At 61.2% G+C, this 57281-nt stretch carries 51 protein-coding genes and 1 other RNA gene (2 of these 52 only partly in view); 41 read left to right on the forward strand and 11 right to left on the reverse strand.

The genetic code is table 11. From position 1 onward, the window contains the following. Both J3Q04_RS04790 and J3Q04_RS04795 read left to right on the forward strand, forming a co-directional pair. Positions 1 to 975, forward strand: partial view of an NAD-dependent succinate-semialdehyde dehydrogenase gene (locus tag J3Q04_RS04790; protein WP_434607663.1) — the 3' portion only. Its footprint begins 513 nt before the window's first position; only the last 975 of its 1488 coding nucleotides appear in the window; its start codon lies beyond the left edge, outside the window; its stop codon occupies positions 973 to 975. Next, positions 972 to 2357, forward strand: a complete 1386-nt coding sequence (locus tag J3Q04_RS04795; RefSeq protein WP_434607661.1) for an aspartate aminotransferase family protein — start codon at positions 972 to 974, stop codon at positions 2355 to 2357. Before J3Q04_RS04790 ends, J3Q04_RS04795 begins: the two co-directional genes overlap by 4 nt. A gap of 244 nt (positions 2358 to 2601) precedes the next feature. Here the strand turns inward: J3Q04_RS04795 and J3Q04_RS04800 are convergent, their stop codons facing one another. Next, the gene (locus tag J3Q04_RS04800; protein ID WP_420765439.1) at positions 2602 to 3039 is read right to left on the reverse strand and encodes a YhcB family protein; all 438 of its coding nucleotides are present in this window, start codon (positions 3037 to 3039) and stop codon (positions 2602 to 2604) included. 147 nt (positions 3040 to 3186) lie between these two features. Between J3Q04_RS04800 and J3Q04_RS04805 the strand changes: the two genes are divergently transcribed. The 3 genes from J3Q04_RS04805 to zapE all read left to right on the forward strand — a co-directional run bounded on the left by J3Q04_RS04805 (position 3187) and on the right by zapE (position 6392). Beyond that, positions 3187 to 3816: an alpha/beta hydrolase gene (locus J3Q04_RS04805; RefSeq protein ID WP_434564148.1), complete on the forward strand. Its 630-nt coding sequence runs from the start codon at positions 3187 to 3189 to the stop codon at positions 3814 to 3816. Between the two features lie 24 nt (positions 3817 to 3840). Beyond that, positions 3841 to 5196 (forward strand): tryptophan--tRNA ligase, encoded by a 1356-nt coding sequence (locus tag J3Q04_RS04810; RefSeq protein WP_434607659.1) that lies wholly within the window; start codon positions 3841 to 3843, stop codon positions 5194 to 5196. Positions 5197 to 5297: 101 nt separating this feature from the next. Further along, the gene (gene zapE, locus J3Q04_RS04815; protein ID WP_420765436.1) at positions 5298 to 6392 is read left to right on the forward strand and encodes a cell division protein ZapE; all 1095 of its coding nucleotides are present in this window, start codon (positions 5298 to 5300) and stop codon (positions 6390 to 6392) included. 181 nt (positions 6393 to 6573) lie between these two features. Here zapE and J3Q04_RS04820 read toward each other — a convergent pair whose 3' ends face one another. Continuing rightward, positions 6574 to 7470 carry a GlxA family transcriptional regulator gene (locus J3Q04_RS04820; protein WP_420765651.1) on the reverse strand — a complete coding sequence of 299 codons (897 nt, stop codon included), beginning with the start codon at positions 7468 to 7470 and terminating at the stop codon, positions 6574 to 6576. 243 nt (positions 7471 to 7713) lie between these two features. Between J3Q04_RS04820 and J3Q04_RS04825 the strand changes: the two genes are divergently transcribed. Then, complete coding sequence (locus J3Q04_RS04825) at positions 7714 to 8850, forward strand: acyl-CoA dehydrogenase family protein (RefSeq protein WP_434560533.1); 1137 nt, start codon at positions 7714 to 7716, stop codon at positions 8848 to 8850. A 132-nt stretch (positions 8851 to 8982) separates the two neighbouring features. Here the strand turns inward: J3Q04_RS04825 and J3Q04_RS04830 are convergent, their stop codons facing one another. Next, positions 8983 to 10023, reverse strand: a complete 1041-nt coding sequence (locus J3Q04_RS04830; protein ID WP_434607656.1) for an NADP(H)-dependent aldo-keto reductase — start codon at positions 10021 to 10023, stop codon at positions 8983 to 8985. Positions 10024 to 10268: 245 nt separating this feature from the next. Here J3Q04_RS04830 and rplM point away from each other — a divergent pair, with 245 nt between their 5' ends. The 8 genes from rplM (at position 10269) to J3Q04_RS04870 (ending at position 15562) form a co-directional block, all read left to right on the forward strand. Beyond that, on the forward strand, positions 10269 to 10697 hold the full coding sequence (rplM, locus tag J3Q04_RS04835; RefSeq protein ID WP_003205365.1) for a 50S ribosomal protein L13: 429 nt from the start codon (positions 10269 to 10271) through the stop codon (positions 10695 to 10697). A gap of 14 nt (positions 10698 to 10711) precedes the next feature. After that, positions 10712 to 11104: a 30S ribosomal protein S9 gene (rpsI, locus tag J3Q04_RS04840; RefSeq protein ID WP_003228056.1), complete on the forward strand. Its 393-nt coding sequence runs from the start codon at positions 10712 to 10714 to the stop codon at positions 11102 to 11104. Between the two features lie 256 nt (positions 11105 to 11360). Beyond that, complete coding sequence (gene petA, locus J3Q04_RS04845; protein ID WP_305496657.1) at positions 11361 to 11954, forward strand: ubiquinol-cytochrome c reductase iron-sulfur subunit; 594 nt, start codon at positions 11361 to 11363, stop codon at positions 11952 to 11954. Continuing rightward, the gene (locus tag J3Q04_RS04850) at positions 11954 to 13165 is read left to right on the forward strand and encodes a cytochrome b (RefSeq protein WP_305496655.1); all 1212 of its coding nucleotides are present in this window, start codon (positions 11954 to 11956) and stop codon (positions 13163 to 13165) included. Before petA ends, J3Q04_RS04850 begins: the two co-directional genes overlap by 1 nt. Next, positions 13165 to 13947, forward strand: a complete 783-nt coding sequence (locus J3Q04_RS04855; protein ID WP_420765433.1) for a cytochrome c1 — start codon at positions 13165 to 13167, stop codon at positions 13945 to 13947. The genes J3Q04_RS04850 and J3Q04_RS04855 overlap by 1 nt, the downstream gene beginning before the upstream one ends. A gap of 152 nt (positions 13948 to 14099) precedes the next feature. After that, entirely contained in the window at positions 14100 to 14717 is a 618-nt protein-coding gene (locus tag J3Q04_RS04860; RefSeq protein WP_420765432.1) for a glutathione S-transferase N-terminal domain-containing protein, read from the forward strand. A gap of 16 nt (positions 14718 to 14733) precedes the next feature. After that, positions 14734 to 15147 (forward strand): ClpXP protease specificity-enhancing factor, encoded by a 414-nt coding sequence (locus J3Q04_RS04865; protein ID WP_039591562.1) that lies wholly within the window; start codon positions 14734 to 14736, stop codon positions 15145 to 15147. A 208-nt stretch (positions 15148 to 15355) separates the two neighbouring features. Then, positions 15356 to 15562 (forward strand): nucleoid-structuring protein H-NS, encoded by a 207-nt coding sequence (locus tag J3Q04_RS04870; RefSeq protein WP_434611702.1) that lies wholly within the window; start codon positions 15356 to 15358, stop codon positions 15560 to 15562. A gap of 79 nt (positions 15563 to 15641) precedes the next feature. Here J3Q04_RS04870 and J3Q04_RS04875 read toward each other — a convergent pair whose 3' ends face one another. From J3Q04_RS04875 to J3Q04_RS04890, 4 genes are all read right to left on the reverse strand, one after another. Further along, a complete protein-coding gene (locus J3Q04_RS04875) occupies positions 15642 to 16220 on the reverse strand; it encodes a BON domain-containing protein (protein WP_030139689.1) in 579 nt (192 codons plus the stop codon). Continuing rightward, a complete protein-coding gene (locus J3Q04_RS04880) occupies positions 16217 to 16810 on the reverse strand; it encodes a phosphoheptose isomerase (protein WP_007928463.1) in 594 nt (197 codons plus the stop codon). Before J3Q04_RS04880 ends, J3Q04_RS04875 begins: the two co-directional genes overlap by 4 nt. A gap of 101 nt (positions 16811 to 16911) precedes the next feature. After that, positions 16912 to 17274 carry a YraN family protein gene (locus tag J3Q04_RS04885; RefSeq protein ID WP_420765431.1) on the reverse strand — a complete coding sequence of 121 codons (363 nt, stop codon included), beginning with the start codon at positions 17272 to 17274 and terminating at the stop codon, positions 16912 to 16914. Continuing rightward, entirely contained in the window at positions 17274 to 19085 is a 1812-nt protein-coding gene (locus tag J3Q04_RS04890; RefSeq protein WP_434560529.1) for a penicillin-binding protein activator, read from the reverse strand. The genes J3Q04_RS04885 and J3Q04_RS04890 overlap by 1 nt, the downstream gene beginning before the upstream one ends. 345 nt (positions 19086 to 19430) lie before the next feature. Here J3Q04_RS04890 and rsmI point away from each other — a divergent pair, with 345 nt between their 5' ends. The 27 genes from rsmI (at position 19431) to J3Q04_RS05025 (ending at position 51221) form a co-directional block, all read left to right on the forward strand. Next, positions 19431 to 20303 (forward strand): 16S rRNA (cytidine(1402)-2'-O)-methyltransferase, encoded by an 873-nt coding sequence (rsmI, locus tag J3Q04_RS04895; RefSeq protein ID WP_420765429.1) that lies wholly within the window; start codon positions 19431 to 19433, stop codon positions 20301 to 20303. A 74-nt stretch (positions 20304 to 20377) separates the two neighbouring features. Next, positions 20378 to 20731: RNase P RNA component class A (gene rnpB, locus J3Q04_RS04900), an RNA gene on the forward strand. Positions 20732 to 21040: 309 nt separating this feature from the next. After that, complete coding sequence (mraZ, locus tag J3Q04_RS04905; RefSeq protein ID WP_003205355.1) at positions 21041 to 21496, forward strand: division/cell wall cluster transcriptional repressor MraZ; 456 nt, start codon at positions 21041 to 21043, stop codon at positions 21494 to 21496. Continuing rightward, positions 21493 to 22440: a 16S rRNA (cytosine(1402)-N(4))-methyltransferase RsmH gene (gene rsmH / locus J3Q04_RS04910; protein ID WP_420765428.1), complete on the forward strand. Its 948-nt coding sequence runs from the start codon at positions 21493 to 21495 to the stop codon at positions 22438 to 22440. The genes mraZ and rsmH overlap by 4 nt, the downstream gene beginning before the upstream one ends. Further along, entirely contained in the window at positions 22437 to 22730 is a 294-nt protein-coding gene (gene ftsL, locus J3Q04_RS04915; RefSeq protein WP_003178214.1) for a cell division protein FtsL, read from the forward strand. The genes rsmH and ftsL overlap by 4 nt, the downstream gene beginning before the upstream one ends. Then, on the forward strand, positions 22730 to 24469 hold the full coding sequence (locus J3Q04_RS04920) for a peptidoglycan D,D-transpeptidase FtsI family protein (protein WP_420765650.1): 1740 nt from the start codon (positions 22730 to 22732) through the stop codon (positions 24467 to 24469). Before ftsL ends, J3Q04_RS04920 begins: the two co-directional genes overlap by 1 nt. Beyond that, the gene (locus tag J3Q04_RS04925) at positions 24469 to 25932 is read left to right on the forward strand and encodes a UDP-N-acetylmuramoyl-L-alanyl-D-glutamate--2,6-diaminopimelate ligase (RefSeq protein ID WP_434607651.1); all 1464 of its coding nucleotides are present in this window, start codon (positions 24469 to 24471) and stop codon (positions 25930 to 25932) included. Before J3Q04_RS04920 ends, J3Q04_RS04925 begins: the two co-directional genes overlap by 1 nt. Next, positions 25925 to 27292 carry a UDP-N-acetylmuramoyl-tripeptide--D-alanyl-D-alanine ligase gene (locus tag J3Q04_RS04930; protein ID WP_434607649.1) on the forward strand — a complete coding sequence of 456 codons (1368 nt, stop codon included), beginning with the start codon at positions 25925 to 25927 and terminating at the stop codon, positions 27290 to 27292. The genes J3Q04_RS04925 and J3Q04_RS04930 overlap by 8 nt, the downstream gene beginning before the upstream one ends. Beyond that, positions 27292 to 28374 (forward strand): phospho-N-acetylmuramoyl-pentapeptide-transferase, encoded by a 1083-nt coding sequence (gene mraY, locus J3Q04_RS04935; RefSeq protein WP_053124966.1) that lies wholly within the window; start codon positions 27292 to 27294, stop codon positions 28372 to 28374. The genes J3Q04_RS04930 and mraY overlap by 1 nt, the downstream gene beginning before the upstream one ends. A 5-nt stretch (positions 28375 to 28379) precedes the next feature. Further along, complete coding sequence (gene murD / locus J3Q04_RS04940; RefSeq protein ID WP_434607647.1) at positions 28380 to 29726, forward strand: UDP-N-acetylmuramoyl-L-alanine--D-glutamate ligase; 1347 nt, start codon at positions 28380 to 28382, stop codon at positions 29724 to 29726. Next, positions 29723 to 30940 carry a putative lipid II flippase FtsW gene (gene ftsW, locus J3Q04_RS04945; protein WP_420765424.1) on the forward strand — a complete coding sequence of 406 codons (1218 nt, stop codon included), beginning with the start codon at positions 29723 to 29725 and terminating at the stop codon, positions 30938 to 30940. Before murD ends, ftsW begins: the two co-directional genes overlap by 4 nt. Next, positions 30930 to 32000 carry an undecaprenyldiphospho-muramoylpentapeptide beta-N-acetylglucosaminyltransferase gene (gene murG, locus J3Q04_RS04950; RefSeq protein ID WP_420765423.1) on the forward strand — a complete coding sequence of 357 codons (1071 nt, stop codon included), beginning with the start codon at positions 30930 to 30932 and terminating at the stop codon, positions 31998 to 32000. The genes ftsW and murG overlap by 11 nt, the downstream gene beginning before the upstream one ends. Continuing rightward, positions 31993 to 33453 carry a UDP-N-acetylmuramate--L-alanine ligase gene (murC, locus tag J3Q04_RS04955; protein WP_420765422.1) on the forward strand — a complete coding sequence of 487 codons (1461 nt, stop codon included), beginning with the start codon at positions 31993 to 31995 and terminating at the stop codon, positions 33451 to 33453. Before murG ends, murC begins: the two co-directional genes overlap by 8 nt. Beyond that, complete coding sequence (locus J3Q04_RS04960; RefSeq protein ID WP_420765421.1) at positions 33450 to 34415, forward strand: D-alanine--D-alanine ligase; 966 nt, start codon at positions 33450 to 33452, stop codon at positions 34413 to 34415. The genes murC and J3Q04_RS04960 overlap by 4 nt, the downstream gene beginning before the upstream one ends. 3 nt (positions 34416 to 34418) lie before the next feature. Then, the gene (locus J3Q04_RS04965; protein WP_042729561.1) at positions 34419 to 35285 is read left to right on the forward strand and encodes a cell division protein FtsQ/DivIB; all 867 of its coding nucleotides are present in this window, start codon (positions 34419 to 34421) and stop codon (positions 35283 to 35285) included. 15 nt (positions 35286 to 35300) lie between these two features. Beyond that, positions 35301 to 36560, forward strand: a complete 1260-nt coding sequence (ftsA, locus tag J3Q04_RS04970; RefSeq protein WP_003205342.1) for a cell division protein FtsA — start codon at positions 35301 to 35303, stop codon at positions 36558 to 36560. A gap of 97 nt (positions 36561 to 36657) precedes the next feature. Continuing rightward, positions 36658 to 37851 (forward strand): cell division protein FtsZ, encoded by a 1194-nt coding sequence (gene ftsZ, locus J3Q04_RS04975; protein ID WP_420765420.1) that lies wholly within the window; start codon positions 36658 to 36660, stop codon positions 37849 to 37851. A 112-nt stretch (positions 37852 to 37963) separates the two neighbouring features. After that, a complete protein-coding gene (lpxC, locus tag J3Q04_RS04980; RefSeq protein WP_095106092.1) occupies positions 37964 to 38875 on the forward strand; it encodes a UDP-3-O-acyl-N-acetylglucosamine deacetylase in 912 nt (303 codons plus the stop codon). A gap of 352 nt (positions 38876 to 39227) precedes the next feature. After that, positions 39228 to 41618: a type VI secretion system Vgr family protein gene (locus tag J3Q04_RS04985; RefSeq protein ID WP_434607643.1), complete on the forward strand. Its 2391-nt coding sequence runs from the start codon at positions 39228 to 39230 to the stop codon at positions 41616 to 41618. A gap of 16 nt (positions 41619 to 41634) precedes the next feature. Beyond that, entirely contained in the window at positions 41635 to 42384 is a 750-nt protein-coding gene (locus J3Q04_RS04990; protein ID WP_434611659.1) for a DUF4123 domain-containing protein, read from the forward strand. Between the two features lie 135 nt (positions 42385 to 42519). Further along, the gene (locus J3Q04_RS04995) at positions 42520 to 43026 is read left to right on the forward strand and encodes a DUF3304 domain-containing protein (RefSeq protein ID WP_434611657.1); all 507 of its coding nucleotides are present in this window, start codon (positions 42520 to 42522) and stop codon (positions 43024 to 43026) included. Positions 43027 to 43112: 86 nt separating this feature from the next. After that, the gene (locus J3Q04_RS05000; RefSeq protein ID WP_434611655.1) at positions 43113 to 43571 is read left to right on the forward strand and encodes a DUF3304 domain-containing protein; all 459 of its coding nucleotides are present in this window, start codon (positions 43113 to 43115) and stop codon (positions 43569 to 43571) included. A 38-nt stretch (positions 43572 to 43609) separates the two neighbouring features. Next, the gene (locus J3Q04_RS05005) at positions 43610 to 44113 is read left to right on the forward strand and encodes a DUF3304 domain-containing protein (RefSeq protein WP_434611654.1); all 504 of its coding nucleotides are present in this window, start codon (positions 43610 to 43612) and stop codon (positions 44111 to 44113) included. Continuing rightward, positions 44104 to 46485: a T6SS phospholipase effector Tle1-like catalytic domain-containing protein gene (locus J3Q04_RS05010; protein ID WP_434607641.1), complete on the forward strand. Its 2382-nt coding sequence runs from the start codon at positions 44104 to 44106 to the stop codon at positions 46483 to 46485. The genes J3Q04_RS05005 and J3Q04_RS05010 overlap by 10 nt, the downstream gene beginning before the upstream one ends. Next, complete coding sequence (locus J3Q04_RS05015) at positions 46482 to 46745, forward strand: PAAR domain-containing protein (RefSeq protein ID WP_420767936.1); 264 nt, start codon at positions 46482 to 46484, stop codon at positions 46743 to 46745. The genes J3Q04_RS05010 and J3Q04_RS05015 overlap by 4 nt, the downstream gene beginning before the upstream one ends. A gap of 140 nt (positions 46746 to 46885) precedes the next feature. Next, positions 46886 to 47872: a hypothetical protein gene (locus J3Q04_RS05020; protein ID WP_434611653.1), complete on the forward strand. Its 987-nt coding sequence runs from the start codon at positions 46886 to 46888 to the stop codon at positions 47870 to 47872. Continuing rightward, complete coding sequence (locus tag J3Q04_RS05025) at positions 47859 to 51221, forward strand: ImcF-related family protein (RefSeq protein WP_434607638.1); 3363 nt, start codon at positions 47859 to 47861, stop codon at positions 51219 to 51221. Before J3Q04_RS05020 ends, J3Q04_RS05025 begins: the two co-directional genes overlap by 14 nt. 2 nt (positions 51222 to 51223) lie before the next feature. On the opposite strand, the gene J3Q04_RS05030 is transcribed toward J3Q04_RS05025, so the two are convergent. From J3Q04_RS05030 to J3Q04_RS05045, 4 genes are all read right to left on the reverse strand, one after another. Next, positions 51224 to 52708, reverse strand: coding sequence for a GGDEF domain-containing protein (locus J3Q04_RS05030; protein ID WP_434611652.1), 1485 nt, complete (start codon positions 52706 to 52708; stop codon positions 51224 to 51226). Between the two features lie 146 nt (positions 52709 to 52854). Then, on the reverse strand, positions 52855 to 54234 hold the full coding sequence (locus J3Q04_RS05035) for a heavy metal sensor histidine kinase (protein ID WP_420765411.1): 1380 nt from the start codon (positions 54232 to 54234) through the stop codon (positions 52855 to 52857). Beyond that, a complete protein-coding gene (locus J3Q04_RS05040) occupies positions 54209 to 54883 on the reverse strand; it encodes a heavy metal response regulator transcription factor (protein ID WP_420765410.1) in 675 nt (224 codons plus the stop codon). The genes J3Q04_RS05035 and J3Q04_RS05040 overlap by 26 nt, the downstream gene beginning before the upstream one ends. A 9-nt stretch (positions 54884 to 54892) precedes the next feature. Next, a protein-coding gene (locus J3Q04_RS05045) for a multidrug efflux RND transporter permease subunit (protein ID WP_434607635.1) crosses the window boundary here: on the reverse strand, positions 54893 to 57281 show its 3' portion. Its footprint extends 725 nt past the window's final position; only the last 2389 of its 3114 coding nucleotides appear in the window; its start codon lies off the right edge, out of view — the gene reads right to left on this strand; its stop codon occupies positions 54893 to 54895.

Genomic DNA, 57281 nt, shown 5'->3' on the forward strand with positions numbered 1-57281 from the left:
GCTGCCGGTTGCACCGTGGTGATCAAACCGGCCCACGAAACCCCGTATTCAGCCCTGGCCCTGGCCCAACTGGCCGAAGAGGCCGGCTTTCCCGCCGGAGTTTTCAACGTGGTGTTGGGCGAGCCGCAAATGGTCATGGAGACCTTGGTCAAGGACCGCCGCGTACGCTCGGTGAGTTTTACCGGCTCGACCCGGGTCGGCAAACTGGTGCTGCAAGCGGCGGCCCATGATGTGAAGAAAGTCGCGTTGGAGCTGGGCGGCAACGCGCCGTTCATTGTCTGCGCCGATGTCGACCTGACGCTGGCGGTGAAAGTTGCCGTCGAGGCGAAATTCCAGACGTCGGGCCAGGATTGTTGCGCGGCCAACCGGATCATGGTGCAGCGCCCGGTCTACCAGGCATTTCTCACTCGCTTCGCCGCAGCGGTGCGCGCCTTGCGGGTCGGGCCGGCCATGGTCGATCAGCAGGAACAGGAGGTGGACGTCGGTCCGCTGATGCATCAGGCCGCGTTCGATGCGACCTCCGATCGTGTGGCCGACGCCCTGGCGTTGGGCGCTCAACGCCTGGTGGGTGGCGAGGCCCATGCCTTGGGCGGGTTGTTCTACCAACCCACCGTGCTGGCCGATGTCACGCCGCAGATGCGCATCTACCGTGAAGAAAACTTCGCGCCGATCGCCGGGGTGCTGCCGTTCGACACCTTGGACGAAGCCATCGAAATGGCCAACGACACCGAGTACGGACTGGCCGCCTATATTTGCTCCAACCGCCTGGATGTCATTTACCCACTGATCCGCCGTCTCGACCACGCCATGGTTGCGGTCAACGGCGTCAAGTTCACCGGCCACCCGATCCCCTTCGGTGGCATGAAAGCCTCGGGCCTCGGTCGCGAGGGTGGCAGCGAGGGCTTCGAGCCCTTTGTCGAAATCAAATACTTTTGCCTGCACCATCAAGGCCAGTTCCCAGGAGAGTCCGCATGAGCCAAGAACTCAACACGCTGTTCGAACAAGACCGTGCGCATTTCATGCACCCGTCAACCCACGCCCATGACCATGCCAGCGGCGCGCTCAAGGGGCGGATCATCAAGAGCGCGTCGGGCATCCGCATTCGCGATCATGAAGGCCGCGAGTTCATCGATGCCTTTGCCGGCCTCTACTGCGTGAATATCGGCTACGGGCGTACCGAAGTGGCCGATGCCATCTACAAGCAGGCCAAGGAACTGGCCTATTACCACACCTATGTCGGCCATTCGAGCGAGGCGATCATCGAGCTGTCCAGCCGCATCATGGACTGGGCGCCGGAGGGGATGAAGAAGGTTTATTACGGCTTGTCCGGCTCCGATGCCAATGAAACCCAGATCAAACTGGTGCGTTACTACAACAACGTGCTGGGCCGGCCCCAAAAGAAGAAAATCATTTCCCGCGACCGTGGCTACCATGGCTCGGGCATCATGACCGGCAGCCTGACCGGGCTGCCCGCCTTCCACCAACATTTCGACCTGCCGGCGGAGGGCATCAAGCACACCGTTTGCCCGCATTGGTATCGCAAGGCCCCGGCGGGGATGGACGAAGCGACGTTCGTGCGTTATTGCGCCGATGAACTGGAAAAAATGATCCTCGCCGAAGGCCCCGACACCGTGGCGGCACTCATCGGCGAACCGCTGATGGGCACTGGCGGCATCATTGTCCCGCCCGCCGGTTACTGGGAGGCGATCCAGGCCGTACTGAAAAAATACGACGTGCTGTTGATTGCCGACGAGGTGGTTTGCGCGTTCGGTCGCCTGGGTTCGAAGATGGGCAGCCAGCGCTACGGCATGAAGCCGGACCTGATCACTACGGCTAAGGGGCTGACCAGTGCTTATGCACCGTTGTCGGCGGTGATCATCGGCGATAAGGTCTGGAGCGTGATTGAAAAAGCCTCCCAGGCCGAAGGCGCCATGGGCCATGGCTGGACGTATTCCGGGCATCCGATCTGCGCGGCGGCGGCGTTGGCCAACCTCGACATCCTCGAACGGGAAAACCTCACGGCCAACGCCGAGAATGTTGGTGGCTACTTGAACCGTCGGTTGCGTGAAACGCTGGAAGGTCATCCGCTGGTGGGGGAGGTTCGCGGCGACGGCATGCTGGCCGCAGTGGAGTTCATGGCCGACCGTGAACAACGCACGGCGTTCGACCCGGCCCTCAAGGTTGGCCCGAAGGTCTCGGCGGCCTGCCTGGAGCGCGGCATGATCGCCCGCGCCATGCCCCACGGCGACATCCTGGGTTTCGCCCCGCCATTGATCCTGACTCGCGAGGATGCGGACCTGATCGTCGACATCACCAACGCGGCTATCGATCAGGTGGCGGAAGAAGTGTTGCCTTAACTGAGATGCCTCAGGGCACCAAGCCTCGTGGCGAGGGAGCTTGCTCCCGCTGGGCTGCGAAGCGGCCCTATAGCAGCGAACTCGATTTTCCTGGCACACCGAGTTGCCTGGTTTGGGGCCGCTTCGCGACCCAGCGGGAGCAAGCTCCCTCGCCACAGGGGAATCAAATGGCAGTGAGGAGATAGAACCCAAAAAAAGCCCGCCCGATCTGTGATCGGGCGGGCTTTTTGGTGTCGCTTGGAAATTACTTCTTCAAACCGTAATGCTCATCGAGCATCCCGGGCGAATTCGGGGCCTTTGGGGCGTAGTCCCGTGGCGGTTCCTGGATCCCTTTCGGTGGGGTCAGGCGTTCCCGTGGGCTCTGCGTTGCATCGGCTTGCAGGGCGGCGAGCAGGCGCTGGCGGGTCTGTTCGTCAAGGGCCAGGCGGTTGGCGCCCTCGGACAGATGATCCTGGACTTCCTGGTAGCTCTGGGTGAGTTTTTTCACCAGGGAGGCGGTGCTGTTGAAGTGAGTGACCACTTCATTCTGATAACTGTCGAAACGTTCCTGGATGTCGTCCAGCTGACGTTGGGTGCTGTTGGGCACCGCGTTGGGCAGCAGGCGGGCAATCAGGAAACCAATGGCGACACCGGCAACCAGGGCAAGAGTCGGCAACAGCCAAACTAAGAGCGAGTGTTCCACGAGTCCTTCCTCTATAAACGGCTTTGCTTTACGTTAACGGCTCGGACCTGCGCTGTATACCGCGAAGAACATCGCAATCATGCCAGGCACAGACTTTTAGCTAGACGAGTCGACCCTATTCGGGGTCACGGAGTTCTTTCCTTGCTTATGCGCGAAACCCCTGTAGTCATCGATGGCCCGGTGGGCCAACTGGAAGCCTTGTACCTGGACAGCGAGGCTCCCCGCGGCCTGGCGCTGATCTGCCACCCGAACCCGGTACAGGGCGGGACCATGCTCAACAAAGTGGTGTCGACCCTGCAACGCACCGCTCGGGATGCCGGCCTGGTTACGTTGCGTTTCAATTACCGTGGCGTCGGCGCCAGTGCCGGCAGTCATGACATGGGTACCGGCGAAGTGGATGACGCCCAGGCCGCAGCCGCCTGGCTGCTGGAAAAACACCCCGGCCTGCCGCTGACCCTGTTCGGTTTCTCTTTCGGCGGCTTCGTTGCCGCGACCCTCGGCGGGCGCCTGGAAGCCCAGGGTCAATCCCTCAAGCACCTGTTCATGGTTGCCCCCGCGGTGATGCGCCTGAACGAGCAATCGCCTTTGCCGAAGGGGGGAGAGTTGACCGTGATCCAGCCGGAAACCGACGAAGTGGTGGATCCGCAACTGGTTTACACCTGGTCCGAGGCGCTCGAACGCCCCCATGAGCTGCTGAAAGTGGCAGAATGCGGACACTTTTTCCATGGCAAGCTGACCGATCTCAAGGATCTGCTCTTGCCGCGCCTCTCGAATTGACAGCAGTCTGACAAGCGATAATCCATGACGACGCGTACCCGTATCCTGACTGGCATCACCACTACTGGCACCCCGCATCTGGGCAACTATGCCGGCGCCATCCGTCCGGCGATCCTCGCCAGCCGCGACAGCAATGCCGATTCGTTCTACTTCCTGGCTGACTATCACGCCCTGATCAAGTGCGATGACCCGATGCGCATCCAGCGCTCGCGCCTGGAAATCGCCGCCACCTGGCTGGCCGGTGGCCTGGATGTGGACCGCGTGACGTTTTATCGCCAGTCTGACATTCCCGAAATTCCGGAGCTGACCTGGCTGCTGACCTGCGTCGCCGCCAAGGGCCTGCTTAACCGTGCCCACGCCTATAAGGCGTCGGTGGACAAGAACGTCGAGGCCGGCGAAGACCCGGACGCCGGCATCACCATGGGGCTGTACAGCTACCCGGTGTTGATGGCGGCTGACATCCTGATGTTCAACGCCCACAAGGTGCCGGTCGGTCGCGACCAGATCCAGCACGTGGAAATGGCCCGCGACATCGGCCAGCGCTTCAACCACCTGTTCGGCAAGGGCAGGGAGTTCTTCACCATGCCCGAGGCACTGATCGAGGAAAGCGTCGCCACGTTGCCGGGGCTCGATGGCCGCAAGATGTCCAAGAGCTATGACAACACCATCCCGTTGTTCAGCAGCGCCAAGGACATGAAGGATGCGATCTCGCGGATCGTCACTGACTCCCGCGCGCCAGGCGAAGCCAAGGATCCGGACAACTCGCATTTGTTCACCTTGTTCCAAGCGTTCGCCACTGCCGAACAGTCCGCCGAGTTCCGTAGCGAACTGCTGCAGGGCCTGGGTTGGGGCGAAGCCAAGAATCGTCTGTTCCAGTTGCTCGACAGCGAGCTGGGCGAAGCGCGCGAGCGTTATCACCAGTTCATCGAGCGCCCATCGGACCTCGAAGACATCCTGCAACTGGGCGCGAGCAAGGCCCGGGCCGTGGCGACACCGTTCCTCAACGAGCTGCGGGAGGCCGTCGGCCTGCGCTCCTTCGTCAGCCAGGTCCAAGTGGCGACCCAGACCAAAAAGAAAGCAGCCAAGGCAGCGCGCTTCGTCAGCTTCCGCGACGAGGACGGGAGTTTCCGCTTCCGCCTGCTTTCCGCCGATGGCGAGCAACTGTTGCTCTCCAACAACTTTGCCGACGGCAAGACAGCGGGGCAGGTGACCAAGCAGTTGCAGTCCGGCCAACCCTTGGACGTACGCAGTGACGACTTGGGTTTCGGTGTCTGGCTCGACGGTGCATGCGTGGCCCAGAGCCCGGCGTTTGCTGACAGCGCCGCTCGGGATGCGGCCATCGACGCGTTGCGCGTGGCACTGACGCCTGCCCAGGACTAAGCGAAGACGTCACCCGACCATCGGCCCGAATAAGGGCCGATTGCCATTCTTCTGGGCCATCGCTACAGTGACGGCCCGTTTTTGTTGCCTTGCTAACGAATATGACGCCCCTAGAACGATATCAAGCTGATCTGAAACGCCCGGAATTCTTTCACGACGCAGCCCAGGAAACGGCCGTGCGGCACTTGCAGCGCCTGTACGACGACCTGATCGCCGCGTCGAACAACAAGCCGGGCTTGTTGGGCAAACTGTTCGGCAAGAAAGACCAGGCGCCGGTCAAGGGCCTGTATTTCTGGGGCGGCGTCGGCCGTGGCAAGACTTACCTGGTGGACACCTTCTTCGAAGCGCTGCCGTTCAAGGAAAAGACGCGGACGCACTTCCACCGCTTCATGAAGCGCGTGCACGAAGAAATGAAAACCCTGGGCGGCGAAAAGAACCCGCTGACCATCATCGCCAAGCGCTTCGCCGCCGAAACCCGGGTGATCTGCTTCGATGAATTCTTCGTCTCCGACATCACCGATGCCATGATCCTGGGCACGCTGATGGAGGAGCTGTTCAAGAACGGCGTAACCCTGGTCGCCACCTCGAACATCGTGCCCGATGGCCTCTACAAGGACGGCCTGCAACGGGCGCGTTTCCTGCCGGCCATCAAGCTGATCAAAGAACACACCGAAGTCGTCAACGTCGACAGCGGCGTGGACTATCGCCTGCGTCACCTCGAGCAAGCGGAGCTGTTCCATTTCCCGCTGGATGCCGCCGCCGAAGAGAGCCTGCGCAAGAGCTTCCGCGCCCTCACGCCGGAATGCACCCAGGCGGTCGAGAACGATGTGCTGATCATCGAGAATCGCGAAATCCGCGCCATCCGCACCTGTGACGACGTGGCCTGGTTCGACTTCCGCGAATTGTGCGACGGCCCTCGCAGCCAGAACGATTACATCGAGCTGGGCAAGATCTTCCACGCTGTGTTGCTCAGCGGCGTCGAGCAGATGAGCGTCACCACTGATGACATCGCTCGGCGTTTCATCAACATGGTTGACGAGTTCTACGACCGCAACGTGAAGCTGATCATCTCGGCCGAAGTCGAACTCAAGGACCTGTACACGGGCGGGCGCCTGACGTTCGAGTTCCAGCGGACCCTGAGTCGCTTGCTGGAGATGCAGTCCCACGAATTCCTGTCGCGGGCGCATAAGCCTTAAGTGATCGGAAAATCAAAAAAGGCCTGCGATTGCAGGCCTTTTTATTTGCTGGTTCCCCACTTAACCCCTGTGGGAGCGAGCTTGCTCGCGATGGCGATGTGTGAGTCAACATCCATGCTGCTGATCCACCGCCATCGCGAGCAAGCTCGCTCCCACAATGGATTTTTGCCCGGTACTTGGCCTACGCCGCCTGCTGAAACTGCTGCCGATACTGGTTCGGCGACAGGTCGGTGTGTTGCCGGAACAGTCGCGCAAAAAAGCTCGCGTCGTCGTAACCCACTTCATAACTGATGGTCTTGATGCTCTTTCGACTACCGGACAGCAGGCCCTTGGCGGTTTCGATCCGCAACCGTTGCAGGTAATGCAGGGGCTTGTCGCCCGTGGCGGTCTGGAAGCGACGCATGAAATTGCGGATGCTCATGCCGTGCTCGCGGGCGACGTCCTCGAAGCGGAACTTGTCGGCGAAGTGCTCTTCGAGCCACTGCTGGATCTGCAGGATAATCACATCCTGATGCAGCTTCTGCCCGCCGAAGCCGATCCGTCCTGGTGAATAGCTTCGTTGCACTTCATAGAGAATGTCCCGCGCCACGGCTTGGGCGACGTTGGCGCCGCAGAAGCGCTCAATCAAATAGATATACAGATCACATGCCGACGTGGTGCCACCTGCGCAAAACAGATTGTCCGCGTCGGTCAAATGCTTGTCCTGGTTCAAGTGGACCTGGGGGAAACGTTCCTTGAAGGCATTGAAAAAGCGCCAATAAGTGGTGGCCTCCTTACCGTCGAGAAGCCCAGCCTCGGCCAGCCAGAAGACCCCGGTGGCTTCGCCGCAGAGCACCGCGCCGCGCGCGTGTTGTTCGCGCAGCCACGGCAGGACTTGTGGGTAACGTTGGCTGAGGGTTGCGAAATCATCCCAGAAGGCCGGCAGGATGATGACGTCGGTGTTTTCCAGGCCGCCGTCCACCGGCATGATCACATCGCTGAAGCTGTTCACCGGTTGGCCATCGGGGCTGACCAGGCGGGTTTCAAACGCCGGCGTCAGGCCGTGGCCCAATTGTTTGCCATAGCGCAGGCTGGCCAGGTGGAAAAAATCCTTGGCTTGCATGAGGGTGGAAGCGAAAACCCGGTCGATGGCCAGGATGCTGACGCGCCGCAAGGGCGTGGAGACGTGCATGGACATAATTCATCTTTATTTTTATAGGGGATAGTGGTCATCTAACGGCTGGATCGTCTTATTTTTTGGCGCAAGTGTCCAGTGTCCCGTTGTGCGCGGCAGGCTTAGGCTCTGTCGGATAAGCCATCCAACAATAACCAAAGGTGCGCCATGATCCCCAGAACCCTGTTCAGTCCCGAGCACGAATTGTTTCGCGACAGCGTACGAACTTTCCTAGAAAAAGAAGCCGTGCCGTACCACAGCCAGTGGGAAAAACAGGGGCATATCGATCGTGAACTCTGGAACAAGGCAGGGGAGGCGGGGATGTTGTGCTCGCACCTTCCGGAGGCCTACGGTGGGCTGGAAGCGGATTTTCTCTACAGCGCGGTGGTGATCGAGGAAATCGGTCGCCTGGGGCTGACCGGGATCGGTTTCTCGTTGCACTCCGATATCGTTGCGCCGTACATCCTTCATTACGGCAGCGAGGCGTTGAAGCATAAATATCTGCCGAAACTGGTATCCGGCGAAATGGTTACCGCCATTGCCATGACCGAGCCGGGCGCGGGCTCCGACTTGCAAGGGGTGAAGACCACCGCGGTGTTGGACGGCGATGAATATGTCATCAACGGCTCCAAGACATTCATCACCAACGGCTTCCTTGCGGACCTGGTCATCGTCGTCGCCAAGACCGACCCGAAGGCTGGCGCCAAGGGCACCAGCCTGTTCCTGGTGGAAGCGGGGACGCCCGGCTTCGAGAAAGGCAAGCGCCTGGAAAAAGTCGGAATGAAAGCCCAGGACACGTCCGAATTATTCTTCCAGGACGTGCGGGTGCCGAAGGAGAACCTGTTGGGGCAGGCGGGTATGGGGTTCGCCTACCTGATGCAGGAACTGCCGCAGGAGCGCCTGACCGTCGCCATTGGTGGCCTCGCCTCGGCCGAAGCGGCGCTGCAATGGACACTGGACTACACCCGCGACCGCAAGGCATTCGGCAAGTCCATTGCCGACTTTCAGAACACCCGCTTCAAACTCGCCGAAATGGCCACCGAAATCCAGATTGGCCGGGTCTTTGTCGACCGTTGCCTGGAGCTTCACCTGCAAGGCAAGCTCGACGTGCCGACGGCGGCGATGGCCAAGTACTGGGGCACCGATCTGCAATGCAAAGTGCTGGACGAATGCGTACAGCTGCATGGCGGTTACGGTTTCATGTGGGAATACCCGGTTGCCCGGGCATGGGCGGATGCGCGAGTGCAGCGGATCTATGCCGGGACCAATGAAATCATGAAGGAGATCATTGCGCGGTCGCTTTGATAAGGGGGTGGCCTTGAGTCCGCTATCGCGAGCAGGCTCGCTCCCACAGGTGTTTGTGTCGCTCGCGATCTAGCGGTCGAACTTAAAGCCAGTGTGGGAGCGAGCCTGCTCGCGATTGGGCCTGTGAGTCAATCAAGGCGCCGGGTTCGGCTGATCCTTGTGAATCGCCTCGATCCCCGCCAGCACTTCATCCGACAGCTTCAAGTCGAAGCTGGCGATGTTGCTGTCCAGTTGCTCCAGCGTGGTGGCGCCGATGATGTTGCTGGTGACGAATGGCTGTTGGGTGACGAACGCCAGCGCCATCTGCGCCGGGTCCAGGCCGTGCTCACGGGCCAGGGCCACATAGCGGCTGCACGCGGCTTCCGACTGCGGATTGAAGTAGCGCATGAAGCGGCTGTACAGCGTCAGGCGGCCTTTGGCGGGGCGCGCGCCGTTTTCATATTTCCCCGACAGGAAGCCGAACGCCAGCGGTGAATAAGCGAGCAGGCCGCACTGTTCGCGGATGGCAACCTCGGCCAGGCCGATTTCAAAGCTGCGGTTGAGCAGGTTGTACGGGTTCTGGATCGACACGGCGCGCGACCAGCCACGGGCCTCGGCCAAAGCGAGGAATTTCATGGTGCCCCACGGCGTCTCGTTGGACAGGCCGATGTGGCGGATCTTGCCGGCCCGGACCTGCTCGTCGAGGGCTTCGAGGGTTTCCTCCAGGGGCGTGAAGTCTTCGTCGGCCTTGTGGGTGTAGCCCAGTTGGCCAAAGAAATTGGTGCTGCGTTCCGGCCAGTGGAGTTGGTAAAGGTCGATCCAGTCGGTCTGCAGGCGCTTGAGGCTGGCGTCCAGTGCTTCGACGATGTGGCGGCGGTTGTGCTTGAGGTTCTTGTCGCGAATGTAGTCGATGGTGTTGCCTGGGCCGGCGATCTTGCTCGCCAGGATCCAGTCGGCGCGGTCGCCACGGCTCTTGAAGTAGTTGCCGATGTAGCGCTCGGTAGTCGCGTAGGTGTCGGCCTTGGGCGGCACGGGGTACATTTCGGCAGTGTCGATGAAATTGATGCCGGCACCCTTGGCGCGTTCGATTTGGGCGAACGCCTCGGCCTCGCTGTTCTGCTCACCCCAGGTCATGGTGCCGAGGCACAGGGCGCTGACATTCAGATCGGTACGGCCTAGCTTGCGATAGTCCATTGGGGACTCCTTGGGCAAAACAATCATAAAAGCAGGTTGAAATATTTTTCGCAATCTGCATAATTGCGCACCTCTTTCTGCAGTGGAAGTGATGCGCCGCCGCCGAAGAATCTTGCCGTTGAACGGACGCGCCGACCCGAGCCCCCGAAAGCGTCTGTATCCGGCTGCCTTTGACTTGTCAAAGTACGCACTATTCAGTAAGATCCGCCGTCTAATTTACAGGGCGGCCCCTGAGGCTATAAAGAATGAAAACTTTTACTGCTAAACCGGAAACAGTAAAGCGCGACTGGTTTGTCGTCGACGCTGCTGGTCAGACCCTGGGTCGTCTGGCCACCGAAATCGCGAGCCGTCTGCGTGGCAAGCACAAGCCTGAGTACACCCCTCACGTTGACACCGGCGACTACATCGTCGTAATCAACGCCGAGCAAGTACGTGTTACTGGCGCTAAAACCACTGACAAAATGTACTACTCCCACTCCGGTTTTCCTGGCGGCATCAAGTCGATCAACTTTGAAAAGCTGATCGCCAAAGCCCCTGAGCGCGTGATCGAGACCGCGGTTAAAGGCATGCTGCCTAAGAACCCGCTGGGTCGCGACATGTATCGTAAGCTGAAGGTTTATGCGGGCGCTGCTCACCCTCATACTGCTCAGCAGCCCCAAGAACTGAAGTTTTAACGGAATAGTTCATTATGTCGGCGACTCAAAATTACGGCACTGGCCGTCGCAAGACTGCAACCGCACGCGTTTTCCTGCGTCCGGGCACTGGTAACATCTCCATCAACAACCGCTCCCTGGATAACTTCTTCGGCCGCGAAACTGCCCGCATGGTAGTTCGTCAGCCGCTGGAACTGACCGAGACCGTCGAAAAATTCGACATCTACGTCACCGTTATCGGTGGTGGTGTAAGTGGCCAGGCTGGCGCAATCCGCCACGGCATCACTCGCGCCCTGATGGATTACGACGAAACTCTGCGCAGCGCCCTGCGTAAAGCTGGCTTCGTAACTCGCGATGCTCGCGAAGTTGAACGTAAGAAAGTCGGTCTGCGTAAAGCGCGTAAGCGTCCGCAGTACTCGAAGCGTTAATTTCGCTTCCGCGTTCAAAAGGCGCCCAGTTCCTCACGGAGCTGGGCGTTTTTTTATGTGCGAAATAAATGCTCTGTGACAACTTGCCACATTCGTAGAGCCCCTATACTACAAGGCTTGGCGGTTTAGCCGCTTGGTAATTACCTTGTCAGAATTGGGGGTTTTCATTACCATTCGGCAAAATTTTTATAAGTTCAGATTTTTACTTAGTAGACGCCTGATTTAACAGGCCACAAAGCTGATGGGAGAGGACTGAATGAGCAATGACGGCGTGAATGCAGGCCGGCGTCGCTTCCTGGTAGCAGCCACATCCGTGGTGGGTGCTGCAGGAGCGGTGGGGGCTGCGGTCCCGTTCGTGGGGTCATGGTTTCCCAGCGCCAAGGCGAAAGCCGCAGGTGCACCGGTGAAAGTGAATGTCAGCAAGATCGAGCCAGGCCAGCAGATGATTGCTGAATGGCGCGGTCAGCCGGTGTTCATCGTCCGCCGTACAGAGGAAATCCTGGGGAATCTGAAAAAGATCGAGGGCCAGCTCTCCGATCCCTCCTCCAAGAACTCGGTCCAACCGGAATACGTCAACCCTGAAACGCGCTCGATCAAGCCGGAAGTCCTGCTGCTGATCGGGATCTGCACGCACCTGGGTTGCTCGCCAACGTTCCGTCCCGAAGTGGCCCCTGCCGACCTGGGTAAAGACTGGGTCGGTGGTTATTTCTGCCCATGCCACGGCTCCCACTATGACCTGGCCGGTCGCGTCTACAAATCGCAGCCCGCACCCCTGAACCTGCCAGTTCCCCCGCATTCCTATGAGTCGGACGACATCATTGTCGTTGGCGTCGATACGGAGAAAGCGTGATGAGCAAATTAATGGACTGGTTTGATGCGCGCTTTCCCGCGACCAAAATGTGGGAAGACCATCTCAGCAAGTATTACGCTCCGAAGAACTTCAACTTCTTCTACTTCTTTGGCTCCTTGGCGTTGCTCGTCCTGGTCAACCAGATCGTCACCGGCGTCTGGCTGACGATGAGCTACACCCCCTCGGCAGAAGAGGCGTTCGCCTCCGTTGAATACATCATGCGCGACGTCGAGTACGGCTCGATCCTGCGCCTGCTGCACTCCACCGGCGCTTCGGCGTTCTTTATCGTCGTTTACCTGCATATGTTCCGTGGCCTGCTTTACGGTTCATACCAGAAGCCGCGCGAACTGGTGTGGGTCTTCGGCATGCTGATCTACCTGGCGCTGATGGCTGAAGCCTTCATGGGCTACCTGCTGCCGTGGGGCCAGATGTCCTACTGGGGTGCCCAGGTGATCATCTCGCTGTTCGGTGCGATCCCGGTCATCGGCGATGACCTGACCCAGTGGATCCGCGGTGACTACCTGATCTCGGGCATCACCTTGAACCGCTTCTTCGCTTTGCATGTGGTTGCCCTGCCGATCGTGATCCTCGGCCTGGTAGTGCTGCACATCCTGGCGCTGCACGAAGTGGGCTCGAACAACCCGGACGGCGTGGACATCAAGAAGCACAAGGACGAAAACGGCGTACCGCTGGATGGCATCGCCTTCCACCCGTACTACACCGTGAAAGACATCGTCGGCGTGGTGGTCTTCCTGTTCATCTTCTGCTCCATCGTGTTCTTCTTCCCGGAAATGGGCGGTTACTTCCTCGAGAAGCCGAACTTCGAACAGGCCAACGCCTTCAAGACCCCCGAGCACATTGCTCCGGTCTGGTACTTCACGCCGTTCTACGCAATTTTGCGGGCTGTTCCTGACAAGCTGCTGGGCGTCATCGCCATGGGCGCCGCCATTGCCGTGCTGTTCGTCCTGCCGTGGCTGGACCGCAGCCCCGTCAAGTCGATGCGTTACAAAGGCTGGCTGAGCAAGATCTGGCTCTGGGTGTTCTGCATTTCGTTCGTGATCCTGGGCGTGCTGGGCGTACTGGCGCCGACACCGGGCCGGACGCTGCTGTCGCAGGTCTGCACATTCCTGTACTTCGCCTACTTCATTCTGATGCCTTTCTACACCAGGCTCGAGAAGACCAAACCGGTTCCGGAAAGGGTGACTGGCTGATGAAAAAACTATTTGCTGTACTGATTCTTGCTGCCATGCCAGCACTGTCCTTTGCGGCTGAACACGGTGGTCCGGAATTGGAAAAAGTCGACATCGACGTTTCCGACAAGGCGGCCATGCAGGACGGCGCTCGTACGTTCGCCAACTATTGCATGGGCTGCCACAGCGCCAAATTCCAGCGTTACGAGCGCGTGGCCGATGACTTGGGCATCCCCCACGAGCTGATGCTCGAAAAGCTTGTGTTCACTGGCGCCAAGCTGGGCGATCACATGAATATCGGCATGCAGCCTGCGGACGCCAAGTCATGGTTTGGCGCCGCGCCGCCGGACTTGACCCTGGTGGCCCGCGTGCGGGGTACCGATTGGCTCTACGGCTACCTGCGCTCGTTCTACGAAGATCCTGCGCGCCCATTGGGTTGGAACAACAAGGTCTTCCCGAACGTCGGGATGCCGAACGTACTGGTCGGCTTGCAAGGTCGCCAAGTGGTAGGCTGCAAGCAGGTCCAGATCGTCGAGGACGGCAAGAAGCAATATGATCCGCTGACCGGCACGGCTTTGACTCATGAGGCCTGCGACCAGCTGACCATCGTGCCAAACTCTGGCACTCTGACGCCTGAGCAGTTTGATGAGAAGGTCAAGAACCTGGTGACCTTCCTGGCCTACTCGGCCAACCCGGTGAAGCTGGAGCATCAGCGCATCGGTACGTATGTATTGCTGTACCTGGCGTTCTTCTTCGTATTCGCTTATCTGCTCAAGCGTGAATACTGGAAAGACGTGCATTGATAAAGCTGTAAGCCGTTGCTGTTAATCGTGCGCGCCCAAGGGCGTCTCTGAAGGTGTAACGAGCCTGGTCGGCCAGGTGGTTACGGGAGACGTCCTCTGGGCGCGCTCGTTTTTCCGTTTTTCGATAATTTCAACAAGCGAGGAGGATCGCCATGGGCGTGACCAATCGGTTGGCCTGTTACTCCGACCCCGCCGACCACTATTCCCACCGGGTACGCATCGTACTGGCCGAGAAGGGTGTCAGCGCCGAGATCATCTACGTTGAAGCGGGACGTCAGCCGCCGAAGCTGATCGAGGTAAACCCTTACGGCAGCCTGCCAACGCTGGTCGATCGTGACCTGGCCTTGTGGGAGTCGACCGTGGTGATGGAATACCTGGATGAGCGTTATCCGCATCCGCCTTTGCTGCCGGTATACCCCGTCGCGCGTGCCAACAGTCGCTTGCTCATCCATCGCATCCAGCGTGACTGGTGCGGGTTGGTGGATCTGATCCTGGATCAGCGAACCAAGGAACCGGCACGGGTCGTGGCGCGTAAAGAACTGCGCGAAAGCCTGACGGGCGTGTCGCCGCTGTTTGTCGACAAGCCGTTTTTCCTCAGTGAGGAACAAAGTCTGGTGGATTGCTGCCTATTGCCCATACTCTGGCGTTTGCCGATCCTGGGTATCGAACTGCCGCGGCCCGCCAAGCCGCTGCTTGATTATATGGAGCGCCAATTTGCGCGTGAGGCTTTCCAGGCGAGTCTGTCTGCTGCCGAACGTGACATGCGCTAAGGCTTAGGGAGCCGCTATGAACTCCAGTCGACCTTATTTGGTCCGCGCGCTCTATGAGTGGATTGTGGACAACGATTGCACCCCGCACATGCTGGTCAATGCCGAGTATCCCTCGGTCCAGGTGCCGCAGGGTTTTGCCAACGACGGGCAGATTGTATTGAACGTATCGCCGGCCGCTGTGCGTCATCTGCACATGGATAATGATGCGGTCAGCTTCGAAGGGCGTTTTGGCGGGGTACCGCATACGCTTTATGTGCCGATTGCTTCGATCCTGGGGATTTATGCTCGGGAGAACGGGCAGGGCATGGTGTTCGAGTTGGAAGTGCCGTTGGATGGCGAAGAAGAGTTCGAGGCGGATGATGATATGCCGCCACCCGATGACGAACCGCCGCGGCCTAGTGGGCGTCCGAGCTTGAAGGTGGTGAAATAGCTGGCGGGTTTAGCAGTTTGCCGGCTAGTTGAGAAGAGTGCCCGTGTCGCGAGATGCGGGCGTTTTTTTGGTTGAGTGTGGTGTGTGTATCCGTTTCTTTGGTAACGGCTGCTTATGGTTCCGCCCTTACGGCGGGTCACTTTTTTCAGACGCCAAAAAAGTAACCAAAAAGGCTTTGCCCCACCACTCGGCACCTCGCCCAGGCGAGGTGTTCCCTCACTCCGGCCTTGCTCCGTGGGCCCGCCGCGAAGGGCCGTCCCTGGCCCAGCGCGGCTATCCCGGCATCCATGCCGGGATGCCCACTGCGCAAGGCCTGCGTTCGGCCATCGTGGTTAACGGGGCGTCGAAGATCAAAGTCCAAAGCAAAAGCAACGGCAAGAGCAAGAGCGAGAGCGAGAGCGAGCGGGCGCGCTGACCCCACCCCCCCCAACGACGCATAAAAAAACGGCGCTTTCCTTTCCAGGAAAAGCGCCGTTCTTGTGCGAGCATTTATATCAGTCGATGTACTCAAACAACTTCACAATCTTTTGTACCCCAGAGACACCCTGAACCAAATTGGTCGCCTGCGCAGCCTCCTGCTTGGTCAGCAGCCCCAGCAGATAGACAATCCCGTTCTCGGTCACGACCTTGATGCGCGACCCTGGAATGCTGGCGTCGGTCAGCATCTGCGTCTTGATCTTGGTCGTCAGCCAGGCATCGTTCTGGCGCGCCAGCAGGGAAGAGGGCTGCAAGACCTGCAATTCGTTATGCACGGTCTTGACCCGCTGCACGGCGCTGGCCTCCTGCTCGGCCTTGGCCTTGAGGTCGGCCCGTGGCGTCTGGCCGGCCAGCAGCACGACGCCGTTGAAGCTGGTGACGACGATGTGCGAATTGTTGTCCAGGTCCGGGTCGGCCTTGGCGATGTTCACGCCGACTTTGGTTTCGATCAGGGAGTCATCGATCTTGCTGCCGAAGGTGCGGGTGCCGCGGTCATCTTCGATCGGCTTTTCCCGGCTGGCGTTAACCACCGATGTGCAGCCGCTGATGCCGAGGCACAGGGTCAGGGCCAGAAGGCCTAGGCGATTAGGGGTCATTCTTCACTCCCGAACAGTTGGCTGTCGATCAAGTCGCAAAGGCAATGGATCGCCAGCAGGTGGACTTCCTGAATACGTGCGGTGACATTGGCCGGTACGCGAATCTCGACGTCTTCGGGCAAGAGCAAGGATGCCATGCCGCCGCCGTCGCGACCGGTCAATGCTACGACAATCATTTCGCGATCATGTGCGGCCTGGATCGCTTGAATAATATTGGCCGAGTTACCGCTGGTGGAAATCGCCAGAAGCACATCGCCGGGTTGGCCGAGGGCGCGGATCTGCTTGGAGAACACTTCGTTGTAGCTGTAATCGTTGGCGATCGAGGTGATCGTCGAGCTGTCGGTCGTCAATGCGATGGCCGGCAGGCTCGGGCGTTCGCGTTCGAAGCGGTTGAGCAGCTCCGATGAGAAGTGCTGGGCATCGCCGGCCGAACCGCCGTTGCCACACGAGAGCATCTTGCCTTCGTTGAGCAAGGCGTTGACCATCACTTGGCTGGCTTGCTCGATGTGTGGTGCAAGTACGTCCATCGCCTGTTGCTTGGTGTCGATACTGGCCTGAAAAAGCTGGCGGATTCGCGATTGCATGTCCATCTGTGTGACCTTAAGTAGCGCGACTTATCGGCACAAGCATGTGCGGCGCGCAAAGCAAAGAGCAAAAAAGTTGAATGAAGGTGTCCGGCCAGGCTGGGCGTTCAACTGTCGAAGGCGTTCTGCAGCCAGTTCAACTGGTCGGCGTTGCTGTCGATGGCGACCACGTCGAAGCGGCAGGGGTAATCGGCCCAGCGAGACTCGCGTTGCAGAAAGTACTGCGCGGCGAAAATCAGTTTCTGGCGCTTGCGCTCGTCGATGCTCTCGATCGCGCCGCCCCATTGGGTATTTTTTCTGTAGCGGACTTCGACGAATACTACTGTATCGCCGTCAAGCATGACCAGATCCAGCTCGCCGCGTTTACACAACCAGTTCTGTGCCAGCAGGCGCAGACCTTGTTGTTGCAGATGCGCGAGGGCTTGGCCCTCGGCATCCTTTCCGCTTTGCAAGTGTGATCGGTCAAGCATCAGCGCTGGGTGTCCGGCAGGCGCTGCACCTGGCCATTGATGAACTGGGCCCACGGCAATTGACGTTGCACGCGTTGGGTTGGCGAGATCGCCAGGCTGCCTGACAGGCCTTCGATGCGGCTGTCCGGAAGTGCCTTGAGCTGGCCCAGGCGTGGAGCGAGGCGATAGGCGTCGGCACCCATCGCATACAGTCGGCCCAGGCTGCCACCGGCCTGCGGCCATTGTGCAGTGACCTGCTGACGCAGTGGGTCGTTAGCGTCGAGCAGCCATGGCGTTTCACAGAAACGCACGCCATTCATGTCGTTGTACTGGTTCTGGTCGCCGCTGACGCTGAATACCGAAGACGTCGCATAGACCGGCACGTCGCCGGCGTACTGGAAGTTCAGGGTCGGCTTGATCTGCTGGGCCTGCTGCGGAGTCGATGCCAGGAAAATGAACTCGATGTCCTGGCGACGCGAAGGCTGGGCCGCTACTGCGGTGCCCACCGTGCTTTGCAGGCTCTTGGCGCGACCTTCGCTCTGGCGCAACTGGAACATGTCGGCGATCTGCTGGGCCAGTTGCACAGGCTGGTCGACACGCTCGATCGCAACGATGGTGCCGCCATTGGCCTGCCAGTCCTGGCTGAAGGCTTTCAATACCCGATCGCCCCATTCGCCTTTCGGCACCATGGCGGCGGCGCGATGCAGGCCGTCGGCGCGAGCACGACGGGATACTTCGCGGGCTTCATCTTCCGGGGCCAAGCCGAACTGGAAGAGTTGGGGTGGGCCCTGTTCGCCCTCGCTGTAGTTCAATGCCAGGGTGGTAATCGGCAATTGCGGGCGAAGGCTGATCTGCTTGACCAGTGGTTTTTCCAGCGGGCCGACCACCAGTTGTACGCCGTCGGCCTGGGCCTTGCGGTAGAACTCGTCCATGGAAGTCAGGCTGGCGCTGTCATAGACCTGAATGCTTGGCGGCTTCTGTCCGGCCTGTTGGGCCTGGTAGTGCGCAGCCATGAACCCTTCGCGCAGGGCTTTGGCAACCGAGGCCAGCGGGCCGTTCTGCGGCAGCAGCAAGGCGATCTTGCTCAGCGGCTGGCTTGCCAGCTCCTTGAGCTTGACGAGTGGCGTCGGCAGTTGAAGCGCGGCTGGGTGTTTCGGGTTTTGTTCGCGCCAGCTGTCGATGGCGGCCTGTTGTTGCTCCAGGGTGCCGGCGGTTTTCACCGCCTTGGCCAGGCTCAACCAGCCACCGAGGTCGTCGGTGGTGGTCGGTTGCAGTTGATCGGTAGGCAGCGAAGCGATCAGCGACCAGATCGCCTCGTGGTTTTTCGCCGCGGCTTCGCCTTCCAGCAACGGCGCGATAAAGATCCGCTCCTTGGCGGCCGCCAGGGTCTGGCCATCGGCTTCAAGGGCGCGAGCACGCACGGTGCCGGTGCGCACTTGCTGTTCCACCGGCATTTCGCCCAGGTGCTGCAGGCTTGGATGGCCCAGGGACGTCAGCGCTGCCTTGGGCTGGTTGCGGGTCATCGCCAGTTCGGCTGACAGCGTGCTGGCGAAAATCTGCTGGCCGGGCTTGAGTTGCTCCAGCGGCACTTGTTGCAGGATCTGTGCGGACTGGCCGGCATTGCCCTGGCGGTAGGCCAGGTCCGCAGCGCTCAGGCGCAGCAGGGCGGCTTTTTCCGGGTTTTTGCTTTGAGTGGCCTGTTCGAGCAATTGCTCGATACTGGCATCCGGGGTCCGTGGGAGTTCGCCAAGGCTGGACGAAGGCGAACTGGCGCAAGCCGCCAGGAGGGCAGCGAGGCAGAGGGCGGAGAGCAGCCGCAGGCAAGCGATCATGTAAGTGTTCCTGATACGAGATCAAATTAGCGTCGAATTGTACCCAAGCAGCGGCTGGGGCGCGATGTTAGTGGTGTGAATCGATCAATTTAGGTATTTCAAAGAGTGCGGCGCAGCATAAATCCGAGGGTGTCGATTCCCCGTGGCGAGGGAGCTTGCTCCCGCTGGGCCGCGCAGCGGCCCCAAAACCATTCAACACGGTACATCAGAATGTGGCTGTCAGATTTTTACGGCTGCTGCGCAGCCGAGCGGGAGCAAGCTCCCTCGCCACAACTGCTAATGTGACCGGCCGAGAATGGCGGCACACGCTACAATGGCGGTTTTTACCCTCATGAGGTGTGCGTTTTGACTGCTCCAGGTGCTTCGAATTCCGCTGCTGGCTCGCTTTTCGTGGTGGCGACGCCTATTGGCAACCTGGACGATATCAGCGCCCGTGCGCTGAAGATCCTGAAGGACGTCGCCCTTATCGCCGCTGAAGATACCCGTCACTCCCAGCGCTTGCTGCAGCATTTCGGCATTTCCACGCCGCTGGCCGCGTGTCATGAACATAACGAGCGGGACGAGGGCAGTCGTTTTATCACCCGGCTGCTGGCGGGCGATAACGTGGCGCTGATTTCTGATGCCGGCACGCCGCTGATTTCCGATCCGGGTTATCACCTGGTGCGCCAGGCTCGTGCTGCTGGCATCAATGTGGTGCCAGTACCCGGGGCGTGTGCGTTGATCGCGGCGCTGTCGGCGGCCGGCTTGCCGTCGGATCGATTTATCTTCGAGGGCTTTCTGCCAGCCAAGGCGGTGGGGCGACGAGCGCGCCTGGAAGCTATAAAGGAAGAGCCGCGCACATTGATCTTTTATGAAGCGCCGCACCGTATCCTTGAATGCCTCCAGGATATGGAGCTGGTGTTTGGTCCCGAGCGCCAGGCGTTGCTGGCGCGGGAGCTGACGAAAACCTTCGAGACGCTCAAGGGGCTGCCCTTGGCGCAATTGCGAGGTTTCGTCGAAAGCGACAGCAACCAACAGCGCGGTGAATGCGTTGTACTGGTGGCCGGGTGGACGCCGCCGGAAAGCGAAGACGCCGTAAGTGGCGAAGCGATGCGCGTCCTGGATCTGTTGTTAGAGGAAATGCCATTGAAACGTGCGGCGGCCCTCGCCGCGCAGATCACCGGCGAGCGCAAGAATGTGCTGTATCAGGTCGCGCTGCAAAAGCAGAAGGACCAATGAAACCGCCATGCCCGGCTGGCTGCGGGCTTTTAGCGCTTGTTCTTGAGGCGCTGTACCGTTAACCTTCGCGGCGGAGAGTCGATCGGACAGTCGCTGCCCTCTATGAAAATTAGGGGGGGGAGGAAAGTCCGGGCTCCATAGGGCGAAGTGCCAGGTAATGCCTGGGAGGCGTGAGCCTACGGAAAGTGCCACAGAAAATAACCGCCTAAGCGTTTCGGCGCCGGTAAGGGTGAAAAGGTGCGGTAAGAGCGCACCGCACGGCTGGCAACAGTTCGTGGCTAGGTAAACCCCACTTGGAGCAAGACCAAATAGGGTCCCAAGGCGTGGCCCGCGCTGGGACCGGGTAGGTTGCTAAAGATGTCCAGTGATGGCCATCGTAGACGAATGACTGTTCAAGACAGAACCCGGCTTACAGATCGACTCTCCACCTTTTTCCCTCCCTGCCGGAATCGCTGGCAGACGCAGTTCCTAATACCAAAAAAATCTTACTCTTAACAAATCACTTTAACTTGTGCGCGCAGCCCCCTGTACTGCCTCAGGTTGGAGCGAAATTTCCTACGTCAGATTCTTGTTGCCCCTCCTGAAACGCTCCTAAATCTCCGATCTATAAGGCTTTTCCTTCATTCCGCGCCTTGACGGTGCGGTGGGCGCATTCCTATAGTGTGCGCAAGTGGCGGAAAGTGGCATGAAGTGGGTTTTTTTGAAGGTAAAACGCCAAAAAGTGGAGAAACGCTGACGTGTTTCGCGGAGCTAACGCAATCAGTCTCGATGCAAAAGGCCGGCTCGCCATGCCCAGCCGGTATCGTGACGAGCTCGTTTCGCGAAGTTCGGGGCAGTTGATCGTCACGATCGACGCCGTTGACCCATGTTTGTGCGTCTACCCGCTGGATGAGTGGGAAATCATCGAAACCAAACTGCGCGCACTGCCTTCGCTACGTGAAGAAAACCGTCGTTTGCAGCGCTTGTTGATCGGTAATGCCGTTGATCTTGAGCTCGACGGCAGTGGTCGTTTCCTGGTCCCGCCGCGCCTGCGCGAATACGCCAAGCTGGACAAGCGCGCGATGCTGGTGGGCCAGCTGAACAAGTTCCAACTGTGGGACGAAGATGCCTGGAATGCGGTTTCTGCCGCCGACCTTGCTGCTATTCAACAACCGGGCGCCATGCCTGATGAACTGCGTGATTTGATCCTGTGACTATTGATAGCGGCTTTAACCACATCACCGTACTGCTTGACGAAGCCGTCGAGGCTCTCGCCGTACGTCCTGATGGGTGCTATCTGGATGGCACGTTCGGGCGTGGCGGGCACAGCCGATTGATCCTCAGCCAGTTGGGGCCTGATGGCCGGTTGCTGGGGTTCGACAAGGATCCTCAAGCGATTGCCACCGGGCAAGCGCTGGCGGCCGAAGACGGCCGCTTTGTCGTTGTGCAGCGCAGCTTTGCCGAGTTGGGTTCGGAAGTTGCCCAGCGTGGTTTGGCTGGCAAGATCAGCGGCGTGCTGCTGGACCTCGGCGTGTCCTCGCCGCAACTGGACGACCCGGAACGTGGCTTCAGTTTCCTCAATGACGGCCCGCTGGACATGCGCATGGATCCGTCCCGCGGCATCAGTGCCGCTGAGTTCGTCAACACCGCGCCCGTCGAAGAAATCGCCCGTGTCTTCAAGGAATACGGCGAGGAACGCTTTTCCGGCCGCATGGCGCGAGCCGTGGTCGAGCGTCGCGAGACCAAGCCATTCGAGCGCACCGGTGACCTGGCCGAAGTGCTGAAGGTTGCCAACCCTGCGTGGGAGAAGGGCAAAAATCCAGCGACTCGCGCCTTCCAGGGCCTGCGTATCCATGTCAATAATGAGTTGGGTGATCTTGAGGCTGGCCTCGAGGCCGCCCTTGAGGCGCTGGAGATCGGTGGCCGGTTGGTGGTGATCAGCTTCCACTCCCTGGAAGACCGCATCGTCAAGTTGTTCATGCGCAAACTCACCAAAGGCGAAGCCGACAACCTGCCGCGCAACCTGCCGGTGCGTTTCGAGGCTTTCGTACCGAAAATCAAGATCCATGGCAAAGCGCAGTTCGCCTCCGAGGCCGAACTCAAGGCCAACCCGCGTGCCCGTAGTGCTGTCATGCGTGTCGCGGAGAAGCTGCGGTGAGCAAGCTCTTCGCCAAGCCCCTGCCGGGCGGCAGCTTTTTCATGCTGCTGCTGTTCATCGGCGTGCTCGTCTCGGCCATCGCCGTGTCTTACAGCGCGCACTGGAACCGCCAGTTGCTCAACACCCTTTATAACGAACTGAGCGTGCGCGACAAGGCGCAGGCTGAGTGGGGCCGGCTGATCCTGGAGCAGAGCACCTGGACCGCCCATAGCCGTATCGAGGTATTGGCCACCGAACAATTGAAGATGCGCATCCCCGGCGCCGCCGAAGTGCAGATGGTGGCGCCATGATGAAGCTCGAAGGGGCACTTTTCCCGTGGCGGTTCCGTCTGGTCCTGGGCTTGCTCGGGATCATGGTCGCAGCGATCGCGTGGCGCATCATCGACCTGCAAGTCGTCGACCGCGACTTCCTCAAGGAGCAGGGCGATGCCCGCAGCGTGCGTCATATTCCGATCCCGGCCCACCGTGGCCTGATCACTGACCGCAACGGTGAACCCCTGGCCGTTAGCACCCCGGTGACCACTCTGTGGGCCAACGCCAAGGAAATGCAGCAGGCCAAGGAAAAGTGGCCGGCGTTGGCCGCCGCCCTCGGCCAGGATCCCAAGGCTTTGGCCGAGCGCCTTGAAGCCCAGGCCAATAAAGAATTCATCTACCTGGTGCGCGGGTTGACGCCCGAGCAAGGCCAGAGTGTGCTCGACCTGAAAGTACCTGGTGTCTATGGCATCGAAGAGTTCCGGCGTTTCTACCCGGCCGGAGAAGTCACCGCCCACATGGTCGGGTTTACCGACATCGATGACCGGGGCCGAGAAGGTGTCGAGCTGGCCTATGACGAATGGCTGGCCGGGGTTGCCGGCAAGCGCCAGGTCATCAAGGATCGGCGCGGCAGGCTGATCAAGGATGTCCAAGTCACTAAAAACGCCAAGGCCGGTAAGCCCTTGGCGTTGTCCATTGACCTGCGTCTGCAATACCTGGCCAACCGCGAGCTGCGCAATGCCATCGTCGAGAACGGCGCCAAGGCCGGCAGCCTGGTGATCATGGACGTCAAGACCGGCGAGATCCTCGCCATGGTCAACCAGCCGACCTACAACCCGAACAACCGCCGTAACCTGCAACCGGCGATGATGCGTAACCGCGCAATGATCGACGTCTTCGAGCCGGGTTCGACCATGAAGGCCGTGTCCATGGCCGCCGCCCTGGAAACCGGGCGCTGGAAACCGGGTGACACCGTCGAGGTGTATCCGGGGACGTTGCAGATCGGCAAATACACCATTCGCGACGTGTCCAAGACTGAAGGCCCGGTGCTCGACCTGACCGGCATCCTGATCAATTCCAGTAACGTGGGCATGAGCAAGATCGCCTTCGATATCGGTGGCGAGGCGATCTATCGCCTGGCCCAGAAAATCGGCCTCGGCCAGGACACCGGCCTGGGCTTCCCGGGCGAGCGCGTCGGCAACCTGCCCAACTACCGTGAATGGCGCAAGGCCGAAACCGCCACGTTGTCCTATGGCTATGGTGTTTCGGTGACGGCGATCCAGCTTGTCCACGCCTTCTCGGCGCTGGCCAACAATGGGCGGATCGCACCGCTGACCCTGGTCAAGACCGACAAGGCGCCGCAAACCACCCAAGTGATTCCGGAAGACGTCGCCAAGACGATGCAAGGCATGCTGCAACAGGTGATCGAGGCGCCGCGTGGTGTCTATCGTGCCCAAGTGCCCGCCTACCATGTTGCCGGCAAGTCGGGTACGGCGCGCAAGACGTCCGTGGGTACCAAGGGCTATGCCGAGAATTCCTACCGTTCGCTGTTCGCCGGCTTCGGTCCGATGAGCGACCCGCGCTACGCCATCGTGGTGGTTATCGACGAACCGAGCAAGGCAGGCTACTTCGGTGGCCTGGTCTCTGCGCCGGTGTTCAGCAAAGTGATGTCCGGCACCCTGCGCCTGATGAACATTACCCCGGATAATCTGCCGCCGACCCAGCAGGCGAGTACCGCCCCGGTCGTTCCCTTGAAAGCCGACGGAGGGCGTGGCTGATGTCCCTGAGCCTGAACAAGATTTTTGCCCATGCCGGTCATGACCTGCTGATTCGCGAGCTGGCGCTGGACAGTCGCGACGTGCGTGCCGGGGACCTGTTCCTGGCGGTGCCGGGCGCCCGTGTTGATGGCCGCGACCATATCGCTGATGCCTTGAAACGCGGTGCGGCTGCCGTGGCCTATGAAGTGAACGGCGCGACCGTGCTGCCGATCACCGATGTCCCGCTGATTCCGGTCAAGGGCCTGGTGGCGCAGTTGTCGGATATCGCCGGGCGTTTTTATGGCGAGCCGAGCCGTCACCTGAACCTGATCGGCGTGACCGGCACCAACGGCAAGACCAGCGTGACGCAACTGGTGGCACAGGCGCTCGACTTGCTCGGACAGCATTGTGGCATCGTGGGGACGCTGGGCAACGGTTTCCACGGGGCGCTGAAAAGCGGGCTGCACACCACGCCAAACCCGATCGCCGTGCAGGCGACCCTGGCCGACCTGAAGAAGGCTGGCGCCAAGGCCGTCGCGATGGAGGTTTCCTCCCATGGCCTCGATCAAGGTCGCGTCACCGCGTTGGCCTTCGACGTTGCCGTGCTCACCAACCTGTCGCGCGATCACCTGGACTACCACGGCACGATGCAGGCCTACGGCGAGGCCAAGGCCAAGCTGTTTGCCTGGAACAACCTGAAATGCCGGGTTATCAATGTCGATGACGAATTCGGCCGCCAGCTGGCCGCCGAGAGTCGCGAGTCGCGGTTGATCACCTACAGCCTCGAAGATGCAGGCGCCTACCTTTATGTACGCCAGGCACAGTTCGACGACGAAGGCGTTCGTGCCACGTTGGTCACGCCCCAGGGCGAACACCATCTGCGCAGCACGTTGCTGGGCCGCTTCAACCTGAGCAATGTATTGGCCGCCATCGGGGCCTTGCTCGGGCTGGACTACGCGCTGGATGAAATTCTCAAGGTATTGCCAAAACTCGAGGGCCCGGCCGGGCGCATGCAGCGCTTGGGCGGAGGCACCCAGCCACTGGTGGTGGTCGATTACGCCCATACGCCAGACGCGCTGGAGAAAGTCCTCACGGCGCTGCGTCCTCACGCCAAGGGTCGGCTGCTGTGCCTGTTCGGCTGTGGCGGCGACCGTGACCGTGGCAAACGTCCGCTGATGGCGCAAGTCGTGGAGCGGCTGGCCGATGGAGTACTCGTCACTGACGATAACCCGCGCAGCGAAGACCCCTCGCGGATCTTCGACGATATTCGCGCCGGTTTCTCGGGGCAGGATAACGTCACTTTCGTGGCCGGACGCGGCCAGGCCATTGCGCAATTGATTGCCAGTGCTTCGGCGGATGACGTCATCGTCCTGGCCGGCAAGGGCCACGAGGACTATCAGGAAATCAACGGCGAACGCCATGCGTTCTCCGACTTGGTGGAAGCCGATCACGCCCTGACCGCATGGGAGGTGGCCCATGCTTAAGGCCTTGAAACTCAGCGAGCTGACCAACGCCCTGAATGCGCGCCTGATCGCGGCGGACGCCACGTTCAACGGCGTCAGCATCGACAGCCGGGCGATTGCGCCGGGCCAATTGTTTGTCGCCCTGGCCGGGCCGCGTTTCGACGGCCACGATTATCTGAACGAAGTGGCTGGCAAAGGCGCGGTCGCGGCGTTGGTCGAGCGCGAAGTCACCAACAGCACGCTGCCGCAACTGCTGGTCAGCGACACCCGCCAGGCCCTGGGCCAGCTCGGCGCGTTGAATCGCGCGGCGTTCACCAACCCGGTCGCAGCCATCACCGGCTCCAGCGGCAAGACCACGGTCAAGGAAATGCTCGCCAGCATCCTGCGCACGCGCGGCCCGGTATTGGCGACCCGTGGCAACCTGAACAACGACCTCGGTGTACCGCTGACGCTGCTTGAGCTGGCGCCGGAGCACAGCGCCGCCGTCATTGAACTCGGTGCTTCGCGGCTCGGCGAGATTGCCTACACCGTGGGCATGACCAAGCCCCACGTGGCGGTGCTCAACAACGCCGGGACCGCCCACGTGGGTGAGTTCGGCGGCCCGGAAAAGATCGTCGAGGCCAAGGGCGAGATCATCGAGGGGTTGGCTGCCGATGGCGTCGCCGTGCTGAATCTCGACGACAAGGCCTTCGAAATCTGGAAAACCCGGGCGGGCGAGCGCAAGGTGCTGACCTTTGCCTTGAGCAACCTCGCCGCGAACTTCTACGCCAGCGACCTGGACCGCGATGCTCGCGGGTGCCCGGCCTTCAACCTCCACAGCCCCGACGGGGCCGAGCGCGTGCAGTTGAACCTGCTCGGCACCCATAACGTTGCCAACGCCCTGGCCGCCGCCGCCGCCGCCCATGCCCTGGGTGTTTCGTTGCCAGGCATCGCCGCGGGATTGAACGCGGTGCAACCGGTCAAGGGACGCACCGTCGCCCAACTGGCGAGCAACGGCATGCGCGTCATCGATGACACCTACAACGCTAACCCGACGTCGATGTGCGCGGCCGTGGACATCCTTGCCGGTTTCTCCGGCCGCACCGTGCTGGTGCTCGGCGATATCGGCGAATTGGGTGAGTGGGCGCAGCAAGGCCACCATGATGTCGGCGCGTATGCCCGCGGCAAGGTCGATGCGTTGTACGCCGTTGGCCCGATGATGGCCCATGCGGTATCGGCGTTTGGCGAGCAGGCACAGCATTTCACCACCCAGGCCGAGTTGATCCAGGCCCTGGGTGCCGAGCAAGACCCGAACACCACCTTATTGATCAAGGGCTCACGCAGTGCGGCGATGGAAAACATCGTTGCGGCTTTGTGCGGCACCCGTATGGAGAAACATTAATGCTGCTGCTGCTAGCGGAGTACCTGCAACAGTTCCACAAAGGCTTCGCGGTCTTCCAGTACCTGACCCTGCGCGGGATCCTGGGTGTGCTGACCGCGCTGTCGTTGTCGCTGTTCCTGGGCCCGTGGATGATCCGCACCTTGCAGAACCTGCAGATCGGCCAGTCGGTCCGCAACGACGGTCCGCAATCGCACCTGTCCAAGTCCGGTACCCCGACCATGGGCGGCGCGTTGATTCTCTCGTCCATCGGCATCAGCACCTTGCTCTGGGCCGACCTGGCGAACCGCTATGTCTGGGTCGTGTTGCTGGTGACCCTGTTCTTCGGCGCCATCGGCTGGGTAGACGACTACCGCAAGGTCATCGAGAAGAATTCCCGTGGGCTGCCAAGCCGCTGGAAATATTTCTGGCAGTCGGTGTTCGGCCTCGGCGCGGCGATCTTCCTTTATATGACTGCCGCTTCGCCGGTGGAAACCACCCTGATCCTGCCAATGCTCAAGGACTACAGCATCCCGCTGGGCGCTGGCTTCATCGTGCTGACCTACCTGGTCATCGTTGGATCGAGCAACGCGGTCAACCTCACCGATGGCCTCGACGGCCTGGCGATCATGCCGACGGTCATGGTTGGCGGCGCGCTGGGGATCTTCTGCTACCTGTCGGGCAACGTGAAATTCGCCGAATACCTGCTGATCCCTTATGTACCGGGCGCGGGCGAGCTGATCGTGTTCTGCGGCGCGCTGATCGGTGCCGGCCTGGGTTTCCTTTGGTTCAACACCTACCCGGCGCAAGTCTTCATGGGTGACGTCGGCGCGTTGGCGCTGGGCGCGGCCCTGGGCACCATTGCCGTCATCGTTCGCCAGGAAATCGTCCTGTTCATCATGGGCGGTGTGTTCGTGATGGAGACCCTGTCAGTTGTCATTCAGGTTGCTTCCTTTAAATTGACCGGCCGCCGCGTATTCCGCATGGCGCCGATCCACCACCACTTTGAACTCAAGGGCTGGCCCGAGCCGCGCGTGATCGTCCGTTTCTGGATCATCACCGTGATTCTGGTGCTGATCGGCCTTGCCACCCTGAAGCTGAGGTAGAACGAGTGTCCCTGATCGCTTCTGACCACTTCCGCATCGTTGTCGGCCTCGGCAAGAGCGGCATGTCCCTGGTTCGCTTCCTGGCGAACCGGGGCGTGTCGTTTGCCGTGGCCGATACGCGGGAAAATCCGCCTGAGCTGGCCACGCTGCGCCGTGACTATCCGCAGGTGGACGTGCGTTGTGGCGAGCTGGACGTCGAGTTCCTGTGCCGCGCCGATGAGCTCTACGTGAGCCCCGGCCTGGCCCTGGCGACTCCGGCGCTGCAGGCTGCGGCTGCCCGAGGCGTGAAACTGTCCGGCGACATCGAGCTGTTCGCCCGCAACGCGAAGGCGCCGATTGTCGCCATCACCGGCTCCAACGCGAAAAGCACCGTCACCACTCTGGTCGGTGAAATGGCCGCGGCGGCCGGCAAGCGCGTCGCGGTGGGCGGCAACCTGGGGACCCCGGCCCTGGACCTGCTCGGCGATGACATCGAGCTGTATGTCATGGAACTGTCGAGCTTCCAGCTTGAGACCACCGACCATCTCGGCGCCGAAGTGGCGACGGTGCTCAACATCAGCGAAGACCACATGGACCGCTACAGCGGCCTGCCGGCGTATCACCTGGCCAAGCACCGGGTTTTCCGTGGCGCCCGCCAGGTCGTGTTCAACCGCCAGGACGCGTTGACCCGTCCGCTGATGGGCGAAGGGCTGCCGTGCTGGACCTTCGGCTTGGGTGTTCCGGATTTCAAAGGCTTCGGCTTGCGTGAAGAGAACGGCGAAAAATACCTCGCTTTCCAATTCCAGAACCTGATGCCAGTGCGTGAGTTGAAAATCCGCGGCGCCCACAACCAGGCCAATGCCCTTGCGGCGCTGGCCCTGGGCCACGCGGTCGGTCTGCCGTTCGACGCCATGCTCTCGGCCTTGCGCCAGTTCGCAGGGCTGGAACACCGCTGCCAATGGGTGCGCGATCTGGATGGCGTGGCCTGGTACAACGATTCCAAGGCCACCAATGTCGGTGCCGCGCTGGCGGCCATCGAAGGCCTGGGCGCGGACATCGACGGCAAGCTCGTGCTGATCGCCGGTGGTGACGGCAAGGGCGCCGACTTCAAGGACCTGCGCGGCCCCGTGACCGCCAATTGCCGTGCCGTGGTGCTGATGGGCCGCGACCGCGAACTGATCGCCCAGGCGTTGGGCGATGCGGTGCCGCTGGTTCGTGTCGCTTCGCTGGATGAGGCAGTGCAGCAATGCCGCGCCCTCGCGCAAGCGGGCGATGCCGTCCTGTTGTCGCCGGCCTGCGCCAGTTTCGACATGTTCAAGAACTACGAAGAGCGCGGGCGCCAGTTCGCCCAGGCCGTGGAGGACTTGGCATGAGCTTGCTGAACATCATCAAGCCGTACCCGTCGCCGCTGATCACCGGCCGTGGCATCGACCTCGATTTCCCGATGCTCGCCGGTTGCCTGGCATTGCTCGGCCTGGGCCTGGTGATGATCACCTCTGCGTCGTCGGAAGTGGCTGCCGTTCAGTCGGGCAACACGCTTTACCACATGATCCGCCATCTGATTTACCTGGTGATCGGCCTGGGTGCCTGCATCGTGACCATGATGGTGCCGATCGCCACTTGGCAACGCTTGGGCTGGATGATGCTGTTGGGGGCCTTCGGCCTGCTGGTCATGGTGTTGGTGCCGGGCATCGGCCGCGAGGTCAACGGCTCGATGCGCTGGATCGGGTTCAGTTTTTTCAACGTCCAGCCTTCGGAAATCGCCAAGGTCTTCGTGGTGATTTTCCTTGCCGGTTACCTGGTGCGTCGCCAGAAGGAAGTGCGCGAAAGCTGGATGGGCTTCTTCAAGCCATTCATCGTGTTGCTGCCCATGGCAGGCCTGTTGCTGATGGAGCCGGACTTCGGCGCCACGGTAGTGATGATGGGCGCGGCTGCGGCGATGCTGTTTCTCGGTGGGGTCGGGCTGTTCCGCTTCATCCTGATGGTGGCGCTGGCCGTGGCGGCGGTGACCGTGCTGGTGCAGGCACAACCGTATCGAATGGCGCGTCTGATCACGTTTACCGATCCGTGGGCCGACCAGTTCGGTTCCGGCTATCAACTGACCCAGGCCTTGATCGCCTTCGGCCGTGGCGAGTGGCTGGGCGTGGGCTTGGGCAACAGTGTGCAGAAGCAGTTCTATCTGCCGGAAGCGCATACCGACTTCGTGTTTTCGGTACTGGCCGAAGAACTCGGCGTCGTGGGCTCCTTGTGCACCGTTGCACTGTTCGTGTTCGTCTGCGTGCGCGGCATGTACATCGGCTTGTGGGCCGAGAAGGCCAAGCAGTTCTTCGCCGCGTATGTGGCGTATGGCCTGTCGTTCCTGTGGATCGGCCAGTTCCTGATCAACATCGGCGTGAACGTCGGCCTGTTGCCGACCAAGGGCCTGACGCTGCCGTTCCTCAGTTATGGCGGCAGCTCCCTGGTGATCTGCTGTGCCTGTCTTGGCCTGTTGCTGCGCATCGAATGGGAGAGCCGAACCCACTTGGGCAGCGAAGAGATGGAATTCCAGGAGAGCGACTTCGCCGAGGAGCCGACTCATGGGCGCTAACGTGCTGATCATGGCGGGCGGTACCGGCGGGCATGTGTTCCCGGCGCTGGCCTGTGCCCGGGAGTTCCAGGCGCGCGGCTACACCGTGCATTGGCTGGGTACGCCACGGGGCATCGAGAATGAGTTGGTGCCCGCCGCTGGCCTGGAGCTGCACCGGATCAATGCCAGCGGCCTGCGGGGCAAAGGCAAGCTGTCGCTGCTCAAGGCGCCGCTGATGCTGCTCAAGTCGGTCTGGCAGGCGCGGGCGATCATTCGTCGGCTGCGGCCGGTGTGCGTGGTCGGTTTTGGTGGCTATGTGACCGGCCCCGGCGGTGTTGCGGCAAAACTGGCCGGTGTGCCGGTGATCGTCCACGAGCAGAATGCCGTGGCCGGTACCGCCAATCGGTTATTGGTGCCGTTGGCCGCCCGGGTATGTGAAGCCTTCCCGGACACCTTTACCCTGTCGGGCAGCCGTCGCACCACGGGTAATCCCGTGCGTACGGAGCTGTTCCTCGCTGCACCGCGCCCGGCCCTGGCCGGACGCAAGGCGCGTTTGCTGGTCCTGGGCGGAAGCCTGGGGGCCGAACCGTTGAACAAGCTGCTGCCCGAAGCCCTGTCGCAGGTTGCCCCCGAACTGCGGCCGGAAGTGTTTCACCAGGCCGGCAAAAACCACGATGAAGTGACTGCCGAACGCTATCGCGCCGCTGGCGTCGAGGCGCAAGTGCAGCCCTTCATCAAAGACATGGCCCAGGCCTATGGCTGGGCCGACCTGGTGGTCTGTCGCGCAGGCGCGCTGACCATCAGTGAACTGGCTGCCGCCGGTCTGCCCTCGATGCTGGTGCCTTTGCCCCATGCCATCGACGATCACCAGACTCGCAACGCCGATTATTTGGCCCGTGAAGGCGCTGCCTTCCTGATGCCGCAAAGAACGACTGGCGCCGCGGATCTTGCCGCGCGCCTGACAGAGGTCTTGATGCAGCCGCAAACACTCGAAGACATGGCTCGCGCCGCGCGCCGCCTGGCCAAACCCGATGCCACGGCCCAAGTGGTCGACACCTGCCTGGAGGTGGCCCATGGTTGAGAATCGCAAAGCCATGCCACAACCGGAAATGCGCCGCATCCGTCGCATCCACTTCGTCGGTATCGGCGGCGTGGGCATGTGCGGGATCGCCGAGGTGTTGCTGAACCTGGGTTACCAGGTCTCGGGTTCCGACCTGAAGGCTTCCCCGGTCACCGAACGCCTGGAATCGTTCGGTGCGCAGATCTTTATCGGCCACCGTGCCGAGAACGCCGCCAATGCCGACGTGCTGGTGGTGTCCAGCGCCGTGAACACCTCCAACCCGGAGGTTGCCACCGCCCTGGAACGTCGTATTCCCGTGGTGCCACGGGCCGAGATGCTGGCCGAGCTGATGCGTTATCGCCACGGCATCGCCGTCGCCGGCACCCACGGCAAGACCACCACCACCAGCCTGATCGCCTCGGTGTTCGCCGCCGGTGGCCTGGACCCGACCTTTGTGATCGGTGGTCGCCTGAATGCCGCGGGCACCAATGCCCAACTGGGCACCAGCCGCTACCTGATCGCCGAAGCCGACGAGAGCGATGCGAGTTTCCTGCACCTGCAACCGCTGGTGGCCGTGGTGACCAACATCGACGCCGACCACATGGCGACCTACGACGGCGACTTCAACAAACTGAAGAAAACCTTCGTCGAGTTCCTCCACAACCTGCCGTTCTATGGTTTGGCCGTGGTGTGCCTGGACGACCCGGTGGTTCGTGAAATCCTGCCACTGATCAAGCGCCCAACCGTGACCTACGGCTTTGGGGAAGAAGCCGATGTGCGCGCCATCAATGTGCGCCAGAAGGGCATGCAGACCTTCTTCACCGTGTTGCGTCCCGACCGCGAGCCGTTGGACGTCTCGGTGAACATGCCCGGCAACCACAACGTGCTCAATGCCTTGGCCACCATCTGCATAGCCACCGACGAAGGCGTCAGCGACGAAGCCATCGTCCAGGGCTTGTCGGGCTTCCAGGGCGTGGGCCGACGTTTTCAGGTCTACGGCGAGCTGCCGGTGGACGGCGGTAACGTGATGCTGGTGGACGATTACGGCCACCACCCGACCGAAGTCGCGGCGGTGATCAAGGCCGTGCGCGGTGGCTGGCCGGAGCGGCGTCTGGTGATGGTCTATCAACCGCACCGGTACAGCCGCACCCGCGACCTGTACGACGATTTTGTCCAGGTCCTGGCCGATGCCAACGTGCTGCTGTTGATGGAAGTCTATCCGGCGGGCGAAGAGCCGATCCCCGGCGCCGACAGCCGCCAGCTGTGCCACAGCATCCGCCAGCGTGGCCAGTTGGACCCGATCTACATCGACCGTGGCGTGGACCTCGCGCCGCTGGTCAAGCCATTGCTGCGCGCTGGGGACATCCTGCTGTGCCAGGGCGCGGGTGACATCGGTGGCCTGGCCCCGAAATTGTTGAATAGTCCGTTATTCGCCGGAGCCATCGTGGCCTCCAGCGAGGGGAAACTGAAATGACTGCTGCATACGCCAACCTGGCCTCGACCCTTGACCCGAAAGCCTTCGGCCGCGTCGCCGTGCTGTTCGGCGGCAAGAGTGCCGAGCGCGAGGTGTCCCTCAAGTCCGGTAACGCCGTGTTGCAAGCCTTGCAGAGCGCTGGCGTCGACGCCTTCGGCATCGACGTGGGCGACGATTTCCTGCAGCGCCTGCTGAGCGAAAAAATCGACCGTGCGTTCATCATTCTCCACGGTCGCGGCGGCGAAGACGGCAGCATGCAAGGGCTGCTCGAATGCCTGGGCATTCCCTACACCGGCAGCGGCATCCTCGCGTCGGCCCTGGCGATGGACAAGCTGCGCACCAAGCAGGTCTGGCACAGCCTCGGCATTCCGACGCCGCGTCACGCCGTGCTCGCCAGCGAGGCCGATTGTATTTCGGCGGCCACGGAACTGGGCTTTCCTTTGATCGTCAAACCGGCCCATGAAGGTTCCAGTATTGGCATGGCGAAAGTGAATTCGCTGCCTGAGTTGACCGCAGCCTGGAAGGACGCCAGTTCCTACGATTCGCAAGTGTTGGTCGAGCAATGGATCACCGGTCCGGAGTTCACCATCGCCACCCTGCGTGATCAGGTGTTGCCCCCGATTGCCCTGGGCACGCCCCACACGTTCTACGACTACGACGCCAAATACATCGCCAATGACACCCAGTACCGCATCCCCTGTGGGCTGGATGCCGCCAAGGAAAAAGAACTGATGGACCTCACGGCCAAGGCCTGTGAGGCGCTGGGCATCGCCGGTTGGGGCCGGGCGGACGTGATGCAGGACGCCGATGGGCAGTTCTGGTTCCTGGAAGTCAACACCGCCCCCGGCATGACCGATCACAGCCTGGTGCCGATGGCGGCGCGTGCCGCCGGCCTGGATTTCCAGCAACTGGTGCTGGCGATCCTGGCTGCCAGTGTCGGCCATCAAGAGCCAAGAGGTTAAGCCATGCAAGGCGCATCGCTTCGTCATCAGCCATCCGCACCCGGTCGCAAGCCGGTGCCGCGGGGTGCCAGCCGAATGGTGGCCAAAGAGCCGATGTCGGCGCGCTTGCCGAAAGCCAATTTTGGTTTTCTCAAGAGCCTGTTCTGGCCGGTGCTGCTGGTGGCGTTGGGGTTCGGCACGTATGAAGGCGCGCAACGGTTGCTGCCTTATGCCGACCGGCCGATTGCCCGGATCAATGTCCAGGGCGACCTGAGCTACATCAGCCAGCAGGCGGTGCAGCAGCGGATTGCCCCGTTCGTCGCGTCGAGCTTCTTCACCATCGACCTGGCGGGCATGCGCACGGAACTGGAGCAGATGCCCTGGATCGCCCACGCCGAAGTCCGGCGGGTGTGGCCGGACCAGGTGTCGATCCGGCTGGAAGAGCAATTGCCGGTGGCCCGTTGGGGCGACGAGTCTCTGTTGAACAACCAGGGCCAGGCGTTTACGCCACGGGAACTGGCCAATTATGAACATTTGCCCCAACTGTTCGGTCCACAGCGGGCCCAGCAACAAGTGATGCAGCAATACCAGGTGTTGAGCCAGATGTTGCGGCCATTGGGCTTCTCCATCGCGCGCCTGGAATTGCGTGAACGCGGCAGCTGGTTCCTGACCACTGGCGCGGGCAGCTCGGGACCGGGCATCGAGCTGCTGCTCGGGCGCGGCAACCTGGTGGAAAAGATGCGCCGCTTCATCGCCATCTATGACAAGACGCTCAAAGAACAGATTACGAACATTGCGCGCATCGATCTGCGCTACGCCAACGGCCTCGCTGTTGGCTGGCGGGAACCTGTAGCGCCGACGACGGCCGAACCCGCCGTCGCGAAGAATTAAGAAGAGGCAGGACCCATGGCAAACGTGCAAAGCGGGAAAATGATCGTCGGTCTGGATATCGGCACTTCCAAGGTGGTTGCGCTGGTAGGCGAGGTCGCGGACGACGGCACGCTGGTCATCGTCGGAATCGGTACACACCCGTCCCGCGGCTTGAAAAAAGGCGTGGTGGTGAACATCGAGTCCACCGTGCAATCGATCCAGCGCGCCATCGAAGAAGCGCAGCTGATGGCCGGTTGCCGGATCCACTCGGCGTTCGTCGGCGTGGCGGGCAATCACATCCGCAGCCTGAACTCCCACGGCATCGTGGCGATTCGTGATCGCGAAGTCAGCTCCGCCGACCTCGAGCGCGTACTCGACGCGGCCCAGGCCGTAGCGATTCCGGCCGACCAGCGCGTGCTGCACACCCTGCCGCAGGACTACGTGATCGATAACCAGGAAGGCGTGCGCGAGCCCCTGGGCATGTCGGGCGTGCGCCTGGAAGCCAAGGTCCACGTGGTGACCTGTGCGGTGAACGCCGCGCAGAACATCGAGAAATGCGTGCGCCGCTGCGGCCTGGAAATCGACGACATCATCCTCGAGCAGCTGGCCTCGGCGTACTCGGTGCTGACCGACGACGAGAAAGAGCTGGGCGTATGCCTGGTGGACATCGGCGGCGGCACCACCGACATCGCGATCTTCACCGAAGGCGCGATTCGCCACACGGCCGTGATCCCGATCGCAGGCGATCAGGTGACCAACGACATCGCGATGGCGCTGCGCACCCCGACCCAGTACGCCGAGGAAATCAAAATCCGCTACGCCTGCGCCCTGGCGAAACTGGCCGGTGCCGGTGAAACCATCAAGGTGCCGAGCGTCGGCGACCGTCCGCCGCGCGAACTGTCGCGCCAGGCGCTGGCCGAAGTGGTCGAGCCGCGTTACGACGAGTTGTTCACGCTGATCCAGGCCGAACTGCGTCGCAGTGGCTACGAAGACCTGATCCCGGCCGGCATCGTGCTGACCGGCGGTACGTCGAAGATGGAAGGCGCGGTCGAGCTGGCCGAAGAGATTTTCCACATGCCGGTGCGCCTGGGCGTGCCGCATGGCGTCAAGGGGCTGGACGACGTGGTCCGCAACCCGATCTATTCCACCGGCGTGGGCCTGTTGATGTACGGCCTGCAGAAGCAATCCGACGGGATCTCGTTCTCAGGGATTGGCAGCCGCGATAGCTACAGCAGCGACGAGCCCAAGGCTCCGTTGTTCGAGCGGCTCCAGGCCTGGGTGAAAGGCAATTTCTAAAGATTCAAGCTTCAGGCGCCGGGTTTCAGGCTCGGCGTTGCAAGACGGCAATAAAACGCAGTAGGCGAAAAAACTAGAGAATGAAAGGAGAGGGAACATGTTCGAACTCGTAGACAACATCCCCGCTAGCCCGGTTATCAAAGTAATCGGTGTCGGCGGTGGCGGCGGCAACGCTGTCAACCACATGGTCAAGAGCAACATCGAAGGCGTCGAATTCATCTGCGCCAACACCGATGCTCAAGCGCTGAAAAACATCGGCGCGCGGACCATCCTTCAACTGGGCACCGGCGTGACCAAGGGCCTGGGTGCCGGCGCGAATCCCGAGGTTGGCCGTCAGGCTGCCCTGGAAGACCGCGAGCGCATCGCTGAAGTCCTGGCCGGCACCAACATGGTGTTCATCACCACGGGCATGGGCGGTGGTACCGGTACCGGTGCAGCGCCGATCATTGCCGAAGTGGCCAAGGAAATGGGCATCCTCACCGTTGCGGTGGTGACCCGTCCGTTCCCGTTCGAAGGCCGCAAGCGCATGCAGATCGCCGATGAAGGCATCCGCGCGCTGAGCGAAAGCGTCGACTCGTTGATCACCATCCCCAACGAGAAGCTGCTGACCATCCTGGGTAAAGACGCAAGCCTGCTGTCGGCTTTCGCCAAGGCTGACGATGTACTGGCCGGTGCCGTTCGCGGTATCTCCGACATCATCAAGCGTCCAGGCATGATCAACGTCGACTTTGCCGACGTGCGCACCGTGATGTCCGAAATGGGCATGGCAATGATGGGCACTGGCTGCGCCAGCGGTCCGAACCGTGCTCGCGAAGCCACCGAAGCGGCCATCCGCAACCCGCTGCTGGAAGATGTAAACCTGCAGGGCGCCCGCGGCATCCTGGTGAATATCACCGCCGGTCCGGACTTGTCTTTGGGCGAGTACTCCGACGTGGGTAGCATCATCGAGGCATTCGCTTCCGACCACGCGATGGTCAAGGTCGGCACCGTGATCGATCCGGACATGCGTGACGAGCTGCACGTGACCGTGGTTGCCACTGGCCTGGGCGCGAAAATCGAGAAGCCGATGAAGGTGATCGACAACACCGTGCAGACTGCCATGGCTTCGCAGCCACAGCAGCCAGCTGCCGCTCGTCAGGAAACGCCTGCGGTGAACTACCGTGACCTGGACCGTCCGACCGTCATGCGCAACCAGGCCCAGGCGGGTGCTGCGACTGCCGCGAAGATGAATCCGCAAGATGATCTGGATTACCTGGACATCCCGGCTTTCCTGCGTCGTCAGGCCGATTGATGGAATGTATCAGGGGTATACGGGTGATTGGTGTTCAGCAAAGGTCTGGTCTGCTATCATCGCCAGCCTTTGTTGATACCAGTTCGCAATTTGCGCTGAAGCGGCCCATGCCATGATTAAACAACGCACCCTGAAGAATATTATCCGTGCCACAGGTGTCGGCCTGCACTCCGGCGAGAAGGTCTACCTGACCCTCAAGCCCGCGCCTGTCGACACCGGCATCGTGTTTTGTCGTGCCGACCTCGACCCTGTGGTGCAGATTCCTGCTCGCGCGGAAAACGTCGGTGAAACCACTATGTCGACCACACTGGTCAACGGTGACGTCAAAGTGGACACGGTGGAGCATTTGCTCTCGGCCATGGCTGGCCTGGGCATCGATAACGCCTACGTCGAGCTCTCCGCGTCCGAAGTCCCGATCATGGATGGCAGTGCCGGACCCTTCGTATTCCTGATTCAATCGGCTGGCCTGGAAGAGCAGGACGCGGCCAAGAAATTCATCCGCATCCTGCGGGAAGTGACAGTGGAAGACGGCGACAAGCGCGCCACTTTCGTCCCTTTCGAAGGGTTCAAGGTGAGCTTCGAGATCGATTTCGATCACCCGGTTTTCCGTGACCGCACCCAGAGTGCAAGCGTGGATTTTTCCAGCACTTCGTTCGTAAAAGAAGTCAGCCGCGCCCGTACCTTCGGTTTCATGAGTGACATCGAGTACCTGCGCAAGCACAACCTCGCACTCGGCGGCAGCGTTGAAAATGCGATCGTGGTCGACTCCGATGGCGTGTTGAACGAAGACGGCCTTCGTTATGAAGACGAATTCGTCAAGCACAAGATCCTCGACGCAATCGGCGACCTCTACCTGCTGGGCAATAGCCTGATTGGTGAGTTCAAGGGCTTCAAGTCCGGCCACGCACTGAACAACCAGCTGCTGCGCAAGTTGATTGAGCAGAAAGATGCTTGGGAAGTCGTGACGTTCGAAGACGCCAGCACCGCACCCATCTCTTACATGCGTCCTGTCGCGGCCGTGTAAGCAAAAAACCTCTCTAGTTTTTTAAGGGCTGCCTTCGGGTGGCCCTTTTTTATGGCGGCAATGAACCCCGTGTGGGTCATTTCCTAAGGGATTGCGATATTCCCCTATAGGACGCTTCCCAAACGTCGCCGAACCCGTTGTTACTCGATGGAACAACCCTCTGAAGTAAGTCACGCTGAATGCCCTTGAAAACCAATCCCGCGTAAGACGCGGGCACCAAGGGAAGTCATGCCAGCAGACCGATCTGAACAGCACCAACTCGATTTCAATCAAAGCGACGCCGACACGGTTTTTGCCCCGTCACGTTCCCTCTTGGAACAAGCGGCTGCAAACGCCTGGGGGGATCGGCAACATGCTTGATCAACGGCCCACCTTCTTCGACCACAGCCGCCACACTCTGAGCGTCTGCGACCTCACAGCCCATCTCGACGTCCTGGCCTTCACCGGCGAGGAGCACCTGAGCCGGCCCTACCACTACCGCATCGAATTCACCTGCACCGAGCGCGACCTGGTGGCCACCGACCTGCTCAACCGGGATGCCTACTTCAGTCTTTACCCGCTGCCGCCACCGCCGACGCCCAAGGGCTTCGCGCCGCCGGAGATCAAGCCGCTGCGCACGTTCAATGGCGCGATCACGGCGTTCAAGCGCCTGTCCGGCTCCAACGACGAAGCCCGCTACGAGATCACGTTGCAACCGCGTTTCGCGCTACTGGCGCGGGGCAAGCAGTTTCGGATCTACCAGCACCAGTCGGTGCCGCAGATCGTCGAACACATCCTGCGCACGCGCCATGATTTCCGGGGCCAGCATTTCTATTTCAATGTGGTGCGCGACTACCCCCGGCGTGAACAGGTCATGCAATACGACGAAAGCGATCTGGCCTTCATCGAGCGCCTGCTGGCTGATGTCGGCATCTGGTACCGGGTCGTCAGCGATGACCGCCTGAGCATCGACGTGGTGGAGTTTCACGACGACCAGCGGCACTACCAGCGCGGCGTCAAGTTGCCGTGTCGCCCGCCGTCCGGCTTGTGCGCCAACGAGCAGGACGCGGTCTGGCACCTGCAAACCGCCCACCAGGTGGTGGAAAAAAACATCAACTTTCGCGCCTACCACCATCGCGAGGCCTACGCGTTCCTCGACGGCGAGGTCGACCATACCCGCCGCGCCAAGGGCACCTACGGCGAGGCCTATCACTACGGCGAACCCTACACGGTGCTGGGCGAGCGCTACGCCCTGGACGAGGACCTGCAAAGCGAAAGTGGTTTTTTCTACGCGCGCCTGCGCCATGAACTCTACCTCAACGACCAGACCCGCCTCAGCGGCACCACCAGCAGCGCCACCCTGGCCCCGGCCCAGATGCTCGAAATCACCGGCGGCGCGCCCCAGGCCTTCGAGTTCGGCGCGGTGATCGTCAGCCTGCGCACCGAAGCGGCCCGGGACCGCAGCTTCATCGCCACCTTCCAAGCGATTCCTTACTCGGAAACCGTGTGCTTTCGCCCACCGCTGCCGCCCAAGCCGCGCATCAGCGGCACCATTCCCGCCCGCGTCAGTCACCCGGAAGCCAACCCGCCGTACGCTGACCTCGACTTCGAGGGCCGCTACAAGGTGCGCTTCCTGTTCGACCGCGACACCTGGCAAGCCGGCCGCGAAAGCGCCTGGCTGCGCCTGGCCCGACCCTACGGCGGCGACACCCACGGCCTGCATTTCCCGCTGCAGGCCGGCACCGAAGTGGCGGTGGCCTTCGAGCACGGCGACCCCGACCGCCCCTACATCGCCCACGCCCTGCACGACGACCGGCACCCGGACCCCGTCACCGCCCGCAACGAGCGCCGCAACGTGCTGCGCACTCCGACCAACAACAAACTACGCATGGACGACACCCGCGGGCAGGAGCACATCAAGCTCAGCACCGAGCACAGCGGCAAGAGCCAGTTGAACCTGGGGCATCTGGTGGATGCCGAGCAGACGAAGCGGGGGGAAGGGTTTGAGTTGCGCACCGATGGACATGGCGCCCTTCGTGCGGGCAAGGGGGTGTTTATCAGTGCTGATGAGCAAACCCAGGCCAAGGGCGACGTCCTCAGCATGGACCCGGCCACCGCCCAGGTCGAAGGTGCCAGACAGCAGATGGCCGAATGGCAGGACATCGCCCAGGCCCACCACAGCCGCAAACCCGACCTGCGCGGCTTGGAACAACTCCAGGCCGACGCAAAAGACCTTTCGGCCGCCGCCATCCTGCTCAGCGCCCCCCAGGGCATCGGCGCCGTCACCCCGGCCAGCCTGCTGCTCAAGAGCGGCGACGCGCTGTACCTGCAAAGCCACAACGAAATCAACCTCGCCGCCGCCAAGCGGCTATCGGCCCACGCCAACCAGGGCATCTCGCTGCTGGCCCAACAGGAAGGCCTGCGCCTGGTCTCCGGCAAAGGTCCCCTGGACATCGAATCCCACGGCGATGGGCTGGGCATGAAAGCCCAGCAGGACATCACCGTGCAGTCGGTGCAGGGGCATGTGCAGGTGACGGCGAAGAATGGCCTCACCCTGGCGTGTGGGGGTGGGTTCATTCGGATTACCCCGACCGGCGCAATCGATATCCATAGCCCCGGCAAGCTGAACCTCAAGGGGCAGCACGTCTGGGAACTGCCTGCCGGGCAATCTTTTGCACTGGCGGATTTGCCGCAATCGGTGTGCAAGGAATGCCTGGAGATGGCCCGCGAAAACGCCGTGGGAATTCTTCCGCGTGAAAGCTGAAATAAGGAATACATACATGGCAGCGCCAAGCGAATGGCAACAGCAGATAGAACACGTCTGCGTGACTGCGGACATACAGCGAGTGGACCTTTTGCTGGACCAGTCCGACTGGGACAGCTGCGCTATCCCGGCCCTGAAACAAATAACGCCAGAGATAGCATGGCATTCGTTGTTTACCGGTACACCGGAGGAAAACCTGCTGGAGCAAGCGCCGCTGTTGATGCGGCTGGATCTGGCGCATTGGCAACATCGAGCCTGGCTGGAAGAACTCATGACTCACTGTGCAGCCGATGCCCGGCTGTTGATCGCGATCTCACCGTTGCCCTTCGACGCGCTCAGCCTGGCCCTGCAAACCTTGTCCCAAATGAACTGGGGTGGGCAGCCAGGCTTGTTGCGGTACTACGACCCGCGAATCTTCCCTCTGTTGATTTCCTCCATCTTGAGCGACCAACAGCGCCTCCAATTCCTGCTCCCTGTCAGTTACTGGAGCTGGCTGGATCGGGACGGCCAGCCGCAATGGCGACGGGGCGCCAGCCAGACACGGGGGCGCATCGACATACCGCCCACCGTCGAACTGAGTGATGAGCAATGCGACCTGATCGGATGCATCTCCGATGCGCAGCAGCTTTTTGATAGCGGCCAATTTGATCAGCTTGAGGAAAGTCAGGAGCAGCGTTTCGCGTTGTTATATCGGCTGGTCGTAAAGGCGAACAAAGAGAATTACTTCAACGATCTCAGCGAGTATGTGCGCAACTGCGCTTTTTAGCTCCAGGGAGGACCGGCAATGGTCGCGGTGGCTATTGCTGCATAACGGATCGCATGCAAAAAAAAGATTCCGGACGAAGCGGTTTTTTGCGTGATTTAGGAAGTTGATAAAAAGGACTTTTCCATGAAGCAGTTGATGTTCCGCAAATCGATAGTGCGAGGTTCTTGTGCCTTGCTGGGGTTGATGTTGCATGGGTGTTCTTCTGCGGATAATGAGATGGCGGGAGGGAATATAGAAGCCGTTAACCATACGCTGAATGCGATCAATTGGTTGTCGGTTAACGGATATAGGGCGGACGGGGGAGGAGGCAGTTCGTGTTGCATCATTATGCCGACCAAATGGCGTCCAGGGTTGAAGGCTTATATTGAATGGGAGGTGGATCCTGATCCTTTTGCGGATGCACCGCCTTTAGGAACCGATGAATTTCGAGTTTTTATGGTAAAGCACAAGATTAATTATCAACGGCATAGCGCAACGGTAGAAATTCCGGAATGGCCGGGAACGGAATCCTGTGGCTTAAAGGTCCATTTTTTAGTTTGCAATCAAATTAAGGTCACTACTTCCTGTTGGGGCTACGGCTCACCCAAAAATCCGATTAAAGAACCGCTTGAAATGAAGGAGCCTGCCGTATGCCCGAAATAAAAACTAATTCGAGGGCTTACAAAGTGCTGCCGTTGTCGGTGCTCAGAAGGTGGGCGTCGCAGGGGCTCTATGCCTCGCTGGGATTGATGCTACATGGGTGTTCTTCAGCGGACAACGAGATGGCGGGAGGGAATATAGAAGCCGTTAACCATACGTTGAATGCGATCAATTGGTTATCGGTTAACGGATATAGGGCGGACGGGGGAGGAGGCAGTTCGTGTTGCATCATTATGCCGACCAAATGGCGTCCAGGGTTGAAGGCTTATATTGAGTGGGAGGTGGATCCTAATCGACACGCAAAATTACCTTCGGTCACCTCAATTGAGTTTCGCGAAGCATATGCCAAGCATTCGGCTAACTACCGGCGGCATAGCGCTACGGTAGAAATCCCGGAGTGGTCAGGAACGGACTCCTGCGGCTTGAAGGTCCATTTTCTTGTTTGCAATCAAATCAAGGTCACTACTGCCTGCTGGGGGTACGGTTCACCCCAAAATCCTATTAAAGAACCGCTTGGGATGAAGGAGCCTGCCGTATGCCCGAAATAAAAACTAATTCGAGGGCTTACAAAGTGTTGCCGTTGTCGATGCCCAGGAGGTGGGCGTTGCAGGGGCTCTATGCCTTGCTGGGGTTGATGCTGCTGGGGTGTTCTTCTGCGGATAACGAGATGGCGGGAGGGAACTTGGCTGCCGTCAACCACACCTTGGGCGCAATTAATTGGTTTTCAGTTAATGGTTATAGAGCTCACGGCGGTGGGGGCAGCTCGTGCTGCATCGTTATGCCGACCAAATGGCGTCCAGGGTTGAAGGCTTATATCGAGTGGGAAGTGGATCCGGATCCTTTTGCGAATGCGCCGTCTTTAGGAATCGATGAGTTCCGAGCTTTTATGGTGAAACATAAAGTTAATTATCAGCGGCATAGCGCTGCGGTAGAGATCCCTGAATGGTCGGGAACGGACTCCTGCGGCTTAAAGGTTCATTTTCTAGTTTGTAATCAAATCAAGGTCACTACTTCCTGCTGGGGGTACGGTTCACCGAACAACCCAATCAAAGAGCCAAAGCAAATGAAGGAGCCTGCTATATGTCCCTAGAAAAAAACAATAATTCAAAAGCCAAGGCCTGGGCGCCCCCCATCTTTCCAGTCGGTGGGCGGCTACCCGTAGAGATGCGAAACGTGGTCGAGAATTACAATAAGCAGACTGCAGAGAAAAATGCTTTTCGTCGGACGAGCAATGCCCGAGGGCAAAAGCGGCACTCCGCCTGTTGCTACAGTTTGCACATCAGCTTGTTTTTTGACGGGACCAACAACAACGAGGACAACGATACCAAGGAAGGACATCCCAGTAATATTGCCAAGCTGTTTCATGCGTCACTCAGAGGCACTCCGGCGAAAGAACGTGGCTATTTCTCCTATTACATGCCCGGCGTAGGCACCCCTTTTCCGGAGATTGGCGAACTGGATTACAGCGAGGATGGACTGAGATACGCCACGGGTGGCGAAGACAGAATCAACTGGGCCCTGGTGCAAGTCGCAAGCGCATTGTCTTTCGCGCTGGATAATAAGAAGGAAATCGACCGTAGCGTCGCCAAGGCCAAGGTCAAATCCATGAGCACTTTCAAAGCCCCGATGATGAGCATCTTCGGCGCTGGTCGGCGGCGCCAAGTCATGCAGGGCCTGCTGGAACCCCTGAGAGCCCATGTCCCTCAAGCCAAGCCTGAAGTCCTGGGCGTCAAGCTCTTCGTCTATGGTTTTTCCCGCGGCGCGGCGCAAGCGCGCACTTTCGTGAGCTGGCTGAGCCAGCTGTTCGACACGCCGGATGGGGCCGAGAAACCGGAACAGAGTTTACTGGGCCTGCCGGTGAGCATCGAGTTCCTCGGCCTGCTGGACACCGTGGCGTCGGTGGGTATCGCCCATGTCACGCCGTTTTTTGCCGGGCACATGGACTGGGCCGATGACACCCAGCTCTTGCCGGACGCGAAGACATTTCCCGATTTCGTCAAATGCTGCCGGCACTTTGTGGCGGCCTTCGAACAACGTGCCTGTTTCCCACTGGACTCGGTTCGTAACGAGGATGGCAACTACCCATCCAATACCTATGAAGTGGTGTACCCCGGCGTGCACTCCGATGTGGGCGGTGGGTACCCGAAAAACGACCAGGGCAAGGCGCGTGGCGGTACGGATGAGCTAGTGTCGCAGATCGTTTTGCACGATCTGTACGCAGCAGCATTTGCCGCCGGAGCTCCGTTACAGGTGCCGGAAGCGGCATTGCCGAAGAACCTTGAGACACAAAAATCATGGCGTGAGATGGGGCCACAAACATTGGGAGAGTTTGTGGTCAATCAGCAAGTCATCGAACGCTTCAACGCCTGGCACCACCAGACCCTGCAAACGACCTCGCCCGAGGACCAGGGCAGCATTTCCACTGACGGCTACCACCCCTTGCTGCTCACGACCACCGTCGAAGACACCCTGGCCGAGCAACTGGGCTGGATCACCGGCTGGCGCATCGGCCGCTATGCCAATGACCGCGAGCAGGTTGAAGATCACTATCGATACGACGACAGCTACAAGCATCAACCTTTCTTCACCGAGGCCCAGGAAGCCACGGCCTACGATACGGACCAACAGCGTAGCGAGTATGAAGACAAGAAACGGACCGTGCTGAAGAACCGCCAGAAAGAACCCGTGGCGGCGATGAATCATCCCGGCCCGCCGATCTACGAACCGCAGATCGACCAGACCCAACTGAGCCAGGCCGCCACTGAGTTCAAGCACGACTATCTGGATATCGAACGCAAACAAACCAGCAAGTACGGTACGGTCCTGGACGTGGTCATGCGCGACACGATCTATTTGCTCAACGAGAACGATGAGGTGCGCGACCACGCCAGCATCAAGGCGGCGGGCGAGCTGCGTTACGAGCAACTGTTCGATGACAGGTTCGGCAGGCCCAGCCGGGACCCTGGCCTGGCGCTGCTGGTGGCGTTGTTCGATGACCACATCCACGATTCACGGGCCTGGTTCATGCACGACAAGTTGGCATCCCGTGAGCTATGGGCCGGCTACTTCTTTTATCGCATGACCTATTTCGGCAATGAGAACAGTCGTGACCTGTCTCCGGTGGTGGTGGCCGGGCGGATGCTGGGGGTGGCGGTGCTGGCGGGCGCCACGGTGTATGGCATCAAGCGCAGCGGCACGCTGGGCGGGGTGGGTGGCGTGGCGGCCGGTATGGGCGCGGCGACCATTGGTTATCAGGTGATCGACCAGGTCAGCGGGGCGGTGGTGCCGTTTCTGCCGGGGGCGGAAAAGATTTTGCAGCCGACGCGCCATATCGGCGAAGTGGTTATCGAGCAGAAGAAACAGATCGCCCAGGACGACTATCTGCAGCGCCTCGATCGGACCGACGAGATGCTGCGGCTCGCCGGCGTGCTGGTGGAGTTTGATGGGGAGGTGGCGCCATGATGCCCGTGATCCGCCTAGGCGACTCTCTACACCCCTTCGGCGGCAAAGTGCTCGAAGGTCGTTTCCTGGCGATCGGCCGGCCGCTGTCCTGCGTGGGGGACAAGGTCCGCTGCGAAAAGCACGGCGAGAATCGCATCGCCCAAGGCGCGGGAGGGTTCAGCTTCAACGGGCAGTTGTTGGCCTTGGACGGGTACCGCTGCGATTGCGGTTGTACGTTGGTCAGCTCCTTGGCGCTGTCGTTTATATCGGTGAAGCCATGAATCGCCCGCCGCGTTACCCGCCGTTCGCCCAGCCAAGGGAACCGCGCTGGGGCCGCTGGTGGCTGGCGTTGCCGCTACTGTGGGTTGCCCAGCTGGCAATCCTGGTGCCGTTCTGGCCCGAAGATCAGCCACGCCTGGCATTGTGGTTGTGGAGCGCTGTGTTGCCCTTGAGCTGGGCGCTGGCGTTGTCGTTGCGGGTGTTGCCATGGCAGATCGGCTTGTTCAGGCACGACGTGTTTCGCCGCACCCAGGACGACACACAGCGCTGGTGGCGCTGGCGAAGCCTGGGGTTGCCGGTGGAAGAGGTGCTGGTGTTGGGGCCGGCCGGTGATGATCAAATCCACTATCGGGGCTTGATGAACGACACGCCGCTGCCGACGCCCATGGCGCGATCCAAGGCTGCGGTGCCGTCATTGAATTGCCCGGTGATACTCAGCCAGTCCGCCGAGCGTGCTCCGGCGCTGGCGCAACACCTGGCTCGGTTGGTTTTTGAGCAAACCGGAATATTGGAGCGGTGGCCGAGGTTGCGGGCGATTGTCTGGGCGGGCGACGAAATCGAACTGGCTGCCTTCGAGAAGGTGCTGGGCAGCCACGGCACCGAGCTGCCAAAGGTGTGCTTGCCGTTGCAAGACCTGGCGGATCTGGACGAACTGATCGACATATTCAATCAAGAATGCCGTCACGCCGAGGACTGGCTGCTGTGCGCCGGGGTGGTTTCGGTGCAGGGCGCCGAAGCGGCAACGCCACCTGGCGAAGGTGGTTTTTTGTGGGTGGTGAGTCGTCAAGGGCGGCAGCTGTTGCATCGTGGTGAATACCTGTCGGGCGAGACTGACGACCCCCCCGCTGAGCTCAGCGCACAGATGCAGCGTTATGCCGGGCTGCAAGCCCCGCCGACCTGTCTGGCCATGGACCAGGCCAGCCAGCAAGCCTTCATGGCCGGCGGCTGGTCGGCGATCGAGCATCAATTGGAAGCGCACTGGGGTGAATTGGCGCATCTGGCGCCGTTTATCGGCATGTCGTTGGCGTTGTTGCATGCAAAGGAGGCCGGACAGCCCTGTGGCTGGCTGAGCCAGGATGCGGACAAACGATTGGCAATTGGAGTGGCAAAACCTCATGGCAAGGGATAACGGCGAGCCCAAGGGCTCATTGATAGGGTTGGGGTCAGGCTACCTGCTGGTCATGACACTCATGGTGCTGCTCGGTTGCCTGCTGTATCGCTTGGCGGGCCATCACCTGGAATTGCCGCCAGTCGCGTTCCAGCAATTGATGTTGTGGGGGCTGGGGACATGGGTTGCGCTCTTTTGGTTCTGCCCGATGATTTTATTGGCCTGGGATCGTTTGACGGTACGCCAGGCGCAGCGGTCCACGCCGGGAGGCATTGGCAGCGTCGCTGCGTCCCGATTGAATCCACAGCCGGATTTGAAAGACGACGAAGAGAAGCTGGCCAGGCTACGCGAAAACCTCCACTTCCAATACGGCCCCCTCTGGCGCCCCAAGGTCCGTCTGCTGCTCATCGTCGGCGAGCCCACCCAGATCGCCGCCATCGCCCCGGAGCTGGCGAAAAAGAAATGGCTCGAAGGCGAACGCACCGTGCTGCTATGGGGCGGCAGCGTCCAGGAAGAATTGCCAACCCCACTGTTGAACCCATGGCTCACCTTGCGCCGTTGGCGGGCGCTGGACGGGGTGGTCTGGGCGCTGGACAAACCGCAAAGCACCGATGCGGTGGCGCTGGCCAAGGGCATGCGGCAGTTGCAGGGGCTGGCTCGGCGGCTAGGCCGACGGTTGCCGTTGCACTTGTGGCAGGTGTGCGAGAGCGGCTGGTCCCAGGACGGGCGCGAGAGCCAGCCGGTGGGTTGTCTGTTGCCGGCCAAGGTGACGCCGTCTCTGTTGGAGGCGTGCCTGGAGGATCTGGTCGAGCCGTTGCGTTGCCAGGGCTTTGCCCAGATGAAGATCAAGAAGCGGATGCACCACGATTTCCTGCTGCGCCTGTCCCGGGATTTGCAGGCCGAGGGCATTGCCCGTTGGCGGCAGGCGCTGGCGCCGTCGTTGAGTGGGTTCAACCCGGGGGTGATGCTGCGAGGGTTGTGGTTCAGCCTGCCACTGCGCGTGACGCAAAGCGCTGACGGCGAGCATTTCTGGTGGCCGGACCCGGCGTGGCACGGCGTGCAGCGCGACAAGGCCGTCGGCGCGCGGTTGGGGTGGGGCGCGCCGCGAGTCGTCTATGGGCTGTTCATGGGCCTGGCGCTGGTGTGGGGCGCGGGGATGGCGCTGTCCTTTGTGAGCAATCGGGCGCAGATCGTCGAGGCGCAGGCCTTGTCGACGGCGTTGCAACAGTCATCCACCCAAGAGGAGCAACTGTTGGCGCTCGAAGCGCTCGTCCATGTGCTGGCTCGCCTGGATCACCGTGTCGTGTCCGGTGCGCCGTGGTACCAGCGCTTTGGCTTGAACCGCAATGAAACCTTGCTCGAACTGTTGTGGCCCCGGTATGTCGAGGCCAATAACCGCCTGGTGCGAGACCCGGCGGCGGCGAGGTTGCGCGGGCAACTGGAGGCGCTGGTCAAGCTGGCGCCGGGCAGCCCCGAGCGCGTTGAGCGCACGCGTATGGCCTACGATCAGCTCAAGACTTACCTGATGATGGCGCGCCCGGACAAAGCCGTGGCGCCCCTGTTGGTCAAGACCCTGGGCCACGCCGAACCCACGCGTGACGGAATTTCGCCAGGGCTCTGGCGGACCCTCGCACCGAACCTGTGGCAGTTCTACGCCGAGCAACTGGCCGCGCACCCGGACTGGCGCATCGAGGCCGACCCGCGGTTGGTGGCGCAGGTGCGCCAGGTGCTGCTCGACCAATTGGGCCAACGCAACGCCGAGGCCAGCCTGTATCAACGGGTGCTGGACGACGCCACCCAGCACTATCCAGCCCTGGGCCTGCAACAGATGGTGGGCGACACCGAAGCCGCCGGGTTGTTTTCCAGCAAGGCCAGCGTGCCGGGAGTGTTCACGCGCCAGGCCTGGGAGGGCCAGGTGCGCCAGGCCATCGATGACATCACCCAGGCGCGCCGCGAAGAAATCGATTGGGTGCTCAGTGATCGCCCCGGTGACATCGATGTGCGCTTGACGCCCGGCGAGCTCAAGGCGCGCCTGACCGAACGCTATTTCAAGGACTACGCGGGCGCCTGGCTGGTGTTTCTCAACAGCCTGCGGGGCAATCAACCCAAAAGCCTGGAACAGGTCATCGACCAGTTGACGCTGATGAGCGACGTGCGCCAATCGCCGCTGCTCGCGTTGATCAATACCCTGGCCTATCAAGGGCAAGCGGGCACCCGCGTCCCGGCCCTGGGCGATTCGCTGATGAGGTCCGCGCACAAGCTCATCGGCCCGGACAAGGCCCCGCCCATAGACCCGCTGGCCGACCTGCCGAGCGGCCCGCTGGATCCGACGTTCGGCCCGTTGTTGGCCTTGCTGGGCAAGGGTGGCGCTGACCATTTGAGCCTCCAGGCCTACCTCACCCAAGTGACCCGCGTGCGCCTGAAACTGCAACAGATCAACACGGCCAGCGACCCCATGGAAATGACCCAGGCCCTGGCGCAGACGGTGTTCCAGGGCCGGGGCATCGACCTCACCGATACCCAGTCCTATGGCCGTCTGATGGCCGCCAGCCTCGGTGCGCAATGGGCCGGCGTGGGCGAAACGCTGTTCGTGCAACCGCTGGAACAGGCCTGGCAGCGAGTGCTGCAACCGTCGGCGGCGGGCCTCAACAGCCAATGGCGGCGTTCGATCGTCGAGCATTGGAACGCGGCCTTTACCGGGCGTTATCCCTTCGCCGCGACGGCCAGCGACGCTTCGTTGCCGATGCTGGGGCAAATGATCCGCGCCGACACGGGGCGCATCGAACGTTTTCTCCACAGCCAGTTGAGCGGCGTGTTGCGCAAGGAAGGCAACCGCTGGGTGGCCGATCCCCGCCACGGTCGCGGTTTGCGCGTCAATCCCCAATTCCTGGAGGCGGTCAATCAACTGAGCGATCTGGCCGACGTGCTCTACACCGACGGCGGCCTGGGCTTGAGTTTTGAACTGAGCGGCAAAGGCGTGCGCGATGTGGTGCAAACCACCTTCATCCTCAACGGAGAGAAACACCACTACTTCAACCAGAAGGAGCGCTGGCAGCGCTTCGGCTGGCCAGGACGCAGCGACTACCCCGGCGTCAGCCTGACGTGGACCAGCGTCCACACCGGCGAACGGTTGTTCGCCGACTACGCCGGCGCCTGGGGGCTGATCCGCTTGCTGGAACAGGCCACGTTCACCGCGCTGGACGATGGCGACAGCCGCTACCGCATGGTGCTCAAGGCGCCCGATGGCCTGGGCCTGACGTGGCACCTGCGCACCGAACTGAATGCCGGGCCGATGACGCTTCTGAAGTTGCGAGGGTTTACGTTGCCGGGGCGGATATTTTTGGATGGGCGCGGGGCGGCGGAAGGATAGATCTACATCGCGCAGACGACCCGATTGCGTCCGCTGGCCTTGGCCTGGTAAAGCGCCTTGTCGGCGGCGAACAGCAATTCTTCCAACTCGCTGTAAGGCCCCTGGACCCAGGTGGCGATGCCGATACTGACGGTCATGGGCATCTCGCCAGGCATCTGTTCCACGGCCTCGCGAATGTTCTGCGCCGTCGTGAATGCCCCGGCCGTCGTGGTTTCCGGCAGTACCACCGAGAATTCCTCGCCACCGTAACGCGCCGCCAGGTCGGCGGGGCGACGGACATGCTCGCCAATCAACTGAGCCAGGCTTCGCAACGCCTCGTCACCGCGTTGATGGCCGAGGCGATCGTTGAATGTCTTGAAGTGGTCCGCGTCGATCATCAGGACTGACAACGGCTGGCCGGAGCGTTGGGCGCGCAGCCATTCCAGTTGCAGCATGTGGTCCAGGGTTCGACGGTTGGCCAGGCCGGTCAGAGGATCGACAGACGCCAACTGGGCCAACTCCCATTCGGCGTTGCGGCGGCGTTTCAATTCCCGGCGCAGCAGCCAGGTGAGCCAGAGCAGGCTGATGCACAGCGCGCCAGTGGCGCCACTGACCAGAAGCGCCGTGCGTTGCCACGAGGCGAAGACTTCTTGGGAAGAGAGCGCGACCACCACGATCAGCGGCAAGTCACCCACCTGGGAAAAGGTATACAGACGCTGGGTCTGGTCAACGCTGGATAGGCCTGTGAAGCTGCCGTCGCCTTCGCGCAGGATGCGTACGAAGTTTGGCCGTTTGCTGAAATCCTTGCCGATCACGTCTTCGGCCAACTGCGGTTCTTGCGCCAGCAGGATACCGTCGCGGCTGACCAGGTTGACCGTCCCGCCGTGACCGATGTTCAGGCTCTTGAACAGTTGGTTGAAGTAATTCAAGCGCATCGCGGCTTCGGCCACGCCCATGAACTCGCCACGTTCGTCGTTCAAGCGATAACTGAAGCTGATCCGCCAGTCGTGGGGTTCGCTACGGGCGCGGAAGGGCCGGCTGATCATCATGCCCGGGCGTGGATCCTGGAGATGAGACTGGAAATACTCCCGGTCGGCGTAATTACCTTTGCGTGGCTGGATCGAGGCGGAATCGGCGATCACATCACCACGCTTGTCGAGCAGCAATATGTCGCCTTTATAAGGCGCGGCGGTGGCGCGGTCGAAGAGAGCGAGATGACGGATCGTGGGTGATACATCATTCAGGTCGTCGCGCTTTGCGGCAGCGACAAGACCTTGCAATGACAAGTCATAGAGTTCGACATTGCGCAGCACGTCGGCGTCGATCAGTTGCACGATGTTGCTCGCCGCACGGATCGCGGCCTGCTGGGCGCTGGCGTGTTCACGGATCAGCAAGAACGTCACGATACTCAGGATGGCAATCACAGCCAGCGAGCTGGCCAAGACGAGTACCCGTTCCGAACGTATTGGAAGTGGGATATTGGCAGGTGTTGCAGTGCTCGCGCTCATGATTCCGATCTGCATTGTCATATGGCTGGGATCCTTCCCATAGGCTGCTCATCCACAGCCGCGGATGACTGGCATCAAACAATGCTGGCCTTTTGCAAGATTGTGCTTGTGACACCGGAATTGAGCAATCCACATCGTGGCTTATTTCAAGCCGGCAAACGGATCCCGAAGGTGTTTGCGCCCCGCTCGCTGTGTACGAAAACGTCGCCGCCATGCATCAGCGCAATGGCCTTGACGATGGCCAGGCCCAATCCATGGTTGGCGCCGCTGTTGCTGCGGGAGGCGTCGACGCGATAGAAGCGCTCGAACAAGCGCGGCAAGTGCTCTCCATCGATGGGCGCGCCGGGGTTGGTGACGGCGAGGGTGATCTGATCGCCGATGGCTTCGATGCGCACGGCGATCACCTGGCCGGGCGCGGTGTGCTGGACGGCGTTGCTGAGCAGGTTGATCAAGGCCCTTCGCAGGTGGGCGATTTCGATGGTGGCCTGGGCGTCGCCACTGACGTGAACCTCGACCTGGGCGTCTTCCAGGATGAAGTCCAGGTAGTCGAGGGTGGTTGCCACTTCGTCGGCCAGGGAGGTCGTGATCAGCTTGGTGGCCTTGCTGCCCTGGTCAGCACTGGCCAGGAACAGCATGTCGTTGATGATGGAGCGCAAGCGTTCCAGCTCTTCGAGGTTCGATTGCAGCACTTCGAAGTAATGCTCCGCCGAGCGCCCCCGGGTCAGCGCCACTTGCGTCTGGCCGATCAGGTTGGTCAACGGCGAACGCAGTTCATGGGCAACGTCGGCGTTGAATGATTCCAGCCGGGAGTAAGCCTGCTCGACCCGGTCGAGAGTGGCGTTGAACGAGCTGACGAACTGGCCGAGCTCCGGTGGCAATGGAGACAATCGCAGCCGCCCGCAAAGGCGCGGTGGCGCCAGGCGTTGGGCTTCGTCCGATAACTTGATGAGCGGCTTGAGCCCGATGCGCGCCACCCAATAACCCAGCAACGAGGCCAGCAGCACACCGATACAGGCCAGGCTCACCAGGGCCACCAGCAGGTGGTGTTGGGTCTGGTAGAACGTCTCGGTATCGATGCCGATCATGAATCGCAGGGGAGGGCGCTGGTCCTTGGCGGGGAACTGGCTCACGAGGACTTTCATTGGATAGTGCCGGTCGGGCAACATCAGGTCATGCTTGCCCAAGGGGCCCTGGGCGACGGCGCGAATCCGAGGATCGGGGCTGCCATATTCAAAGCGCGGGTCGCCGCTGACGATCCAGAAATGGATGCGCTTGTCTTCCTCCCCCAGTAACCGCAGCTTGTTGTTGATCTTCACCCAATGCTCGGGCGTGCCATAACGACCCACGGTGGATTCAAGCACGCTGTAGCGGGCGTCGAGCTCCGCTTCCGGCAGCAGGCCCAGGCCTTTGTCGACCTGCTGGTACAGTGCACCGCCAATCAACAGGAACACCAGCGCCGCCACCAGCGTGAAGAGCCCGCTCAGGCGCAGCGCGATGCTGTTACTCACCTCGATTCTCCAGCACATACCCCATCCCACGGATGGTGTGCAGAAGCTTGTGCTCGAAAGGACCGTCCAGCTTGGCCCGCAGGCGCTTGATCGCAACTTCCACGACGTTGGCGTCGCTGTCGAAGTTGATGTCCCAGACCATCTCGGCAATGGCGGTCTTCGAAAGGATTTCGCCCTGGCGACGGGCGAGGACGCTGAGCAGCGAAAACTCCTTGGCGGTGAGGTCCAGGCGCTGCCCGGCCCGGGTAGCCTTGCGGCTGATCAGGTCGATCCACAAATCGGCGATGCTCACCTGCACCGGCTCGTGGGCGCTGCTGCGGCGGGTCAGCGCTTGCAGGCGCGCCACCAGTTCGAGGAAGGAAAACGGTTTGCCCAAGTAATCGTCGGCCCCGTCGCGCAGGCCCTTGATACGGTCCTCGACCCGTTCGCGGGCGGTAAGCATGATGACCGGTGTCTGCTTGCGGGCGCGCAACGCACGCAGCACGCCAAAACCGTCCAGGCCAGGCAGCATGACGTCGAGCACGATCACTGCGTAATCGCTTTCCAGGGCCAGGTGCAGCCCTTCGACGCCATCGCGTGCCACGTCCACGATGTAGCCTTGTTCGGTCAGGCCGCGGTGCAGGTAGTCGGCGGTTTTTTCTTCGTCTTCGATGATTAGAACGCGCATGGCCCGGCCTCAGTCTGTATTCGCCAGCGCCGCCGTCGGCGCAGGGCCGTTTCGAGGGGCGGGTCGATGTAACAGTCGTTCAAGCCACAAGTATATGACCGGTGTGGTGAACAACGTCAGCGCCTGGCTCACCAGCAAGCCACCGACCACGGCAATGCCCAACGGCTGGCGCAGCTCTGCGCCGGCGCCATAGCCGAGCATCAGCGGCAGCGCACCGAGCAGCGCGGCGAGGGTGGTCATGATGATGGGGCGGAACCGTGTCATACAGGCCTGGAAGATCGCATCCTGGGGCGTCATCCCGCCGTTTCGCTGGGCGTCGATGGCGAAGTCGATCATCAGGATCCCGTTCTTCTTGACGATCCCGATCAGCAGCACCAGCCCAATCAACGCCATGATCGAGAAATCCTGACCCAGCAGCCAAAGCATGATCAGCGCGCCAAGGCCGGCCGAGGGCAGCGTGGAGATAATGGTCAACGGATGCACGAAACTCTCGTAGAGCACGCCGAGGATGATATAGACGGCCACCAGGGCGGCGAGGATCAGCCATGGCTGGCTTTTCAGCGAACTCTGGAAGGCTTGGGCCGCACCCTGGAAATTGCCGGTGATGGCCGCAGGCATGCCGATTTCGTTCTTGGCCTGGTCGAGCAGCCGCACCGCATCACCCAATGCCACGCCTGGTGCCAGGTTGAACGACAGGTTGGCGGCCGGGAACATGCCATCGTGGGCAATCGACAACGGGCCGTTGGTGGGAGCGTCGAAGCGGGCGAGGGCGGAGAGCGGCACCATCTCCCCGGTCAGGGGCGAGCGCAGGTAGAAATACGCCAGGCTTTCGGCCTTGCCACGCTGTTGTGTGTCGAGTTCGAGAATCACGTTGTACTGGTTGGTCTCGGTCTGGAACTCGTTGATCTGCCGCTGGCCGAACGCGTCATACAGCGCCTGGTCGACATCCGTGGCGGTGAGGCCGAAGCGCGCCGCTGCACTGCGGTCGATGTTGATGTGGGTGATGCTGCCGCCCAGTTGCAGGTCATTGGAAATGTCGCGGAACGCCGGAATGCTGCGTAGCTTGTCGGTGAGTTTCTGCGTCCAGGCGTTGAGGGTCGGCCCGTCGTTGCTCTTGAGCACGTACTGATACTGGGCGCGACTGGGGCCGGAACTGAGGTTGATGTCCTGCCCGGCCCGCAGGTACAGCACCACGCCGGGAATCTTCAGCAACTTGGGTCGGATCCGATCGATGAAGCCGCTGGCTGATACATCGCGCTGGCCCCGAGGCTTCAGGGCGATCCAGAAACGGCCGTTGGCGATGGTCTGGTTGTTGCCCGAGACACCGACGGAGTGAGAGAAGGTCTGCACCGCCGGGTCGGCGGCAACGATCTCGGCCAGGGCCTTGTGCTTGGCCACCATGTCCGGGAATGAGATGTCGGCGGCGGCTTCGCTGGTGCCGAGCACCAGGCCCGTGTCCTGTACCGGAAAGAAGCCCTTGGGGATGAACACGTAGCCCACCACCGCCAGCGCCAGGGTCAGGCCGAACACACCGATCATCAGCTTCTGGTGAGCCAGGGCCCGGCGTAGGCCTCGTTCATACCAGCCCAGCAGGCGTTCGCCGAAGCCCGGTTGGGCGTGAGCGGGGTGCTTTGGCGCGCGCATGAACAAGGCGGCCAGGGTCGGCGCCAGGGTCAAGGACACCACCACCGAAATCAGGATGGTCGAGGTAGCCGTCAAGGCAAACTCTTTGAACAGGCGCCCGACCACGCCGCCCATGAACAAGAGCGGAATGAATGCCGCCACCAGCGAGAAGCTGATGGACACCACGGTGAAGCCGATTTCCCCGGCGCCCTTGATGGCCGCCTCGCGCATGCCCTCGCCGGCTTCCAGGTGCCGGTGGATGTTCTCCACCACCACGATGGCATCGTCCACCACGAATCCCACCGAGATGACAATCGCCACCAGGGTCAGGTTGTTCAGGCTGAAGCCCATCACGTACATCAGGGCGAAACTGGCGATCAACGACACCCCGAGCACCGCCGAGACGATCAGGGTCGCCGAGAGCTGGCGCAGGAACAGCGCCATCACCGACACCACCAGCAGCACCGCGATCAGCAGGGTGATTTCCACTTCATGCAACGAGGCGCGGATGGTCTGGGTGCGATCGATCATGACCTTGACCTGCACTGCGGCGGGGAGCATGGCCTCCAGGGTGGGCAGCGCCGCCTGGATGCGGTCGACGGTCTCGACGATGTTCGCCCCCGGTTGGCGGAAGATGACCAGGTTGACCCCGGGCTGATCCTCGGACCAGGCCTGGACGTAGGCATTTTCCGAACCGTTGACGACTTTGGCGATGTCGTTGAGATGAACCGGCGCCCCGTCCCGGTAGGCCACGATCAGCTCACCGTATTCCTCG

This window comes from Pseudomonas sp. D4-21 (genome assembly GCF_051132125.1).
Classification (GTDB): domain Bacteria; phylum Pseudomonadota; class Gammaproteobacteria; order Pseudomonadales; family Pseudomonadaceae; genus Aquipseudomonas.

Coding starts and splice junctions, on each gene's coding strand:
- J3Q04_RS04855 (WP_420765433.1), top strand. CDS start 13,165: ATGAAAAAACTATTTGCTGTACTGATTCTTGCTGCCATGCCAGCACTG.
- J3Q04_RS04805 (WP_434564148.1), top strand. CDS start 3,187: ATGCGCGAAACCCCTGTAGTCATCGATGGCCCGGTGGGCCAACTGGAA.
- J3Q04_RS05010 (WP_434607641.1), top strand. CDS start 44,104: ATGTCCCTAGAAAAAAACAATAATTCAAAAGCCAAGGCCTGGGCGCCC.
- J3Q04_RS04925 (WP_434607651.1), top strand. CDS start 24,469: ATGTCCCTGAGCCTGAACAAGATTTTTGCCCATGCCGGTCATGACCTG.
- J3Q04_RS04865 (WP_039591562.1), top strand. CDS start 14,734: ATGAACTCCAGTCGACCTTATTTGGTCCGCGCGCTCTATGAGTGGATT.
- mraY (WP_053124966.1), top strand. CDS start 27,292: ATGCTGCTGCTGCTAGCGGAGTACCTGCAACAGTTCCACAAAGGCTTC.
- murG (WP_420765423.1), top strand. CDS start 30,930: ATGGGCGCTAACGTGCTGATCATGGCGGGCGGTACCGGCGGGCATGTG.
- J3Q04_RS04885 (WP_420765431.1), bottom strand. CDS start 17,274: ATGCTTGACCGATCACACTTGCAAAGCGGAAAGGATGCCGAGGGCCAA.
- J3Q04_RS04960 (WP_420765421.1), top strand. CDS start 33,450: ATGACTGCTGCATACGCCAACCTGGCCTCGACCCTTGACCCGAAAGCC.
- J3Q04_RS04825 (WP_434560533.1), top strand. CDS start 7,714: ATGATCCCCAGAACCCTGTTCAGTCCCGAGCACGAATTGTTTCGCGAC.
- J3Q04_RS05025 (WP_434607638.1), top strand. CDS start 47,859: ATGGCAAGGGATAACGGCGAGCCCAAGGGCTCATTGATAGGGTTGGGG.
- J3Q04_RS04990 (WP_434611659.1), top strand. CDS start 41,635: ATGGCAGCGCCAAGCGAATGGCAACAGCAGATAGAACACGTCTGCGTG.
- J3Q04_RS04965 (WP_042729561.1), top strand. CDS start 34,419: ATGCAAGGCGCATCGCTTCGTCATCAGCCATCCGCACCCGGTCGCAAG.
- J3Q04_RS04880 (WP_007928463.1), bottom strand. CDS start 16,810: ATGGACATGCAATCGCGAATCCGCCAGCTTTTTCAGGCCAGTATCGAC.
- J3Q04_RS05015 (WP_420767936.1), top strand. CDS start 46,482: ATGATGCCCGTGATCCGCCTAGGCGACTCTCTACACCCCTTCGGCGGC.
- J3Q04_RS04920 (WP_420765650.1), top strand. CDS start 22,730: ATGAAGCTCGAAGGGGCACTTTTCCCGTGGCGGTTCCGTCTGGTCCTG.
- J3Q04_RS05005 (WP_434611654.1), top strand. CDS start 43,610: ATGCCCAGGAGGTGGGCGTTGCAGGGGCTCTATGCCTTGCTGGGGTTG.
- J3Q04_RS04995 (WP_434611657.1), top strand. CDS start 42,520: ATGTTCCGCAAATCGATAGTGCGAGGTTCTTGTGCCTTGCTGGGGTTG.
- rpsI (WP_003228056.1), top strand. CDS start 10,712: ATGTCGGCGACTCAAAATTACGGCACTGGCCGTCGCAAGACTGCAACC.
- petA (WP_305496657.1), top strand. CDS start 11,361: ATGAGCAATGACGGCGTGAATGCAGGCCGGCGTCGCTTCCTGGTAGCA.
- ftsA (WP_003205342.1), top strand. CDS start 35,301: ATGGCAAACGTGCAAAGCGGGAAAATGATCGTCGGTCTGGATATCGGC.
- J3Q04_RS04930 (WP_434607649.1), top strand. CDS start 25,925: ATGCTTAAGGCCTTGAAACTCAGCGAGCTGACCAACGCCCTGAATGCG.
- J3Q04_RS04985 (WP_434607643.1), top strand. CDS start 39,228: ATGCTTGATCAACGGCCCACCTTCTTCGACCACAGCCGCCACACTCTG.
- J3Q04_RS04850 (WP_305496655.1), top strand. CDS start 11,954: ATGAGCAAATTAATGGACTGGTTTGATGCGCGCTTTCCCGCGACCAAA.
- J3Q04_RS04890 (WP_434560529.1), bottom strand. CDS start 19,085: ATGATCGCTTGCCTGCGGCTGCTCTCCGCCCTCTGCCTCGCTGCCCTC.
- ftsW (WP_420765424.1), top strand. CDS start 29,723: ATGAGCTTGCTGAACATCATCAAGCCGTACCCGTCGCCGCTGATCACC.
- J3Q04_RS05030 (WP_434611652.1), bottom strand. CDS start 52,708: ATGAGCGCGAGCACTGCAACACCTGCCAATATCCCACTTCCAATACGT.
- ftsZ (WP_420765420.1), top strand. CDS start 36,658: ATGTTCGAACTCGTAGACAACATCCCCGCTAGCCCGGTTATCAAAGTA.
- J3Q04_RS04795 (WP_434607661.1), top strand. CDS start 972: ATGAGCCAAGAACTCAACACGCTGTTCGAACAAGACCGTGCGCATTTC.
- murC (WP_420765422.1), top strand. CDS start 31,993: ATGGTTGAGAATCGCAAAGCCATGCCACAACCGGAAATGCGCCGCATC.
- J3Q04_RS04810 (WP_434607659.1), top strand. CDS start 3,841: ATGACGACGCGTACCCGTATCCTGACTGGCATCACCACTACTGGCACC.
- J3Q04_RS04860 (WP_420765432.1), top strand. CDS start 14,100: ATGGGCGTGACCAATCGGTTGGCCTGTTACTCCGACCCCGCCGACCAC.
- J3Q04_RS04875 (WP_030139689.1), bottom strand. CDS start 16,220: ATGACCCCTAATCGCCTAGGCCTTCTGGCCCTGACCCTGTGCCTCGGC.
- J3Q04_RS05040 (WP_420765410.1), bottom strand. CDS start 54,883: ATGCGCGTTCTAATCATCGAAGACGAAGAAAAAACCGCCGACTACCTG.
- J3Q04_RS05035 (WP_420765411.1), bottom strand. CDS start 54,234: ATGTGCTGGAGAATCGAGGTGAGTAACAGCATCGCGCTGCGCCTGAGC.
- zapE (WP_420765436.1), top strand. CDS start 5,298: ATGACGCCCCTAGAACGATATCAAGCTGATCTGAAACGCCCGGAATTC.
- J3Q04_RS04830 (WP_434607656.1), bottom strand. CDS start 10,023: ATGGACTATCGCAAGCTAGGCCGTACCGATCTGAATGTCAGCGCCCTG.
- rplM (WP_003205365.1), top strand. CDS start 10,269: ATGAAAACTTTTACTGCTAAACCGGAAACAGTAAAGCGCGACTGGTTT.
- J3Q04_RS05000 (WP_434611655.1), top strand. CDS start 43,113: ATGCTACATGGGTGTTCTTCAGCGGACAACGAGATGGCGGGAGGGAAT.
- lpxC (WP_095106092.1), top strand. CDS start 37,964: ATGATTAAACAACGCACCCTGAAGAATATTATCCGTGCCACAGGTGTC.